Here is a 57,671-nt window from a genome sequence, read left to right as displayed (position 1 = left end):
GCGGGTCTCTGCTTCCACGGCGACGTCATTCAGTGCTGCGCACACGCGCTGGTGGAACAGCGGGAAAGGTTCACCACCCGGTGGCGCACAGTTCACCGGATCGGCCCAGAACTGGGCCAGGGCCTCGCCTTGTTCGTTGGCAAGGACGTCGATGGGGACGCCTTGCCACTTGCCAAAGTGATACTCGGCCAAGCGTTCGTCCGTCCTGAGCGGGACGCGTCGCGCCGCCGCCAGGTCATGGGCAAAGTCGGCGCAGCGTCGCAGCGGCGAAGTCACCACCGCGTCCCAGCTGCGCCCGAAGATCGCCGCACGCATCTGGGTCCAGCCCAGCGCACTGAGCGCGTCGTCCAGTTGTCCCCGGTAACTTCGTTGGCCGGTGTCGCCATGGCGCAGCAAATCGATGCCGACGTGCTTGCCCGTCATGCGCCACTCACCCCGGCCTGGGCGAACGTGGCCATGCGCGAATGCAGTTCGCAGGCCAGGCGCATGAGCGGCAGGGCGGTAGCCGCACCGCTTGCCTCACCCAGGCGCAGACCGAGGTCGATCAGCGGATCGGCGTTCAGCGCGGCGAGCGTCTGCGCGTGCCCGCGCTCCCGCGACCGATGGCCAAAGAACATCCACTCACGACAGCCGGGATGAATGCGCGTCGCCGTTAGCGCCGCTACCGTGGTGATGAAACCATCGACCAGGACCGGCAGGCCCTGCTGGGCCGAGGCGATATAAGCACCGGTCAGTGCAGCGATCTCGAAACCACCCACCCGTCCCAGCCAGGTCAGCGCGTCGTCATCGGCCGCATAGCGGGCCAGGCCCCGTGCAATCACCGCTGCCTTATGGTCGATGCCTGCCGCATCCAAGCCCGTGCCCGCTCCCGCCAGCCGGCTCGGCAGTTCGCCCAGCAGGGCGCAAGCCAGCGCCGCCGCCGCGGTGGTATTGGCAATACCCATCTCACCGCCAATAAACAGTTGCGCGCCAGCCTCGCGCGCCGCTGCGACGCTTTCGGCGCCGGCGCGCAAGGCCAGATCGAGCTGGGCCGCCGTCATCGCCGGCCGCTCGCAGAAATTCTCCGTCTGCGGCGCAATGAACGCGCGACGCACATTGGGCAAGTCACCCGGATCGTTCACGGTGCCGAGGTTCACCACTTCGAGCATGGCGCCCAGCGAGCGCGCAAGCACGCTGATGGCGGCACCGCCGTTGGCGAAATTCCGCACCATCTCGCCGGTCACCACCTGCGGGAAGGCCGACACGCCTTCCGCCGCCACGCCATGATCAGCGGCAAACACGCTGATCCATACGCGCTGGACGGCCGGACGCGCCGTGTGTTGCAGCCCGGCCAGGCGAATGGCCAGGGTCTCCAGCGTACCCAGCGAACCTGGCGGCTTGGTCAACTGGGCCTGATGTTCACGCGCGAGTTGCTCACTTTTCTTATCAACGTTTTGACATGGCAAGGACAGCCAATCGAGGCTCATGCAAGACTTCCTTTGAGGGCCAGCGGCATGCCGGCCGCAACGAACAGCACACGCTCGCACTGGTTGGCGAGCGCCTGATGCAATCGACCCGCTTCATCGACGAAGCGGCGTGTAAGTTCACCCAGCGGCACCACGCCGAGCCCCACCTCGTTGCTCACCAGCAGGACCTGTCCGGTCAACGAGGGAAAAACCTCTAGCAGGGCCGCGCGCTCACGTTCGAAACGCGATGGATCGGCATCGCCGAGCAGATTGCTCAGCCACAACGTGAGGCAATCGACCAGCACGCATCGCCCTGGCCGCGCCTGTGCACGCAAGACATCGGCCAGTGCCAGCGGCTCTTCCACGCTGGCCCAGTGGGCCGGGCGCTGCGCCCGATGGTGCGCGATACGCGCCTCCATTTCGGCGTCATGCGCCTGCGCGGTAGCGATATAGACCACGTCATGACCGGACGCGGCGGCGAGCCGTTCCGCCATGGCGCTCTTGCCCGAGCGGGCACCACCGAGTATCAGGGTGCGCATGCCGGCTCCGTCGCACGCATCTTCAGCAGGCGCAACAGCGCCGAGGTATCGAGATGGGTTTCCACGGCATCGGCGAGCCGCTCGATGCTGGCTTCACGCAAGACGTGCATGTCGACGGGAGTAGCATCGCGCAAGCCAGCCCAGGCCAGCAACGCACCCAGTGCCTGTGGCTGGTCGAACAAGCCGTGCAGATAGCTGCCCAGGATCCGACCGTCAGACGACACGGCACCGTCAGGCATACCCCCGTCCAGCACGCTCGAAGGCCTTGCCAACGCGGCGCCTCGGCTGACGCCGCAATGGATCTCATAGCCGCTCACCCGCGCCCCTCCCAGGACCAGTTCTCCAGCCACGCGGCGCAATTTCTTGCGCCCCTCCAGCGTGGTTTCCATGTCCAGCCAGTCGAGCCCAACACTGGAGCCCGGCGTGCTCTCGATGCCGTGGGGATCATGCACGAAGCGGCCCAGCATCTGGAAGCCACCACAGATACCGATCAACTTGCCGCCATAACGGAGATGCCGCTCGATCGCGTCCGTCCAGCCGTTTGCGCGCAACCAGGCGAGATCGGCCCGGGTGGACTTGGACCCGGGCAGCACGATGAGATCGCACGCGGGAGGGAATTCTCCGGGCCCAACGAACTGCACGTCGACGTCAGGATGCGCGCGCAAGGCATCGAGATCCGTGTGATTGCTGATGCGCGGCAAGGCCGGCACGGCCACGTACAGGCGTGCGCCGGGCTTGTGCGGCCGATCGCGTGGCAAGGCGTCTTCCGCTTCGACCTGCAGTCCTTGCAGATAGGGCAGCACGCCCAGTACGGGCTTGCCGGTTGCGCGTTCCAGCCAGTCCAGGCCCGATTGCAACAAGGCGGGATCACCGCGAAAACGGTTGATGACGAAACCGGCAACGCGCGCGCGCTCACTGTCGGACAGCAGCGCAAGCGTGCCGACCAGATGCGCAAACACACCGCCGCGGTCGATGTCGGCGATCAGCAACACCGGACAATCGACGGCTTCGGCGTAACCCATGTTGGCGATGTCCCGCTCGCGCAGGTTGATCTCGGCGGGGCTGCCGGCACCTTCCACGATCACCGCGTCGTACTGCGATACCAGTCGCGCGTGAGACGCCAGCACCGCCTTCATCGCGATGCGCTTGTAGTCGTGATAGACACGCGCATCCATGTTGGCGATGGCATGACCGTGCACGATGACCTGGGCACCCACATCGCTGTTCGGCTTCAGCAGGACCGGATTGAAGTCGGTATGCGGCGCCACACCCGCCGCCTGCGCCTGCACGGCCTGGGCGCGACCGATTTCACCACCATCCACGGTAACGGCCGAATTGAGCGCCATGTTCTGCGGCTTGAACGGCGCCACGGCGACGCCGCGCCGATGCAGCCAACGACACAGCGCCGCCACCAGGGTGCTTTTCCCCGCATCGGACGTGCAACCCTGCACCATCAATACGCTGGCGCTCATCGGCCCAACCCCATCGAACGAATACTTGCCAATGCTTCGCCCAGGCGAAGCAAGCCAGCCTCATCGGCAGGCAATCCAAACCGCAGGCTACGCGGCTCGTCGAATAGCCGCGTGAGGATGCCGCGCGCGGCCAGCGCGTGATGCCACATTGGCGCCTGTTCATCACGCCACCAATGGAAGAGCGCGCAACCGGCCGTCGGTGTGATCGCGTGCATGCGCAACACCTCGGCAAGCCGCGCGCTGCGATGTCGCAGCCATCCGCGTGCCTCCGTTTGCCAGCCGCGATCGGCCAGCGCCAGCTTGAGCACATGGCGAGTCGGCCCGCTCAAGGTCCACGGACCGAGATAGTCTCGAAGCGTATCCAACAGCGGCCTGGACGCACATACAAAGCCCGCGCGAATGCCGGCCAACCCAAAGAACTTCCCCACCGAACGCAACACGACCAGGTCGTCACGCGTGGCAAACGGACTAAGGCTGTCTTCCGGCGTGACATCCATAAAGGCCTCATCGACGATCAGCCAACCGCCACGGGCGCTGAGGCGCGCGTGGCAGGCCAGCAAGGCCTCGCGCTCGAAGCGCTCGCCACCCGGGTTATTCGGGTGGATCAGCACGATGACGTCGAGCCCGTCGACACGCTCCAACAGCGACGATGCCGATAGACAGCTCACCTCGTGGCCCGCCCTGCGCCAGGCATGCGCGTGCTCGTTGTAACCGGGAGCGATGACGCCTACGCGGGACGGCCCGCGCAAGCTTGGCAGTGCCTGGATGGCGGCCTGCGAACCGGCAACCGGCAGCAGCTGTGGTGCGCCATAGTAGGCCTGCGCCACGTCCACCAAGCCATCGTCATCCTCGGGCAGCCGCTGCCAGGCCTCGGCGGGAAGCTCGGGCACCGGCCACGCGTGCGGACTGATGCCGGTGGAAAGATCAAGCCAGTCCGCGGGCGCGATGCCATACGTGATCACTGCCTGGTGCAGGCGTCCGCCGTGCTCAAGCATGGCTCGCCACCTGCCATGACAGCGCCACCAAGCATGCCAGCACCAGCCACAGCGCCACGCCACGCCGCACCAGTCGAAGCGCGCGGGCGATAGAGTCCGCATCTGCAGGCAGCCCTTCGCCCAGCAGCGGGCGGGATTCCCACACGCCGGCATAAGGCGCCGCGCCACCCAGCTGCACGTCGATCGCACCCGCGCCAGCCGCCATCACGGGGCCGGCATTCGGGCTGTCCCATGCGGGTGCCTGCGTCTGCCAGCAACGCCATGCCCGTGTCGCGTTGCCGAGCAGCGCATAGGTCGTCGCGGTAAGCCGCGCCGGTACATAGTTGAGCGCATCATCGAGGCGCGCCGCGGCCCAGCCAAAGCGCTCGTAGCGTGCCGTGCGGTATCCCCACATGGCGTCGAGCGTATTGGCCAGCCGATACAACACGGCGCCCGGCGCACCGCACAGGACAAACCAGAACAACGCGCCGAACACGGCATCGTTGCCGTTCTCCAGGACGGACTCGGTGGCCGCCGCTGCGACCTGCGTTTCGTCGAGCAGCGGCGTATCGCGACTGACCATGCGACCGACCGCCGTACGCGCCCGGACCAGGTCGCCGTCATGCAGTGCACGCGCGACGGGCACGGCGTGCTCGCCAAGGCTGCGCAAGCCGACGGCGAAGTAAAGCACCACCGCATCGAACGCGTAGGCGAGCCACCCAGCCACGCTGCCGAGCATCCTGGCCGCAAGCCAGCTGAGAATGACCAGCGGCAACACCGCGAGGCTCCAGGCAAGCAGACCGGCCATGCGCCGATCGCGATACAGGCGTGCTTCCACCCGACCCGCAAACAGGCCAAATCCCACCAACGGATGCGCACGCCTCGGCTCGCCCAGCCAGGCGTCGAGCAGGATCGCGGCCAGCATGGCGAGTGCCGTGGTCATGGCAGGAACAATGCCGTCGCAGCCTGCGGATTGGAGGGAAAGTACGCATGCATGAAGCTCGCCGTCAGGCGCTTCCGGCGATAGACGCCTTCGCTGCTCGGCCCCTTGTCGGGGTTGACGGCGATGGCCAAGGGCTCCCCATCGATGCCGGCATGCGCGTAGTGGAAGGTGTGTCCGCGCAGCGTGCCTTCCGGCAAGGTGACCGATTGCATGCCGAGTCCGCCCAGCCGCGCCTGCATGGTGGCGCGACCTGGCAACAGGCCGGCCATGCTGAAGGTCTCGCCGTCGCGACTGGTCAGCGCATCGAGCGCGTAGAGCATGCCGCCGCATTCAGCGAGCAGCGCCTTGCCGGCATCGACATGCGCATGCAAGGCCTGGCGCAAGCGGTCATGGCGTGACAGTGCCGGCAAATGAAGCTCCGGATAGCCACCGGGCAACCACACTGCATCGCAATCAGGCAGGGCTTCGCCCGCGATGGGCGAGAAGAACAGCAGCTCGGCGCCCGCTGCATGGAGCACGTCCAGGTTCGCGGGGTAAATGAAACAGAACGCCTGATCGCGCGCGATCGCGATGCGCAAACCTTGCAGACGCGAACCGATGTGCGGCGTCGCCACCGGCGCAAATGCCACGGGTGCAGGCAGCAGGGACGAGGCATGCGCAGCCCAGGCATCTGCCAGCGCATCGAGGCGGGCATCGATATCCGCCAACTCCCCGGCCGAGACCAAGCCGAGATGGCGTTCGGGCAAGGCCAGCGCTGCATCACGCGGCAGGGCACCCAGCCAGGGCAGATCGCGCGGCAGACTCTCGGCCAGTAGTTGCGCGTGATAGGCACTGCCGACGCGGTTGGCGGCGATGCCATGAACCTGCAGCCCCTCGCGATAGCGCGCCAGGCCCGTGGCGATGGCACCGAAGGTCTGCGCCATGGCCGAGCCATCGATCACGGCCAGCACCGGCAAGCCGAGCTTCTGTGCGAGGTCGGCGCTGGACATGCCGCCGTCGAACAGACCCATCACGCCTTCCACCAGGATCAGATCGGCGTCTCCGGCAGCTTCGTGCAAGCGCGCGCGGACATCGTCCTCGCCACCCATCCATAGATCGAGCTGATACACCGGTGCCCCGCTGGCGCGTTCGAGCACCATCGGATCCAGAAAGTCCGGGCCCGTCTTGAGTACGCGGACGCGCCTGCCGGCGCGCGTATGCCAGCGCGCCAGCGCCGCGGTCACCGAGGTCTTGCCCTGGCCTGAAGCGGGTGCGGAAACCAGCACGGCCGGGCAATGATGGGTCTTGGCTTGCATCGACATCTCCTACAGCTCGATACCTTTTTGCGCTCGGATACCGGCCTGAAATGCATGTTTCACCACGCGCATTTCGGTGACCGTATCCGCCTGCTCGAGCAAGGCCTCCGGTGCGCCGCGTCCCGTGATCACCACGTGTTGCTGCGGAGGTCGCGCCGCGAGTGCGGCGCCAACCACGGCCACCTCGAGATATCCCTTCACCAGGGCGATATTGAGCTCATCCAGCAGCACGAAGTCGTAGCGGGCATCGGCCAGCATGGTCGCCGCCACCTGCCAGGCGGCCTGGGCAGCCTGGATATCGCGGGCCTTGTCCTGGGTCTCCCAGGTATAGCCCTCGCCCATTACGTGGTAGTCGACGTCGTCGGGAAAGCGACGGAAAAACGCTTCCTCGCCGGTGGAAAAACTGCCCTTGATGAATTGCACGACGCCGCAGTGGAAGCCGTGGCCGAGCGAGCGCGCCAGCATGCCGAAGCCGGACGAACTCTTGCCCTTGCCGTTACCGGTGTTCACCACCAACACGCCGCGCTCGATGGTCGCGCGGGCGATCTTGCGGTCCACCAGTTCCTTCTTGCGTTGCATGCGCTCGCGATGGCGTTCTTCGGCGGTGTGCACTTCGCTGCTCGATGGATCGTTCATAAACCTGCTCCGCGGCTATGCGTCTGATGCTGGGTACGGCCTGTCATGCGCATGGCACCTATGCCTGCTGCGCCAACGACACGCCACGCTTCGACATCAGCCCGGCAACGATGGCATAGGCCACCAAGGCCACTGCGACGTAAGCAAGCGTGGTGCGCACGAACAAGGGGCCCCACTGCCACAGGCGCGACACGTACTCGGCCACGTGCGGCTGTGCATAACGACCGCCCAGCCAATAGAAGGCGCCATTGGAGATGGCAAAGGAAAGTGACGCTGCCAGCGGCGCGACGGCCCAGGCGCCCAACAGCGCAGCCATGCTGCTGCGCAGGCGTGGCGCGTACCAGCGACCGCCATACCAAAGCACCGCATAGGCCAAGGGCAGGAAGGCATACGCCGGCGTGACGCAAAAATCGCTGACACCCGCATACTGGATCGCTACCCAGTCCAGTCCCATGGCCAGCGCCACCAGCGAGGCAAACATGGCGTGTCGGCGCAGCATCAGGCCGCCGACGAAGAACACCGCCATCGAGGCATCCGCCAGATGCAGCACATCGCCAAAATGCTTGAAGCGGGTGGACAACATGAGCAGCACCAGCAACCCAAATAGTGAGGCAGAACGCAGACCTGACGGTAACTTCATGAGGTGACTCCCGGATCGTGGTCGAAGGTCTTGCAGAGGTCACGCGGGGCTGGAACGACCAGCCCCGCGCTTGCGCTTATGGAGCCGGCTGGTAACGCAGGGTCAGCATGTAATTGCGACCAGGCTGGTTGTAATACCAGGCCGTCTCGTAGTTTTTGGCGAACGCATTGTTGAGCGCCAGCTGCAGCTTCCAGTTGCGATCCAGCGCATAGGCCACGCGCAGATCGGTCAGGGCGTAGCCGCCGAGCGGATGCTGGTTGGCAAGATCGTCATAACGACGTCCGGCCACGTACCAGCTGCCGCCCACGCTGAAGGCACCAAAGCTGCGGTCCACGTCGATGCGGGCCGTCTGACGGGCGCGACGCGGCAACAGATTGCCGTGCTGGTCGCCAGGCGTTTCATCGCGCGGATCGAGCCAGGTGGCCGTGCCTGTGACCAGCCAACCTGCAAGGTGTCCGCTGACCACGGCCTCGGCGCCGCGAATCCGCGCGTCTTCCACGTTGCCCGGCAGGCCAGTCGACGCGTCATAAGTGATGAGGTCGTCGACCTTGTTGCGAAACGCATTGAGCGACCAGTAGCCCCAGCCGTAGGTGCCGCGCAGGCCCAGCTCGATGTTCTGCGAGGTTTCCGGCTTGAGCTCGGGATTGCCGTAGTACGGGTAATACAGGTCGTTGAACGTGGGTGCCTTGAAGGCTGTGCCGTAGCTGGCCGTCAGGCGCAAGCTGTTGGTGAAGTCCCAGCCCCACAGCACGCTGCCGGTGTTCTTGCCGCCGAACTGGCTGTTGTCGTCGCGGCGCACGCTGGCCTGCAGCGACTGGGCCCCGAAGGTCTGCTGCCACTGCACGAACACGCCACGATCAATGCGGCTGTTCACGGCGTAGGCCGTGCTGCTGTCCACCTGATCACGCTGCCAGTCGAAGCCGCTGCTGAGCAGGCCACCGCCCAGCGCGATATCCGCCTGCAACGAGCCGATATCGCGATGGGTGTCGAAGCGGTCGACGTAGACGCCTTGCAGATAGTCCTTGCTGAAGTCGCCGCTGGTGCCCACGCTCAGGGTGAAGGTGAGATCCTTGGTTGGACGGTAGTGCAGGCGGCCACCGACCACCTGGGTCGCGCTCTCGTCGGAATCGGAATAAGTGCCGTCGTAGTAGTTGTGGCCTTCGCTGCGGAACAGGCGGACATCGGCGTCCCATTGCTGGTCGAAGCGATAACCGCCCTGCAGGGTCACGGCGGTGTTGCGGTAGCCATCCTTGTCAGGCTGATCGGCAAAGCAGGCCGCACCGACTTCAGCTGCGCCCACGCGACAGGCGTTGATCCCGTCAGTCTGCTCATGCGAGGCCTGCAGCGAATACCAGCCGTTGCCGCTGGTTCCTGCCAGTCCGGCCGAGCCGCTGAGATGGCCATAGCTGCCCACGCCAAGGCTGAAGCTGGGCACGAACGCGCCCTCGGGGCGACGGGTAAAGATCTGGATCACGCCACCGATCGCCTCCGAGCCATACAGGCTGGAGAACGGCCCGCGCACGATCTCGATGCGCTCGATCTGTTCGACCGGGATGTCCTGCAAGGCCGCCGTTCCGGTGGTGGCCGAACCGATCTTGATGCCGTCGACCAGAACCAGCACATGATCGGACTCGGTGCCGCGCAGGAAGGCGCTGGTGGCCTTGCCCGGGCCGCCGTTGTTGGCCAGCTGCATGCCGGGCGTGCCTCGTAGCAGGTCCGCCAGCGACGCCGGCTGCAAACGCTCGATATCGGCACGATCGATCACGGTGATCGCCGAAAGGGTCTGGTCTTCGGTCTGCGCGGTACGCGTCGCGGTGACCACGACGCTACTGAGGTCGGTCGCCGCATCGTCGGCGAACGCCGGGGTGAACACGGTCAACAAGGTCGCCGCCAGGATCGTCTGGCGGACTGGGAAATTCCGAAATGCCACAGCAATGCTCCTCAACCGCGCCTGCCCGCGCGGCTTGCATGAGATAAGGAACAGGCGTGAGGAGACGTGGCGGCCATGCGGCGCATGGCATCCATGACATGGCCCACCGCCTGTCTGGTCGTACCTCGAGGCCGGTCTCCGGGCTCGCGAGCGAAGGCATCGGATGCCTTCCGGACCAGCGCCTTCCCATGCCGAAGCACAGTGGCTATTGCTGACCGTTTACTCGCCTACCGTTGCGGGGGCAGCTCCGGAATGGGCGCTCACGCGCCGCACCGGATTCCCGTTTCAACCACTGGCTTTGCAGCTCGTGGTCACCTCAGGCGGGGCGATGGTAGCAGACGATAGATCGAATGATGCTGCGCGATGGGTCGCTTGGGGCTTTCTTTGCTCTCCCCGTCTGCTTGAGCGCCGGGCGACCGCACTTACTCCTTCTCCCCTCCGGGGAGAAGGAGGACCGTGCCGCGCCAGGCGTGCGTCTCTCGTCGCAACGTGAGCGTTGCGCTTAGTGCTTGCGGAACGTCAGACGTCCCTGCTCCGCATCCACCTCGATCGTGGTGCCGCCAGGGAACCTACCTTCCAGGATCTCCCTGGCCAGCGGGTTCTCCAGTTGCTGCTGGATGGCGCGCTTGAGCGGACGCGCGCCATAGACCGGGTCGAAGCCGACATTGCCGAGCAGATCCAGTGCCTTGTCGCCAATTTCCAGCTTGAGATCGCGTTCGGCCAGGCGCTTTTCCAGATAAGCCAGCTGGATTTTTGCGATGGCGCGGATCTGCTTCTTCTCCAGCGGACGGAACACCACCAGCTCGTCGAGGCGGTTGATGAACTCCGGGCGGAAATGGGCTTGCACCACGCCCAGCACGCTCGCCTTCATCTGCAGATAGCCGGCCTCGCTGTCGCCCGCCTGCTCCTGGATCATCTGCGAGCCAAGGTTCGACGTCATCACGATGACGGTGTTGCGGAAATCCACGGTGCGACCCTGGCCGTCCGTGAGACGCCCATCGTCGAGTACCTGCAACAGGATGTTGAACACATCCGGATGCGCCTTCTCCACTTCGTCCAGCAGGATCACGCTGTACGGGCGGCGACGCACGGCCTCGGTGAGATAACCGCCTTCCTCGTAACCGACATAGCCCGGGGGTGCGCCAATCAGGCGACTCACCGAGTGCTTCTCCATGAACTCGCTCATGTCGATGCGCACCATGGCGTCCTGCGTATCGAACATGAACTCGGCCAGCGCCTTGCACAACTCGGTCTTGCCGACGCCGGTCGGGCCGAGGAACAGGAACGAGCCATACGGACGGTTGGGGTCGGACAGGCCGGCACGTGCACGACGAATCGCATCGGATACGGCACGTACCGCTTCGTCCTGGCCCACCACGCGCTTGTGCAGCGCCGACTCCATCTGCAGCAGTTTTTCGCGCTCGCCTTCCAGCATCTTGTTGACCGGGATGCCGGTCCAGCGCGACACCACTTCGGCGATCTCTTCCTCGGTGACGCGATCCTTCACCAGCTTGAACTCCTGCGTTTCAGCGGCCTGCGCGGCGACAAGCTGCTTCTCCAGCTCCGGCAACTTGCCGTACTGGATCTCGCTCATCTTGGCGTAGTCCTGGCGACGCTGCGCGGCTTCCAGCTCGATGCGGGCGGCTTCGATCTGCTCCTTCACCTTGGTCGCGCCCTGCAGGGCGGCCTTTTCGGACTTCCAGACCTCGTTGAGATCGGAAAACTCGCGCTCCAGCTTCTGGATGTCCGCATCGAGGTCAGCCAGGCGCTTCTTGGACGCCTCGTCGGTTTCCTTCTTCAGCATCTCGCGCTGGATCTTCAGCTGGATCAGGCGACGTTCCAGGCGGTCCAGTTCCTCCGGCTTGGAATCGATTTCCATGCGGATGCGCGAGGCCGCCTCGTCCATCAGGTCGATGGCCTTGTCCGGCAGCTGGCGGTCCGGGATGTAGCGGTTGGACAGCGTGGCCGCGGCAACGATGGCCGGATCGGTGATTTCCACGCCGTGATGCACTGCGTAGCGCTCCTTGAGGCCACGCAGGATGGCGATGGTGTCCTCGACGCTGGGCTCGCCCACATAGACCTTCTGGAAGCGGCGTTCCAGCGCGGCGTCCTTCTCGATGTACTTGCGGTATTCATCGAGCGTGGTCGCGCCAATGCAATGCAATTCGCCGCGCGCGAGCGCTGGCTTGAGCATGTTGCCGGCATCCATGGCGCCATCGGCCTTGCCGGCGCCAACCATGGTGTGCAGCTCGTCAATGAACAGGATGATCTGGCCTTCGTTCTTGGCCAGGTCGCTCAGCACGGCCTTGAGGCGCTCTTCGAACTCGCCACGGAACTTGGCGCCGGCGATCAGCGCGCCCATGTCCAACGCGAGCACGCGGCGATCTCGCAGGCCCTCCGGCACTTCGCCCTTGACGATGCGCTGGGCCAGGCCTTCCACGATGGCGGTCTTGCCCACGCCGGGCTCGCCGATCAGCACAGGGTTGTTCTTGGTGCGACGCTGCAATACCTGGATGGTGCGACGGATTTCCTCGTCGCGACCAATCACCGGATCGAGCTTGCCGCTCTCGGCGCGCGCGGTGAGGTCGATGCAGTATTTCTCCAGCGCCTGGCGCTGTTCTTCGGCATTCTCGCTCTGCACTTTTTCGCCACCGCGCAGCTTCTCGATGGCCGCTTCGATATTCACCTTGTTGGCGCCGGCCGCCTTGAGTGCGGCACCCAGTTCGCCCTTGTCCTCCAGTGCGGCCAGGACAAACAATTCGCTGGCGATGAACTGGTCGCCGCGCTGTTGCGCGAGCTTGTCGGTAAGGTTGAGCAAGCGCGTCAGCTCGTTGCCGGCATGCACATTGCCTTCCTGCCCGCTGACGCGCGGCAGCCGCTCGAGCTGCTCGCCGATGCGCTGGCGCAATGCCGGCACGTTGACCTGCGCCTGGGTAAGCAACGGCGCCGTCGACCCGCCTTGCTGGTCGAGCAAGGCCGCCATCACGTGCACCGGTTCAAGCATATTGTTGTCGCGTCCGACGGCGATCGATTGCGCGTCAGCCAGCGCCTGCTGGAAGCGCGACGTGAGTTTGTCCATCCGCATGGGCATGCCCCTCATCAAGGTCATTTGGCGGCCTCGCCGCCACTGCCGGAAGAGATGCGGACGACGCCGCACGATTCAAGCGCGACGGTCATCACGCGCATATCACGCCTGCGGTTTTTGCGGGCCTCATCCATAGCTCGTCTTCACATTTGTCTTGCTAGGCTCGTCGCCGTGATATCGCCCTCTCCCTCCCCGGCCATGTCCGCTCAATTACCACTACCAGCGCCACCCCTGCCGGGCGCAGGCGAACACTGGGCGCTGTTTCTCGACGTCGACGGCACCCTGCTGGATTTTGCCCAGCGGCCCGACCAGGTCTTCGTCGACACGCGCTTGCGTGACCTCCTCGACGACCTGTTCGGCACGCTCGATGGCGCCCTTGCCCTCGTCAGTGCGCGCAGCCTGGATGACCTGGACGACTTGTTTGGCCATCCGCCCTGGGCGATGGCCGGCTTGCACGGACTGGAGCTGCGTGGCGCCGATGGCAGCTATCGCGGCGTCCACATTGGCGCGGCGCGACGCTCGTTGGTGCGGGAGTTCGCTGCCACGGTCGCCGCCGGTCTTCCCGGCGTGCTGGTGGAAGACAAGGGCATGGCGGTGGCCTTGCATTGTCGTGCCGCACCCGAGCACTTCCAGGCCCTGCGCGCGAGTGTGGAGGCGTTATTGCCCAACCTTGCCGGCTACGACATGCAACTGGGTAGCATGCTGATCGAACTCAGGCCACAGGGCATGGACAAGGGCTCGGCGATTGCCCACCTGCTCGCCCACTGGCCCTTCCATGGACGGCTACCCGTCTATGTCGGCGACGATCTCACCGACGAACATGGGTTTGCCACCGTCAACTTGGAGCGCGGCTTGAGCGTGCGCGTCGGCGGGCGCGGACCCAGCGTTGCCCACTATGCGCTGCCGGAGCCCGCTTCCACCCGGGCCTGGCTGGTGCGCGTGCTGCTTGCACTGAAGCACGGCGCCTTGTCCCGCGCCGACTACTCCAGAGGGCATGCGTAGCCTCGTTGGTTACGCGTGGCTGACGAGGCTGCAGCAACGCGCCCCTACCCTTCCATCCAGATCAGACTGGCAAAGCGCCCGCTCTGCGCTCCATCCCTGCGATAGGAATAAAAGCGCTCATCGATCCGCGTATCGAAGCCACCGCCATATACCTGCGCGACACCAGCCGTCATCAGTCGGCGACGCGCCAGGCCGGCGAGATCGCACAACCAATGACCGGGGCGGGTCGGCATGAAGCAGCGCTCCGCAGCGGGATCGGCAGCCAGAAACGCATCGCGCACTTCTTCGCCGATTTCATAGCTGGGTGCACCGATGCACGGTCCCAACCAGGCCATGATCCTGGCCGGCGGTGCCGGCAGCGAAGCCAAGGCAGCTTCGAGCACACCCGCCACCATCCCTCGCCAGCCGGCATGCGCCGCCGCGACGGCATCGCCATCGAGCGTGCAAAACAGCACCGGCAGGCAGTCGGCCGTGAGTATCGCCAGCGGCTCGCCCATGCGACAGGTCACCGCGGCATCCGCACGCGGCTCGTCCTCGTCGTACAGGCGATCGATATCGGCCACATCGACGCCATGCACCTGTTGCAGCCAGTGCGGCGCCCGTTCAAGCCCCAGCGCCGCCTGCACCGCGGTGCGATTGGCTGACACCGCCTCCGGCACATCCCCCGAACGTGCGCCGAGATTGAGGCGATCGTAAGGTTCCGCGGACACCCCTGGCCCTTGCCGGGTACTGACGGCCGCACGCACCCGCGGCGGCGCCGGCCAGTCGGGAATGATCCAATCCTTCACGCGATCACTGCCAGTCATCCGGAGGTGCCTGTGCCGTGTCGGCGCGCAGGGCATCGATCAGCGCCTGCTGATCGGCGGGCCGCTCGGCGCTGAACGACAAGGGCTCGCGGCTGATCGGATGTTCGAAAGCCAGCCGCTCGGCATGCAGCGCCTGCCGGCGGAATCCGCGCAGGGCCGCCACCAGCTCCGGCGTGGCGCCCTTGGGCAGCTTCAGCCCACCGCCATAAAGCGGATCGCCGATCAGCGGATGGCCGATATGCGCCAGATGCACGCGGATCTGGTGCGTACGGCCGGTTTCCAGGCTGCACTGGACCAGGCTGTGGGCGCGGAAGCGCTCGCGCAGGCGGTAATGGGTGACGGCATGCTTGCCGTCCTCCTCGTCGCGGACCGCCTGGCGCAGGCGATCGCCCATATGGCGGCCAATCGGCGCGTCCACCGTGCCACCGGCCACCAGGGTACCCAGCACCACGGCTTCGTACTGCCGCTCCACATCGTGGCGCGACAGCATGTCGACCAGCGCCGTATGGGCCGCCAGGGTCTTGGCCACCACCATCAGGCCGGAAGTGTCCTTGTCCAGTCGGTGCACGATGCCGCCGCGTGGCAACTGGGCCAGCACGGGATCGTGATGCAGCAAGGCGTTCAGCAAGGTGCCGGCACTGTTGCCGGCGCCCGGATGGACTACCAGCCCGGCCGGCTTGTTCAGCACCAGCACATGGGCATCCTCGTGGACGATATCCAGCGCGATATCTTCCGGCGCCATCTCCACCTCGGCCTCCAGCTCGGCTTGCAGCCGCACCTGTTCCCCACCCCGCAACAGCTGGCGGGGTGGCGCCAGGGCGCCATCCAGGGTCACTGCGCCGGCCTTGATCCAGGCCGTCAGGCGAGACCGCGAGTAGTCCGGGAACATCTCGGCCAAAGCCTGGTCGAACCTCCGACCCGCGGCAGACAGGGGCACTGTGGCCTCATGACGTATGGTTGTCATGGCCGCCTGCCCGGGCAACCGGTGGTTTCGGCTATCATCCCTTTTCGATCAAACATCTGAACCCTTTCTCATGCGCGTAACCAAGCTGCCGGCTTTCAAAGTTTTTGTCGTGCTCGCCATCGCCGTATCGATGAGCGCCTGCTCGATGTTCGGCCACAAGAAGGACACCAACGATACCCTGCCGGTGGACAAGCTTTACGCCAAGGCCCACGACTCGATGGAGAACGCCGACTATGCGGCGGCGGCCAAAGCGTATCAGCGCCTGATCGCGCGCTTCCCGTCCGGTAACTTCAACGAGCAGGCCCAGCTTGACCTGGCCTACTCACAGTACAAAGACAACCAGCCGGACGACGCTTATTCCACGATCAACCGCTTCATCAAGACGTATCCGACCCATCCACATGTGGATTATGCCTATTACTTGCGCGGCCTGATCAATTTTGATCGTACGGGCGGTGCGATGGAGCGCCTCCTGCAGCGCAACGAGGCCCAGACGCGACGTGACCAGGGCTTCAACCTGAAGGCCTTCGACGACTTCTCCGAGCTGTCGCGCCGCTTCCCGGACAGCGCCTACACCGCCGATGCGCGCCAGCGCATGATCTACCTGCGCAACGTGCTGGCCCAGTTCGAGATCAACGTGGCCGAGTTCTACCTGCGCAACAAGGTCTACGTGGGCGCCGCCAACCGTGCCCAGTACGTGATCGAGCATTACCAGCAGGCGCCGCAGACCGGTGACGCGCTGGCCATCCTCACGCGCAGCTACCTGAGCATGGACCAGAAGGGCCTTGCCGACCAGACGCGCCAGGTGCTGGCACTGAACTACCCGGATCATCCGTACCTGAAGGATCCGAACTGGCCGCATTCGCCGTCGCTGATCCGCAAGATGATCCCGTTCTCGGGTCACCATTGATCGGCGATTCTGAGCTGTCGGGATAAAAAAAAAGGCGGGCGCGAGCCCGCCGTTTTTTTACTTCTGTAGGAGCGCACCCAGTGCGCGACCGCGTCGCGGCGGTGTCTCCGCTCCGTTGGCTTTTCGCGCACTGGGTGCGCTCCTACAACAGAGGGCCAGTCCGGGCGCTGTCGGCTTACTTCCAGCCGGAGGTGATCGGATAGCGTCGCTCGCGGCCAAACGCGCGCGTGGTCACGCGCGGGCCCGGTGCGGACTGGCGACGCTTGAACTCATTGAGCAGCACCAGGCGCACCACGCGGCGCACCGTATCGGCGTGGAAGCCCTGCGCCACGATTTCGGCCTGTGACTGCTCGCTTTCGATGAAACGGGCGAGGATGGCATCCAGCTCATCGTACGGCGGCAGCGAATCCTGGTCGGTCTGGTTGTCGCGCAACTCCGCCGACGGCGGACGCTCGATCACCGCCGATGGAATCGCCTCGGGCTCACCCAGTCGCGCCGCATGCGCATTGCGCCAGCGCGAAAGCCGATACACCACCGTCTTGTAGACGTCCTTCAGCGGTGCATAGGCGCCGCACATGTCACCGTAAAGCGTGGCGTAGCCGACCGCCATTTCGCTCTTGTTGCCGGTGGCCAGCAGCAGGCGACCGTGCTTGTTGGACAGCGCCATCAGCATCACGCCGCGCGTACGCGACTGCAGGTTTTCCTCGGTCGTGTCCGCGGCCTTGCCAGCAAACGCAGGCGTAAGCGCGCTCAGGAACGCATCGACCGTCTGCTCGATATCGATGACGTGATAGTCCACGCCGAGCTGCACGGCCTGCGCACGCGCGCCCTCCAGCGACAGCTGCGAGGTATAGCGCGTGGGCATCATCACCGCCGTCACGCGGTCTGCACCCAGCGCATCCACCGCCAGCGCCAGCGTCAGCGCGGAATCGATGCCACCGGACAGGCCCAGCAGCACGCCAGAAAAACCGTTCTTGTCGATGTAGTCGCGAATGCCACGCACCAGGGCGGCGTACAGGGTCGCCTCCAGCGCATGATCCGCCGCCCGCGGCCAGTCTTCGGCACGCAAGGTACGCGTTTCGCTGTCGAATTCGGCCCACAGAAGGGCATCGACGAACACGGGCGCACGCGCGGCGATGCTGCCATCGCCGTTCACCAGCAACGAACCGCCGTCATACACCACCTCGTCCTGGCCACCGATCAGGTTGAGATAGGCGATGGCGCAGCCGGTTTCCTGCGCGCGCGCTTGCAGCACGGCTTCGCGACCGGCCTGCTTGGCGTCGTCCCAGGGCGAGGCGTTGATCACCACGAGCAGTTCGGCGCCCGCCGCGGCGGCCTTGGCGGCCGGCTCGGGCTGCCAGATGTCTTCGCAGATCAGCAGGCCCACGCGCACGCCGTCGATCATCGCCACCGCGCTGGCATGACCGGGGCGGAAATAACGCTTGTCGTCGAATACGCCGTAGTTGGGCAGCGCCTGCTTGTGCGTGGTCAGTTCGATGCGCCCACCGCGCAGCAGGCTTGCCGCGTTGTAGACCTCGCCTTCGCTATGCGGGTGACCGACCAGGGCGGCGACACCATTGGTGGCCGCGGCCAACGCATTGAGCTCGCACTGGCAGGCAGCGAGGAAGCTCGGCCGCAGCAGCAGGTCCTCCGGCGGATAGCCGCTGAGGGTGAGCTCGGGAAAAACCGCCAGCGCCGCACCGCCTTCGCGTGCCTGCGCCAACAGATCCCCTACCCTGGCGGCATTGGCTGCCACCGCACCGACCGGGAAATCGAATTGCGCAAGCGCGAGGCGTAGGGAGGACATGCCGGGGAATCCGTGTTCGGGGAGCAGCTTATGATACCCGAGGCAGCGCCAGGGCCCGCCGGCGCAAGGCGCCAGGCCTCCCACTGTGGGAGCGCACCCTGTGCGCGATCCCAGCGTTGCCGCTACGTAGGTTTTTCGCGCACAGGGTGCGCTCCTACACGGGTAAGGCCGCACACTGGGAAATCATCGCGCAAAGAAAAAGGGCCGCGTCGCCGCGGCCCTTCTCATGACGGTCATGCCGACCCGACTTACTTCTTCATCAGGCCTGCGAGGGCCTTGCCGAGGTCTGCCGGCGACTTCACCGTGGTGACGCCAGCCTTCTCCAGCGCCGCGAACTTCGCCGCGGCCGTGCCCTTGCCACCGGAGATGATCGCACCGGCGTGGCCCATGCGCTTGCCCGGAGGAGCCGAAGCACCGGCGATGAACGACACCACCGGCTTGGTCACGTACTCGCCGATGAACTCGGCGGCGTCTTCCTCAGCGCTGCCGCCGATTTCGCCGACCATGATGATGCCTTCGGTCTGCGGATCGTCCTGGAACAGCTTGAGGCAGTCGATGAAGCTCAAGCCATTGATCGGGTCGCCGCCGATGCCGATCACCGTCGACTGGCCGAGGCCTTCGTTGGTGGTCTGGAACACCGATTCGTACGTCAGCGTGCCGGAGCGCGAGACGATGCCGACCTTGCCCGGCATGTGGATGTGACCCGGCATGATGCCGATCTTGCACTCGCCCGGGGTGATGATGCCGGGGCAGTTCGGCCCGATCAGCACGGTTTCCGGATGCTGGGCCAGCACGTTCTTCACGCGCAGCATGTCCAGCACCGGGATGCCCTCGGTGATCGCCACGATGACGCGGATGCCGGCGTCGATCGCCTCGAGGATCGAGTCGGCCGCGAACGGCGGCGGCACGAAGATGACGGACGCGTCGGCGCCGGTCTCGTCGACCGCTTCGGACACGCTGTTGAAGACCGGCAGGCCGATGTGCTCGCTGCCGCCCTTGCCGGGGGTGATGCCGCCGACGACCTTGGTGCCGTAATCCAGCGCCTGCTGGGCGTGGAAGGTGCCCTGCTGGCCGGTAAAGCCCTGCACGAGGACCTTGGTGTTCTTGTTAACGAGAACGCTCATGGTTCAGTTGCTCCTCAGGCCTTGGCCGCAGCCACGGCTTTCTGCGCCGCGTCGTTGAGATCGTTGGCCGGCGTGATCGCCAGGCCGGAGTTGGCCAGCAGTTCACGGCCCAGCTCCACGTTGGTGCCCTGCAGGCGCACCACCACCGGAATCTTCAGGCCCACTTCCTTCACCGCGGCAATGATGCCCTCGGCGATCAGGTCGCAGCGAACGATGCCGCCGAAGATGTTGACCAGGATGGCCTTCACCTTGTCGGAGGAGAGGATCAGCTTGAACGCCTCGGTCACGCGCTCCTTGGTGGCGCCGCCGCCGACGTCAAGGAAGTTGGCCGGCTCGCCGCCTGCCAGCTGGATCACGTCCATGGTGGCCATGGCCAGGCCTGCGCCATTGACCATGCAGCCGATGGTGCCGTCCATGGTCACGTAGTTGAGGTTGTAGGTGATCGCGGCAGCTTCGGTGGCGTCTTCCTGGGTCAGGTCGCGCATGGCGGCCAGATCGGCGTGACGGAACTCGGCGTTGTCGTCGGAGTTGACCTTGCCGTCGAGCGCGGCGAGGTTGCCGTCCTCGAGGATGGCGAGCGGGTTGAGCTCGACCAGGGACAGGTCCTTCTCGTTGAACAGCTTGTACAGCCCCAGCATGATCTTGGTCAGCTGGCCGACCTGCTTCGCATTGAGGTCCATGGCGAAGCCGAGCTGGCGGCACTGGTACGGCTGCAGGCCTTCGACGAAGTCCACCACGATGGTGTGGATGTCTTCCGGCGTGTCCTTGGCGACCTGCTCGATGTCCACGCCGCCGTGCTTGGAGGCGATGAACGAGATCGACTTGGAATCGCGATCCGTCAGGATCGACAGATACAGTTCCTTGGCGATGTTGGTCGCGTCGGTGACCAGCACCAGGTTCACCGGCAGCGCGCGTCCAGCGGACTGGTAGGTTTCCATGTGGGTGCCGAGCATGCCCTTCGCAGCGGCATGGACATCATCGAGGCTGCGGCAGAACTTCACGCCGCCGGCCTTGCCGCGGCCACCTGCGTGGATCTGTGCCTTGACCATCCACTGCGAACCACCAAGGTGCTTGGCGGCGTCGACAGCGGCATCGGGAGAGTTGGCTACCTTGCCCGGCGGCACGGCGATGCCGTACTGCGCGAACAATTCTTTGGCCTGGTACTCGTGGAAATTCATTCGATACCTCGAGCGAACTGGGGAAACATGGAGGCCGCGGCAGACTGTGGGGCCTGGGCGGTCGAGGGGACGGACGGCGGTACAAGCGCTGCCGGGTATACATGCAGTGCGCCGACGCCTTGCCTGTCGACATGACGAAAACCGCGCAATACGGCCAGGTATTTTCGCGGAAGCGGGCCCCGATGGAAAGGGGCAGATCGCCAGGCGCCGACTCCGCGCGCCCTTGATGCCCTACCCCTATACGGGGTTGGCGGCCCGTTTATACTGATCCGGACCGTCCGGTCGGCCCATTCGAGAGTACCCCGCCAGGTGTCCAGCACCGTTCAGCCCGTGTACCCCAGCGCCCGCCCGGCTCACGAAGCGGCGCGGCATGAACTCCTGTTCCTGAACTGCTTCCGCCTGGCCCAGGCCCTGGTTTACGTAGGCCTGTCCCTCAGCCCCACCACCCTGGGCTGGCCCAAACTAACCGACGTCGGCCTGGCCCGCGGCGTGGCGGTGCTGTTCCTGCTGTTCGCGCTGGGCATGCTCTCGCTCACCCGGCGTTCCACGCGGCGCATCCGGCTCTCAGTCTCGGGGGCACTGGTGGTGGACATCATCGCCGCGGTGCTGGCCATCACCACCATGCACGACGCGCGCATCGGCATTGCCATGATGCTCGCGGTCAACCTGGCGGCCGGCGCGCTGATCCTGCCCTTGCGCCTGTCCTGCTTCTTTGCCGCCCTGGCCACGCTGGGCGTGATCGGTCACTCCTTCCTCGAGAGCCGGCACAACAGCCTCAGCATCGACAGCGAGCTGCTCGAATCGAGCCTGTTCGGCCTGGCCTACTTCGCCATCACCATGCTCTGTTTCGTGCTGAGCCGGCAGATGCGCGCCACCGAGGCGCTGGCCGAACAGCGCGGCGTCGACCTGGCCAACCTGGCCCAGGTCAACGAGCTGATCATCCGCCGCATGAAGACCGGCGTGCTGCTGGTGGACGATGCCAACCGCATCCACCAGATCAACGAGTCGGCCTGGATGCTGCTGGGCAACCCCACCGCCGACCAGCGCGACCTGGGCCGCGTGGCGCCGGAGTTGTCGCGGCGCCTGTATCACTGGATGACCTCCGGCAAGCTGGACGAATCGGCCACCCAGCTGGCCGACGGCGTGCCCGAGGTGGTGCCGCGCTTCAGCCGACTGGCGCCAAACGACGACTCCCATGTGCTGATCTTCCTCGACGACACCTCGCTGGTATCGCGCCGGGCGGAAGAACTTACGCTGAGCTCGCTGGGTCGCCTGTCCGCCTCGATCGCGCATGAAATCCGCAATCCGCTGGCGGCGATTCGCTACTCCGCCCAGCTGCTGGCCGAATCGGAAGGCCTGGACCAGACCGACCAGCGCATGGTCGAGATCATCAACAACCATTGCGTCCGCCTCAACGAGATCATCGAGAACATCCTGCAGCTGTCGCGCCGCGAGCGCTCGCGCCCGGAAACGCTCGACCTGGGCCACTGGGCCAATGGCTTCGTCGACGAGTACCGCCAGGGCAACGACCTCGGCGAGGATTCCCTGCGCGTCATCCAGGCCAGCACCCCGGTCGCCGCCGTGGCCGATCCGCAGCAGCTCCAGCAGGTGGTGTGGAACCTGGTGCAGAACGCCCTGCGCTACGGCCGCCTGCCCGGCGAGCCGGCGCGGGTGATGGTGGTGGCGCGGCACGGCGAGCATGGCGTGCCGATCCTGGAAGTGATCGACCGCGGCCCGGGCATCGCGCCCAAGGTGGCCGCGCAGATCTTCGAGCCGTTCTACACCACCCACGAATACGGCACCGGCCTCGGCCTGTACCTGGCGCGCCAGATGAGCGAGGCGAACCAGGCCTCGCTGGAATATGTGCGCGTGGCGGGCGGCGGCAGCTGTTTCCGGCTGGTGCTGACCCCACCGGCGCGTGGTCCGGCCGAGCATGGCGAGACCGCGCGTGCCGCCCAACTTTGACCCTTGCGCGCGTCGCCTAGTAACCTTTCCGCGCTACCTACTTCCCGAGAAACCATGAGCGCACAGACCGTCCTGGTCGTTGACGACGAACGCGACATCCGCGAACTGCTAACCATCACCCTGGGCCGCATGGACCTCCAGGTCGATGCGGTAGGTACCGTGGGCGAAGCCCGACGCGCTCTCGGGGAGCGCAGTTACGACCTTTGCTTCACCGACATGCGCCTGCCGGATGGCACCGGACACGAGGTGATCGAGCTGATTTCAGCCGAACATCCCGATACGCCGGTGGCCATGATCACCGCCTACGGCAACGTCGATGCCGCCGTGAGCGCGCTCAAGGCCGGCGCCTTCGACTTCGTCTCCAAGCCGGTCGACATCCAGATGCTGCGCCGCCTGGTGCGCACGGCCCTGACCCTGGCCGAGGAAAAGCGCAGCGGCCACGCCGCCTCCGCGCGGCAGGATTCCAACGAACGGCTGATCGGCGACTCCTCGGCGATGCAGCAGGTACGCGCCACCATCGGCAAACTGGCGCGCAACCAGGCGCCGGTCTATATCGCCGGCGAATCCGGCGTGGGCAAGGAACTGGTTGCCCGCCTGATCCACGAACAGGGTCCGCGCGCCAGCGGTCCGTTCGTGCCGGTGAACTGCGGCGCCATTCCGTCCGAACTGATGGAGAGCGAGTTCTTCGGTCATCGCAAGGGCAGCTTCACCGGTGCCGCGGGCGACAAGGAAGGCCTGTTCCAGGCCGCCAACGGCGGCACCCTGTTCCTCGACGAGGTGGCCGAGCTGCCCCTGCACATGCAGGTGAAGCTGCTGCGCGCGATCCAGGAAAAGGCTGTGCGTCCGATTGGTGCGCGCGAGGAGGTGCCGGTGGATGTACGCATCCTCTCCGCCACCCACAAGAACCTCGCCACCCTGGTCGAGCAAGGCCAGTTCCGCCAGGACTTGTTCTATCGCATCAACGTGATCGAACTGCGCGTGCCACCGCTGCGCGAGCGGCGTGGCGACGTGACCTTGTTGTCGAACTTCGTGCTGCGCCAGCTGGCCGCCAAGAGCGGCGACAGCCCGGGCCAACTGTTGCCCGCGGCGTTGCAGGCGCTGGAAAGCTATGACTTCCCCGGCAACGTGCGCGAGCTGGAAAACATCCTCGAACGCGCCATGGCCATGTGCGACGGCGACCTGATCGACGTCAGCGACCTGATGCTGCCGCAGCGCACGGCACGCGCTGCCGCCGAGGCGATCCCGGCCATGGCCGGCGGCGCGCCAATGGCGCCCCCGCCCGCCCCTGCCGCGTCGCCAACGGCCGACGGTGGCCTGGACGACTACATCAGCAACCTCGAGCGCACGGCCATCATCAAGGCGCTGGAGGAGTCGCGTTACAACAAGACGGCGGCGGCCAAGAAGCTGGGGATTACCTTCCGCGCCTTGCGCTACAAGTTGAAGAAGCTGGGTATCGATTGATCGCAAAAGGGCCGAACGCTGTTCGGCCTTTTTGTTATGGGTCCTCGAATCCTCAAGGCGGGCCGTTGGTGGATCGTTGGATCCCCTGGATTCCATGCCGCCATCCCTGTGGCTTTTAATCGCCGCATTACTGGCCAAGCGCGCTGAACACCCCTCACCGTCATCCCCGCGAAAGCGGGGATCCAGTGCTTTTTGCATTTTCGGCTGCACTCACGAGACTTAGCTCGCCTGTGGCGGGCTTGAGGGCCGCCGCAGGCGAGTCCGATCACGGTCACGCTGATCAAAGGCAAAGGCGCTGGATCCCCGCTTTCGCGGGGATGACGGTGAGGGAAGATGGTGGGGATGGCGGTAAGCGAGCGCTCTGTTTCTGCTCGCCTCGCGCCCGCCCAGTTTGCGCCAGCGCCGCCGCCAAACTCCCTACAGCGGCCCCTCCGGCAACTGTGTCGCCGCCCCCGCCTCCAGTGCCTCACGCACCGTCCGCAACAGCTTTTGCGTCGAGATCGGCTTGTCGACCAGGTACAGGTGTTCCATCACCGGTAGTTCGTCCATGTCCGGTGGTGCATCGGGGCGCGCCAGCAGTAGGACGGCGCGACGATAGCCGTGGTCGATCAGGGCGGCCAGCGTGCGCACGCCGGTGAACAGGTTCATGTCCGCATCCATCACCACCAGGTCGGGCACGCCCTGCGCTTCGATCCATTGCAACGCCGCCGTGCCGCTTTGGCTGGCGTGGGCCTGATAACCCCACGAGTCGAGCGTGTCGACCAGCAGCGATAGCTGGCCGGCTTCTTCGGCGACCACGAGGACGCGTTCCGCCTCGCCCTGCAGATTGAAATGCTCTTCCTGCTCGACGGCTTCGGCGGAGCGCTCCAGCAACGGGATGTAGATATGAAAACGCGTGCCCTGCCCCGGCGTGCTTTCCACCCGCATGACGCCACCGTGCGCCGTGACGATGCGCTTGCATGACACCAGGCCCAGGCCCGTGCCCGTGTCCTTGGTCGTGAAGAACGGTTCGAACAGATGCTGCAGCACGGCTTCGTCCATGCCCATACCGGCGTCGGCAACGGTCAGGCACAGGTAATTGCCCGCGTGCGCTTCCTCGTCGCTGGCGAAGAATGATTCCTGCAGGGCTGCTTGCGTCGTCTCGATGCGCAGGCTGCCTCCGTCGGGCATGGCCTGGATCGCATTCAGGCTTAGATTCAACAGGCATTGCTGCAGTTCGGTGTGATTGCCGTCGAAGGTGAGCTCGGTATCGTCCGCATGCATCTCCAGCATGACCGCACGCGGCACACTGCCCTGCAACAGTAAGGCGAGAGCGTCGAGCAGCGCGCCGACGCGCACCTGTTCGGCGCGCCGCGCGCCACGCGCGAACGAGAGCATCGACTGCACCATGTCCAGGCCACGCTTGCCACAGTCGCGCACAAGGCGGCCCAGGCGCGCCAGTCGGGGGTCCTGCTGATAGTCCTGAAGGCTGTCGCCAGCCAGCAACAAGGGTTGCAGCAGGTTACGCAGGTCATGGCTGAGACCGCCAGCGAGCATGGCCAGGCTCTCGAAACGTTGGGCGCGGATCAGCTCCGCTTCGGCGCGCCGGCGTGCCCGCTGGGCGTCGGCCTCGCGCAAGGCGCGGCGTACCGCGGAAGCCAGGCGCGCGGGATTCTGCTTGAGAATGTAATCGGTGGCGCCGTTGCGCAGTGCCTCGATCGCTGCCTCTTCGCCCAGGGTGGCCGAGACGAAGATGAAAGGAAGATCCTGGTCCCGTTCGCGCAACAGGTCGAGCGCTCGTTGGCCGGAAAACCCCGGCATGCTCAGATCGGACAACACGATGTGCGGATCGAACTCCTCCAGCGCCGCCACGTAATCGCGCTCTTCGTCCACCAGGCGTACGTCGTATTCGATCGCGTCGGCATCCAGTTCCGACAACACGAGTTCGGCATCGAGCTGGCTGTCCTCGATCTGCAGCACGCGTATTCTGGCAAGACCCCACTGGTGCCTATCTGGCATTCGCCACTCCAGAGCCTGTTTCGATCCGACTCAATCCTGCTCCGGGCCCTGATTCAGCACGGCCCAGAATTGTCCCAGCGTCCGCACGGCGTCAAAAAACTGATCGACGTCGACCGGCTTGATTACGTACGCATTGGCGCCGATGTCCCAACTGCGCGCCAGGTCACTCTCCTCGCGCGACGAGGACAGGATGACCACAGGCACGCGGCGAAAGCGCTCGTCGGCGCGCAGGTGGGTCAACACCTCGATGCCGCCCATGCGCGGCATCTTGATGTCGAGCAGCACCACGGCGGGATCGACCGGCTCGCGCCCCGCCCACTCGCCGCGGCAATACAGATAATCCAGGCAGTCGACGCCATCTTCCACGTGCACGACGGGATTGGCGAGATGGGCGCCGTTGAGCGCGTCGAGCGCCATTTCAGCGTCGGCGAGACTGTCCTCGACCAGCAGGATGGTGCGGATATCACGGTGATTCATGGCCGCCTCTGGGCAAGACTCTCCGCCAGATCGGAGGACGGCAGCGTGAAATGGAAGCGGGCGCCCTGGTCCGGCTTCGCATCCGCCCACACGCGGCCACCATGTCGCGAAATGATGCGGCGGACATTGGCCAGGCCAATGCCGTTGCCCGGGAACTCGGACGCGCGATGCAGGCGCTGGAACACGCCAAACAGCTTGCCGGCGTACTGCATGTCGAAGCCGGCGCCATTGTCGCTGACCAGGAATTCGTAACTGCCATCCCGATTGCGCTGGACATCGACATCGATGCGCGCGACCTCGCATTTGCCGGTGTACTTCACGGCGTTGCCCAGCAGGTTCTGCCACACCGTGCGCAGCATGTTCTCGTCGCCGATGACGATTGGCAGCGGCGCGATCGACCACACGATATGGCGGCCGTGCGCATCGGTCTCGGCCAGCGCGCGCGCCTCGTCGGCGAGCGATTGCATGTCCACCGGCTGCAGGCGCAGCGCGCCTCGACCCAGGCGCGAGAACACCAGCAGGTCCTCGATCAACAGCGCCATGCGGCGGGCGGCATCGTTGATCACCTCGATGTAGTGCTTCGCCTTCTCGTCGGCCCCATCGCCCAGATGATGCGACAGCTTGCCAGCGAAACCGCTGATGTGGCGCAGCGGCGCGCGCAGGTCATGCGACACCGAATAGCTGAAGGCTTCCAGCTCGCGGTTGACGTCCGACACCTGTTCAATCTTGCCTTCGAGCTGGCGGTTGAGTTCCTTCACCTGCTGTTCGACCAGCGCGCGTGCGGTCACGTCGCTAAGCGTCAACAGCAACACCGGCTCGCCCTCGCCATCCTGCTCCAGGCGGCGGGCATTGATCACCACGTGACGGTCGACGCCATCTACGGTGCGCTGGATCAGCTCGTAGTCCCACAGTTCGCGATCCAGCAGCAGCACGTCGTTCAGGCGTTGCAGCAGCGCGCTGTCGGTCCAGGCGCCGTCGCCGATCTCGGTCAACGGCAGCGACTGTCGGAAATCCGGCGGCAAGCCATACAGCTCGCCGAACGCCGCATTGACCAGCAGGGTACCGAGCGAGGTGTCGAGCAAGGCAATCGGCTCGCGCACCGCCTGCACGATCAGCTGCGAGCGCTGCACAGCCTGCCCTTCGCGTACCTCGGCGCGCAGGCGCCGGCTGATCTGGCGTTCGGACACGATGACCACGATGGTCAGCAGCACGATCTGCGCAATCGCGGTGATCGCCAGCGCCAGGCTGCTGTTGAAGGATTCCCGCTGGGCTTCGGTCCGGCGCGCCAGCAGGGTGCTGTCCTCATTGCGCACGATGCCGTCGATGAGGTCGTCCATCTTGAACAGCGTGCCGGAATCGCGCATGGCGTCGCTGGCGCCGGCCTGGTCGTGCTGCTCGAAGCGCTGGATGGCCAGGCTGGTGAGCGCCAGCCGGCCGTTGACGGTGGAACCCAGGGCGCCGATCAGGGATTGCTGGTCCGGACTGTCGCGCGTCATCTCGCGCAGCTGGGCCAGCAATGCTGGCACTTGATGGCTGGCGCGCTGGGCCCGCATGCGCACCTGGGGATCGACGTCGCCATTGATCAGGCGGTAAATCGCCGCCTCACTGTCGCGTGTCACATAGGCGATCCGGTAGGTCAGCGACTTCACTTCCGACGAGTGCGTCACGCGCTCGTTGGCCTTGATCGCCTCGCCCGCGCCACTGCGCGTCACCATATAGGGCAACGCCACGATCACCAGCACGGCGAACAACAGGCCACCCAGGCGCCAACGCAGCGCCATGCGGTCCTTCATGGCGGGCCGCAACGTCGACGCCAATTTCCAGGATGAGCGCAACATGTAGGCCATGTTTGCAGAATCACCCTGGGAATTGCCAGCTTTATAACCCAGGGATTTCTTACATAGCGGGCCAGCGATTCCCTGGGCCGCTCATCGACGACGGCCTGGCCTCAGCGGCCCGCCCCCAGCTGCGATTGGGTTCCGCCTGCATGGTGAAGTGCAGTTCGCCGCCGGCGAGGATTTCCCCATGACGCAGGAAGACGCGATCCAACGGCTTGCCGTTCAAGGTGACAGTACCGACATAGGGGTGGGCGTCATCCAGTGGTTCGGCGGTGACCGTGAAGTCCTTGCCATTGCTCAGGTGCAGGGTGGCGCGAGAGACGAAGGGCCGGCCCAGGGCGTACTCGTCACTGGCCGGGGTCACCGGGTAGAAGCCCAGGGCAGTGAAGATGTACCAGGCCGACATCTGGCCCAGGTCGTCGTTGCCGGCCAGTCCATCCGGACGCTGCGCGTACTGGCTGTCCATGATCTGCTTGAGCCGCTTCTGGGTCTGCCACGGTGCGCCGGCATAATCGTAGAGGTAGGCCAGGTGATGGCTGGGTTCGTTGCCATGGGCATACCAGCCGATCAGGCCGGTAATGTCTTCCACGTTGGCGAATTTCGATGGATCGACCTTGGCGTCGAACACGCTGTCCAGCTTGGTCACGAAGTTGGCATCGCCACCCATCGCCTTGACCAGACCGGCGACGTCCTGCGGCACGTACCAGGAGTACTGCCAGGCATTGCCCTCGGTATAGTCGGTGCCATAGCCGGCGGTGTCCGGGTTGAACGGCTCGCGGAAGCTGCCATCGACCTTGCGCGCACGCATGAAGCCGGTCTTCGAGTCATACGCGTGGCGCCAGTTGCCGGCGCGCTTGTCGAACGTGGCGGCAATGTCCTTGCGTCCCACGGCCTTGGCCATCTGCGCCAGCGACCAGTCGTCGTAAGCGTATTCCAGGGTCTTGGACGCGCCCTCCGGTTCCTTGTCGATCGGCACATAGCCGAGCTTCATATAGTCGCCCAGGCCGCCGTAGGGCGCATAGGTCGCGCTGGCTACCATCGCCTTGAGTGCGGCATCCACATCGAAGCCGCGCACACCCTTGATATACGCATCGGCGATCACCGGCACCGCGTGGTAACCGATCATGCACCACGTCTCCAGGCCCTGGTACGCCCATACCGGCAGGATGCCGAACGGGCTGGCCTCACGCGCGGCGATCAGCGAGCGGATGAAGTCGGTGCTGCGCTGGGGCATCAGCAAGGCCATCAGCGGCTGCTGGGCGCGATACACGTCCCATAGCGACCAGGTCGAGTGGAATTCGAACTTGCCGTTCGTGTCGGTGGCCTGATGCACGGCGCCATCGGGGCCACGGAACTGGCCGTTCACATCCATGCTCAGGGTGGGCGACAACATGGCGTGGTATAGCGAGGTGTAGAAGCCGACGCGCTGGTCCTTCGATGCGTCCACATCGATCACCGCCAATGCCTTGTCCCAGGCGGCACGCGCTTCGGCGCGGCGGGCGTCGAAGTCCCAGCCCTGCCCTTCCGCATCGAGATTGGCGATGGCGTTGTCCTCGCTCACCGGCGAAATCGCCACCTTGACGCCCAGCGGCTGCTTCAGTTCGCCGAAATCGAAGACGGCTTCCAGCGCACGCCCGCTTTGCGCATCGCGGTCCTCGGGCTGATGGCCTGGGCCGGCGAAGCCCTTGTAGAGATTGTCCGTCTCGCGGTTGAACAGCGTGCGCGAACGCAGCGGCTGCGAGAAGCGCATGGCAAAACACAGTTCGCGGCCAGGTGCCCAGCCACGGGTCGTGCGGCAACCGGTCACGGTGCCGTCGTCATACACGCGCAGGCTCGACCACAGCACCTTGCCCTGGTAGTCGTAAATGCTCGGCCGCAGGTCCAACAGCAGGTGCGCCGGCTTGCCAGCCGGGAAGGTGTAGCGGTGCCAGCCGACGCGACGCCCGGCGGTCAATTCGGCGCGCACGCCGTAATCGCTCAACGTCACCGCGTAATAACCCGCCTGTACCGTCTCGCTGTCATGGCTGAAACGCGAGCGGTAGCCACTGCCCGGCTTGGCCACATCGCCCGGCTCAAGCCGCACGTCACCGGCAATCGGCATCACCAGCACGTCACCGAGGTCCGAATGTCCCGAACCGGAAAAATGCGTGTGCGAGAAACCCAGCAGGCTGCTGTCGCCATACTGGTAGCCGGCCGCCCATTTGTAGGCGTGCTTGAAGTCCGGCATGGCGGTATCCGGCGACAGCTGGATCATGCCGAACGGCATCGTCGCGCCAGGAAAGGTATGACCATCGCCTCCGGTGCCGATACTTGGATCGACGTCCTCGGCATGGCCGGTGGCCGCGTGACTCAGGCCGGAAGACAAGGACAGCGCGGCGGCAAGCAGGCTCGGCAGCCATGCACGGGACGGCAAACAGCTCATGGATTCCCCTCAGGAAGAGATTTGAATCGTTCTAAATTCGAAAACTAACATTCCCCAGTGCGCTCATGCATGCTGCATCGCGCCATCGAATCTGTTTCCGTTTCACCGCGGGGGCAGGTTACATTTAGATCGTTCTAATCACAGCGGCCCGCTATGGAAAGCCAGACATCCGTTGATCGCAAAATCACCCTGAACGATATCGCCGCCGGCTGCGGCGTGTCGCGCGCCACCGTATCGCTGGTGCTGCGCGGCAGCCCGCTGGTCAACAAGCATACCCGTGCGCGGGTCGAAGACGAACTGCGTCGCCAGGGCTATGTCTACAACCGCGCCGCGGCCAACCTGCGTCGACGGACGTCGTCGAGCATCGCCCTGGTCGTCAATGAACTGGCGAACCCGTTCTTCGCCGAATTCGCCGCGGGTGTCGACGAAGCCCTTGGTGAAGCAGGCTTCGTCACCCTGCTTGGCAGCAGCGGCGAGTCGAGCTCGCGCGAACACGCCGTGCTCAGCTCGCTGATCGAGCATGGCCCGGGCGGCATCATTCTCTCGCCGGCGGAGGGCAGTGAAGCGCGCGCCGTGCTGGCGGCCGTCGGTGCACGCACACCGGTCGTGCTGTTCAACCGCGAGCTGGGGGGCACCCTGCCGGAATACGCGCACTGGGACCGGCTGATGCTGGACAACCAGCGCGGCACGCGCCTGGCCACGGAACACCTGATCGCGCAGGGGCATCGCCGCATCGGCTTCTTTGGCGGGCATGACGATTCCAGCTCCAGCCGCGAGCGCTATGCCGGCTACGAGCAGGCCATGCAGGCCGCCGGCCTGGCCATCGCGCCGAACTGGCGCGTGGAAAGTGCACCGACGCGTGTCGATGCGGCGCGCGCCACGCACGCCCTGCTCGCTGGCGATGCCGCGCTTACCGCCGCGGTTTGCTACAACGATGCCGTGGCGCTGGGCTTGATGCTGGGCCTCAATCAACATGGCCGCCAGCCGGGGCGTGATTTCGCCGTGACCGGCTTCGACGATATCGCCGAAGCCTCACTGAGCATGCCGCCGCTGACCACCTTGTCCACGGCACCTCGTGCGCGTGGGCGCCAGGCTGCCGAACTTATCCTCGCCCGTCTGCAACAACCGCAGGCCAAGGCAGGCACCGTCGTCGCACCGGTGGAGCTGGTGGTGCGCGAAAGCAGCTGTCCTCCCCTCTGACCGACGGAATCCGCATGGCCTTCGCAGCCCCTCCCACCTTGTCGACCGGCGCGTCGCAGGGCATTGGCAAGACACGCTATACCGACTACCCGCTGGCAATGGCGGTGGCCACCACGATTTTCTTCATGTGGGGCTTTCTCACCGTACTGAACGACATCCTGATTCCGCACCTGAAGTCGGTGTTCGAGCTGAACTACGCACAAGCCATGCTGGTGCAGTTCACGTTTTTCGGCGCGTATTTCCTGATGTCGCTGCCCGCCGGACGGCTGGTGGCGGCGCTCGGCTACAAGAAGGGCATCGTGGCCGGGTTGGGCATCGCCGCGCTCGGCGCCTTCGGCTTCTGGCCCGCGGCGCAGTTGCACTCCTACGCGGCGTTTCTCGCTGCGCTGTTCGTGCTGGCCACCGGCATCACGGTGCTGCAGGTGGCGGCCAATCCGTATGTCGCCCTGCTGGGACCGGAGCGCACCAGTTCAAGCCGCCTGACCCTGGCGCAAGCGATGAACTCGCTCGGCACGACGCTAGGGCCGTTGCTCGGCGGCTTGCTGATTCTTTCCGCCACGTCCGCGTCGATACCGCCGAGCCTGCACAAGGCGCCGGAGACGGTGACGCTCGTGCACGCGCTCAACAATGCCGAGCCCGCGCAAGCCATCGTCGCCATGCAACAGGCGCCTGCCGACCGCCTGATCGCCGCCCTCGGCGATGCGGCCGCGGGCTCGCTCGATCGGTTGCCGAGCGACCAGGTGGCGGCGACGATGAGCCAGTTGCCGCCGGAGCGACTGGCGGACGTCCTCGACAAGCTTCCGGTCAACCAGCTGGCGGCCACCCTGGCCGCGCAATCGACCGAGCGCATGGCGGCCTTGCCGGCGGATCGACTCGCCAGCGCGCTCGACAAACTCACCGCCGCACGTCTGGACGCAACCACAGCGGCGCAATTGCTGTCCGTACGCGAAAAGCTGTCCGTCGACACCCGGCAGAAACTGAGCAGCTATCGCCAGAAACAATCGGACCTGGTCCGCGCGCCTTACCTGGGACTGGGCCTGGTCCTGATCGTCCTCGCGGCCGGCGTGTGGATGTTTCGCATGCCCGCACTGACCGAGGCAACCGAACGGGCGGACCAGACCCATCACACCCTGCTCGACGCTCTGCGCCATCCGCATGTGTTCTTCGGCGTACTGGCGATCTTCTTCTACGTCGGTGCCGAGGTCTCAATCGGCAGCTTCCTGGTCAACTACCTCTCGCTGCCCGATATCGGACATATGAGCGAGCAACAGGCATCGCGCTATGTGTCGATGTACTGGGGCGGCGCCATGGTGGGACGTCTCGCTGGCTCGGCCATGCTGGTATGGATCAATCCGCGCAAGCTGCTGGCGGCCTTCGCGACCATCGCCGGCCTGCTGGTGATCACCACCATGCTCACGCATGGCCAGGTGGCGATGGCCAGCGTCATCGCCATCGGCCTGTTCAATTCCATCATGTTCCCGACCATCTTCACGCTGGGTATCGAGCGCATGGGCCCGATGACCGGCAAGGCGTCCAGCCTGCTGGTGATGGCCATCGTCGGCGGCGCCATCCTGCCGCTGGTGCAAGGCGTGCTGGCTGACCGCCTCGGCATCCAGCACGCTTTCATCCTGCCGGTACTTTGCTACGCGTATATCGTCTTCTATGGCCTGCGCGGCTCGCACATACGCGACCAAGCCCTGCCCGCTTCTACTTCCTGAGATTCCTTGATGTCACGCACCATTCTCTGTTTTGGCGAAGCACTGATCGACTTCCACAGCGAAGGCGGCGATGAATTCGGCTTTCCACGCAGCTTCGTTCCATATGCGGGCGGCGCACCGGCCAATGTCGCCGTCGCGGTGGCGCGCCTGGGGGGCGCGGCTGCCTTCGCCGGCATGTTGGGCAAGGACCTGTTCGGCGACTTCCTGCTTGACAGCCTGCAGCGCGCAGGCGTCGACACGCATGCTGTGGCGCGTACCGGCGAGGCGAACACCGCGCTCGCCTTTGTCGCACTCGATGCGCAGGGCGAGCGCAGCTTCAGTTTCTATCGTCCGCCGTCTGCCGACCTGCTGTTTCGCGCCGAACACTTCAGCGACGACTGTTTCCGCGAAGCGGCCGTTTTCCACGTCTGCTCCAACAGCATGACCGACCCGCAACTGGCCGAAACCACGCGCGAAGGCATGCGTCGTGCGCGCGCGGCCGGCGCCCTGGTTAGCTTTGATCTCAACCTGCGCCCGGCGCTCTGGCCGCGCGAGGTCGAGCCGCGTGCCTTGCTGTGGCCAGCGCTTGAATTGGCTGATGTGGTGAAGCTGAGCGCCGAGGAGTTCAGCTGGTTGGCGGTGGATGGCGAAGAGGCGACGCTGGAACGGCTGTGGGCCGGCCATGTGCGTTTACTGGTCGTCACCGATGGCGCCAACCCGCTGCGCTGGTTCCATCCCGATGCGGACGGCGAATTGCCGGTCTATGCCGTGCCTGCGGTGGACACCACCGCCGCGGGCGATGCCTTTGTCGGCGGCTTGTTGTGCAAGCTCGCCGGGCTCGATGCCAGCGGCGATCGTCTCGACCGGCTCGTCACCGAGCTGCCGCGCCTGCACGCCGCCCTGCGCTTCGCCGCGGCCTGCGGCGCGCTGACCGTCACCCGCCAGGGCTCGTTCGCCGCGATGCCGGACGAGGCCGAAGTGCTCAGCTTCATGGAGACTTACGCATGACCACGGCTGCAACGCCCGATTTCCGCAGCGAGGCGTTCCTGCGCGCGCACGTCGCGCAGACGATGGCGTTTTATCATCCACGTGCCATCGACCCCGCCGGCGGGTTCTTCCACTACTTCAAGGACGATGGCACGATCTACGATCGCAGCTATCGTCACCTGGTGAGCAGCACGCGCTTCGTCTTCAACTATGCGATGGCGGCGCGCGAGTTCGGCAACGCCGACTACCTCGAGGCCGTATGGCACGGCCTGCGTTATCTGCGCGAGGTGCATCGCGACTCCGTCTCCGGCGGCTATGCATGGACAATTCGCGACGGCAAACCCGAAGACCGCACCAACCACGCCTATGGCGTCGCCTTCGTGCTGCTGGCCTACGCCACCGCGCGCAAGGCCGGCATCAAGGAAACCGAGGCGTGGATGGACGAGACCTGGAACCTGCTCGAGCAGCGTTACTGGGATGCCGAGGCAGGTCTCTACCGCGATGAAGCCGACGAGCACTGGCAGTTCAGTGGCTATCGCGGCCAGAACGCGAACATGCACATGTGCGAGGCGATGCTTGCGGCCTATCAGGCCACCGACGAACCGCGTTACCTGGAGCGCGCGCTCACGCTTGCCGACCATATGACGCGCCGGCAGGCCGCCAAGGCCGATGGCCTGGTGTGGGAGCACTACGACAGCCAGTGGCAGGTCGATTGGGACTATCACCGCGACGACCCCAAGCACCTGTTCCGCCCCTGGGGCTTCCAGCCCGGCCACCAGACCGAGTGGGCCAAGCTGTTGCTGATCATGGAGCCGCTGCTGCTCGAGCGCGGCCGCGAGGAAAACTGGCTGGCGCCCACCGCCATGCGCTTGTTCGACACCGCCCTCGCTCGCGCGTGGGACAACGAACATGGCGGCATCTGCTATGGCTTTGCGCCGGACGGCCGGGTCTGCGACGACGACAAGTATTTCTGGGTGCAGGCCGAATCCCTGGCCGCCGCTGCGCTGCTGCACGCGCGCACCGGGCTGGCTGCATACGACAGCTGGTACACGAAGCTGTGGGACTACGCCTGGCAGCACTTCATCGACCACCAGCACGGCGCCTGGTACCGCATCCTCAGCCGCGACAACCGCAAGCTCGACGACGACAAGAGTCCGGCCGGCAAGACCGACTACCACACCATGGGCGCATGCTACGAGGTGATGGAACTGATCCGCGAAGGCGGCGTGCCCTGAGCCCTCGGCAAGCTGCCTGCACCGCCGGGAAGGTCGCACGCGCGACCTTCCCGCGGTAGCTCAGCCTTTTGCCTTGCCCTGCGGCGTGACCGTGACCACCACCGCCTCCACGTAAGTGATGCGCACCATGTCGCCCACTTTCAGCTGGCTCATCCTTGCCTGGCGCGCCGGATCCTTCACCTCGATCACGTGCTTCTCGCCATTGTCCCCTTGGAGGGTCACCGTGTGATTCTTCATGTCGACAGCCGCGAGCTTGGCGACGATGGTGACGGAATGGCCCGCCGTCATGCCCGGCTTTTGGCCCTTGGGAGCGCCGACGACACCACCTTCGACGGCCACGCCGGTCGATGCGCTACCGGCAGGCAATAGCTCGAGCGCCAGCGCACGTTGGTAGTGGGCGGTGACCAGGTCGCCTGCCTTCAGCTGGTCCAGGTTCTTTACGTCGGGGCCGGCTTCGATCGTGGCTTCCTCACCGTCGGCGCTACGCAGTGTGATCATGCGGGTGTCGTGATCCACCTTCACGACGGTGGCCTTGAGCGTGTCTTCGCTGCGCGCCATCTCGTGCGCCGTGCTGGTCACTGTTGACGAATGCGCCACCTCCTGCGGCTGGGCAACGGCAACCAGCGGCAGGGCCATGGCGATGGCAGCGCCAAGCAGATAGGAACGGGAACAATGCCGGGTGTTCATGATGACGATCTCCTTCGGGTCACGTGGACAGGGACGGGTCTCCTGACCGCAGGCGCATTACGCCGGCGGCCCACTATCGGCAGCCGACGCCGCGCTGCCCTTGCTGCTATCTGAAGCCTCCGCAGGATCCGAGCCAGCCGGTTCGCGCGCGGGAGGGTCGTACCAATGCTGCGTCGGCACCCAGACCTTTTCGTCCGGCTGCCGGCGGTAGTGAGGCGACATGATCTGCACGCCGAACTCGTTAAATGCGTCCTGGATGTTCTGATGCAGGTCGGACAGCGTCTGGACATAGATCGCCGGATCCAGGCTTCCCACGTTGAGCTCGTATTCGGCGTAGTAGTCTGACAACGCGGTCTGCAGCACGAACGGCCGCGGTTCCCGCAGCAGGCCGGCGGTGCGTGAGGCGGCCAGTTCCAGCAAGGCCGCCACCTGTCGCCACGGCGTGTCGTAGCCGATAGTCACCGAGGTAGTGAGCAGCAGGGCGCCTTCTTGTACCTGGCGCGTGAGATTGCGCAGCGGTGTGGATGACAGCACCGAGTTCGGGATGATCACCTCTTCGTGCGTGCGCGTGACCAGCTTGATCGAGAGCGCCCCCATCTCGCGCACCGTGCCCTCGTGGTCTCCCACGTGCACGAAATCACCCACGCGCACGGCACGCGAATACAGCACCACCAGCCCGCTCATCAGTTGATTGACGATGCCGGCGGAGCCGAGCGACACCATCAAGCCGACAAACACGCTGACACCCTTGAACGCGTCACTGCCGGCACCCGGTATATACGGGTAGGCGACCACCAGCGCGAACAGCCCGACCAGGACCGATACCAGCTTGCGCGTGATCGAAGCCGTCGGAGGATCAAGCCAACCCACCTGCACCTTGCCGTGCTCCACGGCATGGAACCAGGCGGAGACCAACCGAATAATGCCCCGCGTGATCAGGAAGATCACCACCATGGTCAGCAGGTTCGGAATCTGCCCAACCAGGACCGTGAGCATCTGCAGCCCCAGGTCGAGCATGTACAGGCCGAGCTGAGCACCCCATGGACGGCTATAAGGGAACTGCCGAAGCACGTAGCTCAGCCACAGGTAGAACAGGAAGAGCACCAGCAGCAGGTGCACCAGCGACACCAGGCGCCGCAACGTGCTCCATACCAGCGGTCGGAAATCGAAGCCGGCGATGTTCAGGCGCAAGCGCACCCGGGTGATCGCGATCAGCTGGCGCTGCACGACACGATTGAGCCGCATCATCAACCAGCACAGCAGCACCAGCACCAGCGTGGCCACCACGGCCATGGCGATATCCGTGAACAATTCCATCGGCCGGCGCGCCTCGGATCGCTCCTTGACGATGCTGCGCAACACCTCGGCCGCTCGATGTCCTTCCTGCTCCACCGCCGCGCGATCGCCGCCCGCCACATCGCCGGTGAGGATAGCGAACAGCACCACGTTGTCGGCCCGAATGATCACGCCCTTGTCCGCGCCCGACTCGGCCCAGACTTCGGAGATGTCGTCGACCGTCAACTTGTCCAGCGCGTCGCCGATCCGCTTGCTCGCCGCAGCGGCGCGATCGCGCGCCGACAGGCCACGAATCGGTACGGACAGCGTCGTCACCGTACGATTCCACACGATGATCGGATACGTCGGCGTCTCTGACGCCGTCAGGGCCGACGGTGCGCTCGCCGCGCTCGCTGGTGGCACAGCTGCCAGGGAAAGGCCCGGCAGGCAGGCCAGCCAAAGCACGAGCAGCCAGCACAAAGTCCGCCGCGCATGCGGGCCTTGGCGCTCGCCTCCCTCCCGTGCCTGCCCTCGGTCAACGCATACGGGGTCGTTCGTGTACGCCATAAAGTGTCAAAGCCCTTCCCGGCCATGAGACGAATTGCGGCAAGCCTTCTTTACGGCATCCTCCCCGCGCCAGCAGCGCCCATGGATGGCCGCGGCGCAACGCTTCCGGGAAGTCGTCGTCATGCTCCCGGTCGTGCTCTTGCCACTCAGGGGACGCGCTTCCCTGGAGCCATCGGGTCCTGCCAGTACCCGAAGGCGTCAAGCGGCCACCACAGGCTAAGTAGCGCGCCCGTCGTCACGATGGCGTGAGCATCGGGGCCGCCCCCCGATGGCCGAATGCCGCGCCCGGGTCACCTCGGCATCTAGCTGATTGGGGAGTGACCTCGCCCTTGCCAGGCGATAGGGTGAGCCCCACGCGCACCGCGACTGGGCGCCCAGGCGTGTCCGTAGGGATGGCCAAGGCACGGGCCCTGTCGGGCGCTGCAGCACATCGATGAAGCATGCGTCTTTTGCCTGGAGGTCTCCGTCATGTCACCAAGCCACAAGCTCGATACGGCGCTGATTACCGGCGCGTCCACCGGCATCGGCGCCACCTATGCCCAGCGCCTGGCCCAGCGCGGGCACGACCTGGTGCTGGTGGCTCGTGACCAGGCGCGCCTGCAGTCCCTGGCCGAACAACTGATGCGCGAGTGCGGCGTGAACATAGCCGTCCTGGCTGCCGACCTCACCGCGCAGCCAGAACGCGCGCTGGTGGAACAGCGCCTGCGTGAGGACGACAACATCGGCCTGTTGATCAACAACGCCGGCATGGCGGGCACCGGCCCGATCGTGGCGCAACAGCTGGAGCGGTTCGAATCGATGATCCAGCTCAACGTCATCACTCCCACGCGACTCACCAGCGCCATCCTGCCGCGCCTGCTCGCGCGCGGCCACGGCGGCATCATCAATATCGCCTCGGTGGTCGCACTCGCTCCCGAACTGTTCGACGGCACGTACAACGCCAGCAAAAGCTATCTGCTGAATTACACCCTTACGCTGCACAAGGAAGTGGCCGGGCGTGGTATCCAGGTCCAGGCCGTCTTGCCGGGCATCACACGCACCGAGATCTGGGAACGCTCGGGCATCGATGCGAACACCCTTCCCGCCCACATGATCATGGAAGTGGACGAGATGGTGGATGCCGCCTTGGCCGGCTACGACATGGGCGAGTTGGTCACCATTCCTTCACTGCCGGACGTCGAGGACTGGAACCGCTACACCGTCGCGCGGCAGCGTTTGGCACCGAACCTTTCACGCGATCACGCCGCCGATCGTTACAAAAGTGATATTTCCGAAGACGCCTGAGGCGAGCCATCGGAAACCCAGTCATCGCCGTTGATTCGCATTCAAGGGACAACGGCTTGGCACCGACGGCGAACTTGCCGGGCCGAGCAAACCGCCCACCGTCGATCACCCCTCTGCGGCGCACGACCCTAGCCTGCCCGCAGCCTCACTTTGGCGTCTTCAAGCCACCTCTCGACACGCCGGATCGGAGGGCCCCTCGACTACCTCTGCGCGCGATATAGTGGAGTCGGCCGCACTGCCAGCCGGCAGCGGCCGTTGCAGGGCCAAGGCGAGCGCTGGGCTCGCATGCGCCAGGTACATTCATGGGAGAACCACCATGCGATATACGTTCCTGGAAGGCAGTAAAGACGGTTGTATCCTGATCGCCCGCATCCTGCTGATGATGCTGTACGTGATCTTCGGCTGGAACAAATTGGTGGGCTTCTCGGGTACGGTCGCCTACATGGCCACGGTCGGCGTGCCACTTCCCCTCGTGACTGCCGGCATTGCCCTTTTCATGGAGTTCGTCGTCGGCTTGGCGATCGTGGTGGGTTTCTACACACGCCCACTGGCCCTTTTGCTGGCGATTTACACGGTGGCGGCAGCGGTCATCGGACACCAGTTCTGGAACATGGTCGACCCCGACCGCGCAGCGAGCATGATCAACTTCTACAAGAACGTGAGCATCGCCGGCGGCCTGCTGTTGTTGTGCATCACGGGGCCGGGCAGCTATTCGATCGACAAGCGATAGGCTTGCACCAGGCACGAGGAGCCCTGCTGCCCGGGACTCCTCCGACACGCCGGAACCCGCATCAGCGGCGACCGTCCGGCAGGCGTTTTGCGGGGGCCTGCACCCTAGTCAACCAAGCTGCGCAGCTCGTGATGACGTGAGTGCCTCAGCTGCTCGCGCAACGCGACAGCAAAGTAGGCCGGTGCGGCTACCAGGGCCGACCTGAGCAAGGCGGATGCCTCGCCGATACGCCCTTCCTCAGCGAGAAACGAGGCCCAACTGCATTGCCCGCGGTAATCTCCCGCCTCTGCCGAGCGCCGATAGAGCGCGCGAGCCTTGCCGAGATCCGCTGGCGTCTCCCATCCGTGTTCGTGGTACTGCCCCAGGAAGTGCATGGCGCGCGCATGCCCCGCTGCCGCGGCGAGCCCGAAATACACGAAGGCCTGCGCTCGATCCCTGGGCACGCCACGCCCGTTGGCGAGCACATGGGCGTAGTTGTACCGGCCCCAATCCGAACCGTGTTCCGCCGCACGCCGATACCACACCGCAGCCAGCGCATAGTCCACCGATGCGCCCCAACCGTTTTCATAGCAGCGGCCAAGCATGTTCATTGCGGCGGACTCGTTTTGGTGGGCCGCCTGCTGGAACCAGTACACGGCTTCTTGCGCATCGCGCGCGCAGCCAATGCCTTCCAGGTAAGCCTGCGCCACGGCCAGCTGCGACGCACCGTGGCCGGCGCGCGCCGCCGCGAGCAACTGGCCATGCGCCTGGCCGGGCGCTGTTTGCAGCAGTTGCCGCAATTCCCCGGCATCGAGCTGCGCCGATTCGCTCACGTTTCAGACCAGGCGCGCAGCAGGTTGTGATAAACCCCGGTCAGTCGCAGCACGTCCGCGTGATTGGCATGGGCCTGGGTCAAGCTCTGGATGGATACATCCAGCTCGAGCAACAGACGGCGTTTGCTTTCATCGCGGATCAGGCTCTGGATCCAGAAGAACGCCGCTACGCGCGCACCCTGCACCACCGGCTCCACCTGGTGCAGGCTGCTCGAGGGATACAGCACGAGGTCACCGGCAGGAAGCTTGACCGTGTGCGTGCCAAAGGTGTCCTCGATGATCAGGCTGCCACCCTCGTATTCGTCCGGTTCGCTCAGGAACAGGGTCGCCGAGAGGTCCGTGCGGATCGGCATGCCCTGGCCCGCTCGCCGGTCATAGCGGATCGCGTTGTCCACATGCAGGCCGAATGAACCGCCGCCCTGATAGCAGTTGAACAGCGGTGGAAAGATGTGACGTGGCAGCGCCCCCGCAAAGAACGTCGGGTGGCGGTTCAGCGCGTCGAGGATCAGTTCACCCAACTGCCTTGCTTCGACCGAATCCTCCGGCAGTTGCAGGTTGTCCTTGGCCAGCGCGGACTGGTGTCCGGCGGTTACCCGTCCATCCGCCCACGGCGCGTTCTTCAGGCGCTGCCGGCAATGCGCCAGCTCCTCGGGTGACAGCACATTCGGTACGTGGAGCAACATGGCGTTTCCTTGTCTTCGCACCGCGTTCCCTTGCGGGAGGCGCAGCAGCTATGTGCGACCATCAGAGGCTGAAGTTCGCCGTGAGCATGGCGACGCGACCGGGCGCCACGGAGGCGTAGTGCGCGGCGTACGCCTTGTCGAAGTAATACTTGTTGGTGAGGTTCTGCACGTTGAGCTGCAGCGTCAGGTTTTTGCTGAGCTGGTACGACGCCATGGCATCGAAGCGCGTATAGCCCGGCACCCATTTGGTATTGGCGGCGTCGCCAAACACCTTGTCCTGGTAATAGGCACCGCCACCCACGGCCCAACGCGAGGTCACCGCCACCGTGGTCCACAGGGTGAAGCTGTTCTTCGGCGTGTTGGGGAACTGGTTGCCCTGGTTCGCGACCGCGCCGGGTCCCGTCTTGACCAGCTCGCTGTCGAGATAGGTATAACCGCCGAACACGCTCCAGCGCTCGGTGATCTGGCCGCTGAAGCCCAGCTCCAGACCGTCGACACGCTGCTCGCCGAGATTGATCAGCGGGCTACCGCGTCCGCCCGTCGCCACGCGCGCATTGGTTTTCTCGCTGCGGAACACGGCAGCGCTAAGCGACAGGCGCTGATCGAACACTTCCCACTTGGTACCCAGCTCGATGTTGCGGCTGTCCTCCGGTTTCAGATCGGCATTGGTCACCGCAATGCCATCGGCGCCATCGCCCGCATCTGCGCCAGGCGGATTGGACGAGGTGCCATACGACAGGTACACACTGCCGTTTTGGGCCGGCTTGTACACCACGCCCAACTGGTAGTTCCAGAAGTTGGCGTCATTGCCCAGTCGCGTAACCACGCCGGTGGCGGTCGTCGTCACGGTGGAGCGGGTGCTGAAGCTGTCGAAGCGCAGGCCGGCGTTGAGCGACCACGTCGGATTGAACGTCACCGTATCGAACGCCCAGGCCGAACGTGTATCGGTAACGATGCGCGTCGGGTTCTGGCCGCCGATGATCAGCCCATCGAACGGATCGTTGGGGTTGGGGCGTTGGGCCGACGTACACCAATAGCCGGACGCGGCGCCGATGCCGTACTTGCTGCTGCACGCGCCGTTGACGATGGAGCCCGTGTTGTGGGTGTCCGCCGCGTTCGTTGCCGGGTCCACCAGATAGCTGCTGCGTTGGGTCTTCTCGCTGCTGAGCTCGATACCGGCGGCGAAGCTGTGCTTCAACGAGCCGGTGTCGAACTCGCCGGTGAGGTCGGTCTGGTTGGTCAGGTTGGTGGTGCTGCTGTCGCGGTTGTTGTTACGGCGCCACACGCCGCCATTGAGCAGGAAGTTGCCCTGGCTGTCGTCCGGCTGCGTCCAGATATAGTCATTGGTGGATCGCGCATACAGCGTGGTGTTGCGCAACAACCAGCCGTCGCCGAAGTTGGTCTTGACGAGTACAGAGCCGATGTCGTTGCCCTGCTTCTGGTAGTCGCGATCCAGCCAGCCGTAGTAGGTGCCGCGCGCAACCGCATACGGACGGCCGTCGCCGTTGAGCTTGGCGTAGGGGCTGGTTGCGGCAAACGGGTTGTTGTACGGGATGCCGCTATCCGGCGTGTCGTCACTCTGCAGATGGTAGTAAGCCAGCGTCACGCTGGTCGGCGCATGCAAGCCGAAGGTGACCGACGGCGCGATGCCCCAGCGCGACATCTCCGGCCCGTTACGACCGGGCACGTCGTTGCTGTGACCCATCACGTTGAGGCGCGCGGCCGAATCCACACCTACCAACTGGTTCCAGTCCGCGGTACCGCGATAGTAGTTATCCGTGCCGATGCCGGCCGTGCCGCGCAGGAAGTCCTCGGCCATGGGCTGCTTGGTGGTCAGGTTGACGCTGCCGCCCACGCCACCGCGCCCGGTGTAGGCGGAGCTGGGGCCCTTGATGACTTCGACCTGGTCAATGTCGAAGATCTCGCGGCTTTGCGAGCCCGAGCTGCGGATGCCGTCGATGAACACCGAGCTCTCGGAGTCAAAGCCTCGAATGATCGGCCGGTCGCCATTCGGATTGCCGCCCTCGCCCGCGCCAAAGGTGATGCCGGGTACCTGGCGCAACACATCGAGCAGGGACGTCGCCGCCGTCTGCTGGATGATCGCCTGCGGGATCACCGTCACCGAACGCGGCGTGTCGAGCAGCGGCGCGGTGAACTTGGGCGACGGGGTGTTGACCACGGTGGAGCGCACCTTGACCCCATCCAACTCCTGTGCGTTCTGCGGATCGGCCGCGCCGTCACGAACATCGGCGGCGTCGCCGGTGGCGGCTGCGGCCGCGGTGGAAGCCAGGGCCAGGCCCAGCGCGCTGGCCACCAGTTTGATCGGAGGGCTGGCTGCGGAAGACACCATGGGTTTGGAGGTCATGCTCGATCCTTGGCGCAGACGCACGCCGCCCGCCTCGGCTAAACCGGGGGCTTTCGCATCGTCTGCTGGGTTGGGGGAGTGAGGTGCGCTGACCGTGGCGGGGCGTGGCCCGTGGGCTAGGTGACGCGAGCGGCAAGATACGCTTCTTGCGAATGATTCGCAATAACCTTCGTCTCGCACCGGCCTGGGATTCGGCAAAAGCTGGCGTCAGTGCTGCCCTGGCGACCCCTATAATTGTGATTTCCGTCACATTTACGGCGATAGGCTGCCCTATCGCAGGGGGTTTCGATCGGTTCCCGATCGAGGGCGCATCAAACCGATTCGAAGGACGGCAACTTCCCGGCAGGGAATGCGTAACCTCGCACGAGGGTGCGGCTTGTCATGACCCAGGCCTCTGCGGAACCGGTTTTCCGGTATCGGGCATTTATCAGTTACAGCCACCAGGACAGGACCTGGGCCGACTGGCTGCACAAAGCCCTGGAGACCTACCGCGTCCCGTCACGTCTGGTCGGCAAGGTCACGGCCGCCGGCACGATTCCGCCGCACCTGGCGCCGGTCTTCCGTGACCGCGACGAACTGGCCAGCGCGACCGACCTGGGTCGCAAGGTCAACGAGGCGCTCGGCGAGTCCGCCAATTTGATCGTGATCTGCTCGCCGCGCTCGGCGTTGTCGCACTGGGTCAACGAAGAAGTGTTGAGCTTCAAGCGGCTGGGCCGCAGCGAGCGGATCTTTTGCCTGATCGTCGATGGCGAACCCAATGCGAGCGACTTGCCAGGCCGCGAGGCCGAGGAATGCTTTGCACCGGCGCTACGCCACCCACTCGGCAACGACGGCGAGTTGAGCCTGGAGCAAACCGAGCCCATCGCCGCCGACGTGCGCCCTGGCAAGGACGGCAAGATCAACGCCAAGTTGAAGCTGATCGCCGGCATGCTCGACGTGGGCTTCGACCAGCTCAAACAGCGCGAATTGCAGCGACGCTACCGGCGCATGACTGCCGTCAGCGCGGTCGCGATCGTCATCATGCTGGTCACCACCTTCCTCGCGATCGACGCCGTGGTCGCCCGCCGCGCTGCTGAGCGCCGCCAGAAACAGGCCGAAGATCTGGTGGGCTTCATGCTCGGCAACCTCAGCGACAAACTCGGCGAGGTGCATCGGCTCGACATCATGCAGGCCGTTGGCGACAAAGCCATGGCCTATTTCGCTTCGCTGCCGAGCAGCGATGTCACTGATGCGGGGCTGGCCCAGCGCGTCACGGCGCTGGAGAAGATCGGCAGCGTGCGCATCGACCAGAATCAACTTCCCGCGGCACTCGAAGCCTATCAGGCAGCCGCCACGCTCGCCGCCCAACTGGTACATCGTGCGCCCGGCGACATCGCCCGCCAGGCCGCCTATGCCGACAGCCTGAAGTGGGTCGGGCAGACCTACTGGTACCAGGGTGATCTTCAACGCGCCTCCCAGAACTTCAAGACCGCCAGTACGCTGCTGCAAAAAGCGATCGCGGCGCAACCCGCCAATACCGACATTGCGTTCGCCCTCGCCATGGCACGAAGCAATACCGGCCAGGTGCTACAAGCGGTCGACGAACTGGTGGGCGCGAAGATCGAGTACGACGAGGCCCTGAAAATCCTCCAGAGCCTGATCGCCAAACAGCCGGCCAACACGCTGTGGCAATCCGAGCTTGGCTATGCCTGGGATCGTCTCGGCAAGCTGGCACTGGAACAAGGACGCCTCGATGCGGCCATCGCAGCCTATCGTAATGATCAACGCATCAAGGTCGCGCTGGCCACGCGTGATCCGAGCAATCATCAGGCGCAGGAAGATCTCGTGGTCGGTGACGCAATCCTTGGTCGTACGCTTGCGCTTTGCGGCAATCTCGAAGCAGCGGCGAGCTACACGAAGCAGGCAGTGGACCGAGCCAAGGCACTCGTGGCCTTCGATCCTGCCAATGAACAATGGCGAGAGTACGTTGCGCTATACAGCCAGCAACTGGGCGGCCTGCTACGACAGCAGGGTCAATGGGATGCCGCCGCCGTCGCCAACGGCGACGCCACTCAGATCTTGAGCGCGCTTGCGGCCAAGGACCCCGCGCTGGAGGACCTTCAAAAGGAACTGGCGCAAAGCCAGCTGGAAAGCGCCCGGCTGCGGCTGGCGCAAGCTGACCAGGATGCCGCCGAGCCCTTGGCCAGATCGGCGTTGGCGACCATCCAGACCTTGCGTGCGAAGAACGCCAGCGATCGCAGCTTGACGCTGCTTGTGGCACAGGCCTACACGGTGCTCGGGCAGATCGCCGCCGTACGCCATGACCCGGCTGCCGCGCACGATGCTTGGGTGCGAGCGCGCAACGTCATCGCCGCCACCGCAAGCTCGAGCGATGACCCCAATGTGCTCTCAACCTGGGCCGGCGCACTACTGCTGCTCGACGATATCGATGTGGCGCGTCCGGTCGTGGCGAAGCTTGCGGGCATGGGTTACCGGGCACCGGATTTCGTCGCCCTGGTCACGCTCAAGCAAGTGGCGTACCCGCTCGATGCCGAGGCCGAGCAGCGAATCGCGAAGGCGATGAATTGAATGCTTATGGAGACGAATGGCCGAGGCCGATCTTCGAACCAGCTATCCAAGGCGGTAGGCGACCCGCCCGACCCAGACCGCCCATCGCCATCCCATCCCCTTATAGGAGTTAAGTCATGGCAAATCTAAGCGTACTCGTGAGCCTGGGCCCGGCCAATGCTCCCGTCCTGACCGTGAGCCCGGCAGTACTTCCCGTCTCGACAGGCAACAACGTGATCACCTGGTCCGTGGATCCGGCATCCCCGATTCAAAATTTCGTTTTCAACGCGCTTAACTTCGGTATAAACACGCCGCCCTGCTTCGCCAATCTGCGCATCGGCAACACGCAGATCACGATCGACGACACCAATACAATCGGGGCGAACCCTTACGAATATTACGTGTCCGTGCTCTACGAAAACCGGCTCTTTGCTACGCCACCGGTCGCATCAGGCGGTGGCGCGGCAGATCCACGGGCCGCAGGGAGGGGAAGTCCAAGCATTCACAACAACTAGCTCAGGTCAAACCCAAGCTTGAGGTGAGTCAACGGCCGGCGCAAGATCAAGCAAGTCATCAGCCATCCGCTGTCCAGGGAACAGACGCAGGGAGCCGACATGACGCCTCTGGTTATCGGTGTTACCAGCCACCGCAACATCCCCGCGCACGAGGTCGAACCGATCCGGCAACGCGTGCGGGATTTTTTTGCGCGGCTTGCGCGTGACTTCCCGGAACTCCAACTCGTCGTGGTCAGCGCGCTGGCCGAGGGCGGTGATCAGTTGGTGGCCCAGGAAGCGCTGGCAGCCGGCGCGCATCTCATTGCGCCGCTGCCGCTACCCAGGGATCTCTATATCGAAGACTTCCGCGACCCCGGCGTGCGCGCCGCTTTTGACGCGCTGTGCGACCAGGCCGAAGTCGTGCAACTCCCGTTGCGCAAGGGCGAAACGAGGCAGGCGATTGAATCGCACGGCGCAGAGCGTGACCGGCAGTATGCGAAAGCAGGTGTCTACATTGCCAGCCATTGCCATATCCTGCTGGCGATCTGGGATGGCAAGGATTCGGGCCGGCTTGGCGGCACGGCGCAGATCGTGAAATATCACCTGACCGGCACCATGCCCGGACTGCTCGAACGGCACCGCGACGCGCGCCAGATCCTGGGCCGCGGCGACGAACGCCTCATCTACCACATCGTCTGCTCCCGCGACGTCTTCGATGGCGGCGTAGCCGAGGGCTTGCAGCCGCTGCAGACGCTATGGCGTAGCGCCGATACCACTTCCACCGAGGTCGACATGCCGGCCGAGTTCCGGCTGATGTTCACGCGCATGTCGGAGTTCAATGCCGACTGCGCGAAGTACGCCGAGGAGATAGCGGCATCCGCAGCGCAGGCGCCATCGGCGAGTTCGTCTCCCATAGCGACGATCGAAGAGCTGTTTCGCGCCTCCGACTGGCTGGCCCTGCACTTCCAGAAACGCGTGATGGTGGCCATGCGCGCCACCTACACGATTGCCGCCATGATGGGCATCGCTTTCACGTTCTACGCCCATCTCTCGGAACAGAACAATCTCATCTATTTATTCGTGTTCCTGTTTGCGGCGGGTGGTGTCGTGGCGTTCCTCGCCCATCACCGTGGCTGGCACCGCAAATATCTCGACGACCGCGCGCTGGCGGAAGGATTGCGCATCCAGTGGTACTGGCGACGTGCCGGCGTGATGACCTCGATCGATCACGAATTCGCCCACGGCAATTTTCTGCAGCGGCAAAACATCGAGTTGGGCTGGATTCGCAACGTGATGCGTGCCGCCGGCCTGCGGCCACCACCCCGGACCACCACCGCCGACCTGGGCATGGTCATCGACGAATGGGTAGGCAACTCGGGGAAATCCGGGCAGCTCGACTACTTCGAACGCAAGATCATCGAGCGCACCTCGCTCAATCGCGTCACCGAGACGATCGGTGCGATCAGCCTGTGGGCGGGCATCGCGATCAGCGTCTTCCTGGCCTTGTTCGCCCTGAAACTTTCCGAGGCCACCAAGACGCCGTTGGTGATGACGATGGCGGTGCTGTCGATCATGGCTGCCGTGCGCGAGGCCTATGCGTACCGCAAGGCGGATCGGGAACTGATCCGGCAATACCGCTTCATGCAGCATATTTTTGCCGGAGCGCGCGCGGCGCTCGATCGAACCCATGACCCGGCCGAGCAGCGCGACATCCTCATTTCACTGGGCGACGCCGCGCTCAGCGAGCATGCCGAATGGGCGCTCATGCATCGAGAGCGCCATGTTGAGCACAGCAAGTTCTGATCGGCACTACGCGCGATGCGAACGAATCGTGCCCAGGGCACGGCCTCAACAAGCGCATGCCGGCCGCTTCGGCGACCGCCGGCAGCGTCTTGAGTTGGCGCAGGCGCTCATGCAGCGACTCGACTATCTTGCAGATGCGTTGGGCGCCAGCGGGACCGACGCCAAGCTGATGGAGAATCGCCGGAACGATCGCGCGCCCGGCCGATGCTGCGCCCACCGGCTTGCGAAACTTGTAGATGAACCGATCCGTCTTGCCGCGCATGGCCTTGTCAAATGCCGGCGTCGAATGATCGTCCGCGGCCTGACGCAGGACGTCGCTTTCACCAAGGTATTCAAAACCCGCCGCCGTCACCTCGGCCTTGACCACGGCCGGATCGATGCGATGCAGGTCGTCTGTCCTGGATACGCCGCTTCCGGCAGCAGCGGCGTGGTCCAGCACGATATAGACACCGCCTGGCTTCAGTGCGTCGAAGATGGCCTTGTTGAGGCGAGCGATGTCTGGCGATCCCATGAAGGGATCATGCAGGTCGTGGTAGTTCTGCGAGGTCCAGACCAGGTCGACGTGTTGCGGTAGCGACAGCGCGGCTATCGGCTGCACCAGCACGCTGACGTTGGGGTAACCGGGCGTGCCGGCAAAGCTGTTCAGGGTCTGCAGGCCTTTGGGCGCCGCCTTGTCCATCTCCACCGGTTGCACCGCGTACACGACACCCCCGGCTCCCACGATCTTGCTGAAGACCCGGGTGTAGTAGCCCGCCCCAGGCATCAGGTCCACGACCTTGTCGCCCGGCTTGATACCCGCGAACGCCAGCACCTCGGCCGGCTTGCGGCCACCATCCAGGGAGCGGTCGTCCACGGGTCGCGCTGGATCGGCCAGCGCGGCGGCCACATAGCTTGGCGGACCCACCTCGGCATTCACCCGCCCGCATGCCCAGCACGCGAGCGCAAAGACAACGAGCACGACAGACAACGGTTGGCGCTTCATGGAAAGACCTCCTCCGCATCAAAGCTGCCATCGACAAGTCCTGTTGGCTAACCACCGCTCCATGCGTCCCTCCCACGCGTGCCGCCTGGCAGGGACTTCAATTGACGTAATTGATTGCAACCGCCGGCGTCACAGTGCGCTCGGTGTTGTGACCACCCGCGATCACGCGGACACCAAGCAGCACGCCGAGACTGGACGTCCAGCTGTATTCCACGGCAGGCGCGTAGCCAAAGGCTTCGCTCGCCCCGCCAGTCGAATGAATGCGCGGCGGATCGGGCAGCCCCGAAGACGTGCTCAGAAAATCGACACCATTGATGGTGGTGTTGCGACCGCGGCTATAAATGGCGTCGAGCGCAAGCACCCAGCGTTGCGTCAGGCTGTACTCCACCGAGGTATCGACGAAGGTGCTGTTTCCCGGCTCAACCGTGCCACGAAAGTTCGACCCCGTGCCGTACACGCTGACGCCGTTGACGTTCACGTGGCTGGAAAACGTCTCGGATACATTCAGCCGCAGGCGCAACAGGCGTCGATTCGGCATCCTGAAATAGGTCTGCGCGTTGATGCCCAGGTTGGTCTCATACGCGCCGCTACCGATGCCGTTGCTCGGGCGATTGCCCAGCTGATCGTACTTACCGGTGGGAAACGACTGCTGCAGCTGGATGGCGATGGTCGGTATCCAGCTGCCTTCATGGAACTTGGTCAGGCGGTACTGCGCCTGCACGGTGAAGTCGCCCACCAGCACGCCCGAACTGTTCGGCCCATGGTCGACCTGGTTGTAGCCAAAGATGGGAATGATGCCGACCGTCAGCCGGTCCACCAGCCCATAGTTCATATACGTGCGCGAGCCGTAGCTGTTCGAATGCTCGGCCATGATGTCGTACAGATAGGGCTCGATCAGCACATGGCCTTGCGGCAGCGTCTCGGCGGAGTTCGCCAGCATCGGCCCGGTCCACCAGGCATCGTCCTGGACGATGCCAGCGGGAGCCGCCGCCTGAGCGTGCACCGGCGCCAGCTGGAAGAACCAGCTGCAGGACAACAGCAGAAAGAGGCATCCGATACGGCGAAGCGGGTTCATAACCTGCCCTGCAACCTGTCGTTTCCCCGGGACTTGCCGGGGCGCATGGATAGAAACTAGGCTATCAAGTGGTTGTGTGAAATAGCCACTTTAAGTGGAAGTGATATAACCACTTCACGCGGAGCGGGTATGCAACGTCTAGCGGCCAGCTTTCTTCCCCCGGTGGCGCTCAACGCAGCGGGTGGCGCCCCGATCTATCAGCAACTGTCCGAGTGGTTCCGGCGCGCGATCATCGACGGACATCTACGCCCCGGCCAGCGCGTGCCGTCGACCCGGGCCCTGGCCAGCGAGCTGCAGGTATCGCGCATCCCGGTGCTCAGCGCTTACGAGCAGTTGCTGGCGGAAGGCTACCTGGAGACATTTCCCGGGGCCGGTACCTGTGTCGCACGATCGATACCCGACGATGCCGCGCCAGCTGCCGGCGCCAAGCCCCGCAAGGCGAGCTCGGCGCCAGGCGTGAAGAAAGCCGCCACGCGCAGCGTGTCCCGCCGCGCGGCGCAGATGCGCGCACCTGCACAAACCTGGCTGAGCAATATGGGCGCGTTTCGCGTCGGCCTGCCGGCGCTCGATCACTTCCCCAGCGAGGCCTGGTCGCGACTGGTCAACCGCCATTCCCGCCACATGCCGCTTGAGGCCATGGCCTATGGCGACCCGATGGGACTGCTGCCGTTTCGCCAGGCCATCGCGGAATACCTCGGCACCGTGCGCGCGGTGCAATGCGACGCGTCGCAGATCGTGGTGACCACGGGTTCGCAGCACAGCCTGCAGATCTGCGCGCACGTGCTGCTGGATGCCGGCGATGCCGTGTGGGTGGAGGAGCCCGGTTACCCGGGCGCGCGCCAGGCGCTGCAGTCGGCCGGCGCGCAACTGGTGCCCGTATCCGTCGACGACGAAGGCATCCGCGTCGCCGAAGGCAAGCGCCTTGCGCCGCTTGCGCGCGCGGCCTACATCACGCCGTCGCATCAGTTTCCGCTGGGCACCACCATGAGCGCCACCCGACGCATGCAGCTGCTGGGCTGGGCGGCGCAGAACGATGCCTGGATCATCGAGGACGACTACGACAGCGAGTACCGCTTTGGCGGACGACCCACCATGTCCCTGCAAGGCCTGGATACCGAGGCGCGGGTGATCTACCTGGGCACCTTCAGCAAGGTGATGTTTCCCGCCCTGCGCCTGGGCTACATGGTGGTGCCCAAGGATCTTGCCGCCGCGTTCCACGCCGGCCGCGATGCCATGGACACGTTCTCGTCCACGCTCTATCAATTGGCCATGACCGACTTCATCCGCGAAGGCCATTTCGCACGCCATATCCGCCGCATGCGCATGCTCTATACGCAACGGCGCAGCGCCGTGCTCGAAGCCATCCATCAACACCTGGGCGACAAACTCGAGGTGATTGGCGCCGAGGCAGGCATGCAACTCGCCGCCCTGCTCCCGCCTGAGGTCAACGATGTGGCCGTGTCGCGCAAGGCCGCCGAACTCGGCGTCTCGGTCCGGCCGCTGTCCCTGTGCTATCTCAAGCCACCTGCACGAGGTGGCTTGATCCTGGGATACGGCGGTGCCACCGCGGAGGAAATCCACGATGGCATCCGCAAGCTCAAGCTGTGCCTTTGAAAACGCGCGTCGTCGTCATGCGTGCTGACCACCGACGCCGGTCTGGCACAGCTCACATGTGGTTGACGTCGATGATGGCCTTGGCAAACGCCTCGGGCGCCTCTTGCGGCAGGTTGTGCCCGATGCCGCCTTCGATCAGCCGGTGGGCGTACTTGCCGGAGAACTTCTTGGCGTAAGCGCTGGGGTCCGGATGCGGTGCGCCGTTGGCATCGCCTTCCATCGTGATCGTGGGCACGCTGATGACTGGCGCTTCGGCGAGCTTCTTTTCGTACTCGTCGTACTTCGCCTCGCCCTCAGCCAGCCCGAGGCGCCAGCGATAATTGTGGATGACGATGGCCACGTGATCGGCGTTCTCGAACGCGGCCGCCGAGCGATCGAAGGTAGCGTCATCGAAGTTCCACTTCGGCGAAGCGAGCTGCCAGATGAGTTTCGCGAAATCGTGCCGGTTCTTGTCATAGCCGGCGCGACCGCGCTCGGTGGCGAAATAGAACTGGTACCACCACTGCAGCTCGGCCTTGGGCGGCAAGGGCGCCTTGCCCGCTGCCTGGCTGCCGATCAAATAACCACTCACCGACACCATCGCCTTGCAGCGCGCCGGCCACAGGGCCGCGATGATATTGGCCGTTCGCGCACCCCAATCGAATCCGCCGATCGTCGCCTTCTCGATCTTGAGCGCATCCATCAGCGTGATGATGTCCATGGCCAGCGCCGACGGCTGACCATTGCGGACCGTCTCGCCGGAGAGAAAGCGGGTTGAGCCGTAGCCGCGGAGAAACGGGACGATCACCCGGTAACCCGCGGCAACCAGCAGCGGCACGACATCGACAAAGCTGTAGATGTCGTAAGGCCAGCCGTGCAAAAGCAGCACCACCGGTCCGTTGGCCGGCCCGGCTTCGGCATAGCCGACATTCAGGAGGCCGGCATCGATCTGCTTTATCGCCGGGAACGACGCATGCGAAGCCGGCTTGGCCGCCGCCTGGCCCTTGGCCCCCGTGGGACCTTGCTGGGCATCTGCCAGCGTTGCCACGCCCAGCGGCAAGGCGGCGAGCGTCGCCGCGGCGGCACCGAGCAGGCTACGACGACGAGGATCAATCTCGTCGGAGGGGGTGATCTTTTTCATGGTGAATCTCCTTGTGAAAAAAAGCGCGGTTGCAGATGCCGACGGCCTGGGCCCGATCAGCCAAACGTGAACACAAAGGCCTCGGCGCCCGCATCGAGGAATTCGATCTCGAACTCGCGATCCGTGATGGGCTCCGCTTGCCGAATGAGCTGGTACAGGCGCTGTGCGAAAAGCGTACCGTTGCCCTGCGCATCGACGTCGATGCCGTGCGCGGCGCCCGGCGGCTTTCCATCGATGAGCACGCGAAAGCGCACCGCGCTGCCATTTTCCCTCGGCCCCATGACGAGATGAAGATCGCGCGCATGAAAGCGATACACGATGCGTCCGCCGACCGTGTTGAGCACGGCCGAGTGCTTGCCGATGGTCCAGTCGCCGACCAGGGCCCAATGATTGAGACTCAAAGAGTCCGGCGCGGCATAGACGCTGCGGCTGCTGAAAAGGCGGCCTCCCTTGGACACAAAGTTCTCCGCGCGCTCCGAGCCGACGTAGGTTTCCGGCGACTTCAGGTTGGCCAGGTCCGGCGCGGCTTCAATGCCCCTGCCATCCCCGACGACCAGCGCCTGGTCGACGTTGCGCGCGCCGGCTTCCGTCAGCAATTGCTGGATGACTCGTTCCGTCTGCTCGTACTCGCCTTCGCCAAACACATGGTGTCGAATGCGGCCACGGGCGTCCACCAGATAGATCGCAGGCCAGTATTCATTGTTGAAGTCGAGCCAGACCCCATGATCGCTGTCGATGGCGGTGGCTATCGGCGCACCGACCCTGAGGTCCTTGAGCGCCTGGCGAACGTTGTCGGGGTTTTTCTCGAACGCGAACTCGGGCGAATGCACGCCGATCACGACCAGGCCCTGGTCCTTGTATTTCCTGGCCCACGCGCGCAGATACGGCAGCTGGCGTATCGAGTTGATGCAGGAGTAGGTCCAGAAGTCGACGAGCACGACTTTTCCGCGCAGCTCGGCCGGCGTCAACGGCTGCGCATCAAGCCAACCGGTCGCCCCCTTGAATGACGGCATCTCGCCCTCGACCGGCAAGTCCATCGCCTCGGCGCGAGCCCCGAACGACATCCCCATGACGCAGGCCATGAGGCAAGCCGGCAGCAACTTGCTTGCTTTCATGATGAGTGCCCTCCAGCGGGTGGTGCGCATGGCGAGGCGGCCAGGCATGCCGCCCTTCGCTCAGACAGAACCACGATCCTTGCACCCTGGACGTGGTGGTTCAGTCTATTTGGCGAAGGCGTGGCTACGCTGGCCGGGCATCGGCCTGCGCTCCAGGCGTCCCAGGGCGCCATGGCGGGAATGCCGTTGACGACGGACGCATGGGAGACCGTGCGTGGGCTTGCCCGGACCCTCGCATGGGGGCGCGTGGAGGGCCTGGACGTGGTCTTGCACGCGAATGTGGTACACCGCTGCTTCACCGGCGTGATCACGTTCGCGGGGACCGATATCTGGTCCGCCGATGCACTGCACGACACGACAAGACAAACTTGATTCAAGATCCAATCGAAAGGAGTGGATGGTGCCTTCCATGGTTTCGCAACCGGTTGCCGAAAAGCTGACGCCTGCCGCCATCTTCCTGGTGGTGACCCTGACGCCGGATCCACGCGCCGGCCAGGCGGTGCGAATGCTTTGCGGCGATCTGGCTTCGCTCTTGCGCGCCATCGGCTTTCGCCAGCCGGACGGGCGCCTGTCGTGCGTCATGGGCTTCGGCTCGGATGCCTGGGACCGGATCTTCGGGCATCCCAGGCCCGCCAACCTGCATCCATTCCAGGAGATACGCGGGGAGCACCACGCTGTCTCCACGCCGGGCGACCTACTCTTCCACATCCGTGCCATGCAGATGGACCTGTGCTTCGAGTTGGCCACCCAGCTCATGTCCCGGCTGGGTGACAGCGTTGCCAGCGCCGACGAAGTGCACGGCTTCAAGTACTTCGACGCGCGCGACCTGCTGGGTTTTGTCGACGGCACCGAGAACCCGGTGGACCAGGACGCCCTGGAGGCGACCATCATCGGCGACGAGGACCCCGCCTTTGCCGGCGGCAGTTACGTGATCGTGCAGAAATACCTGCACGACCTGAAGGCATGGCATGCGGTGCCGATCGAACAACAGGAGCGCATCGTCGGCCGCAAGAAGCTGTCGGACATCGAACTGGACGATGCCGCCAAGCCGAGCTATGCGCACAACGTGCTCACCAGCATCGAAGAGAACGGCGAGGAACTGGAGATCGTGCGCGACAACATGCCGTTCGGCGACGTGGCCAAGGGCGAGTTCGGCACCTACTTCATCGGCTATGCGCGCTCCCCTGCCCGCATCGAGCAGATGCTCGTCAACATGTTCGTCGGCAAGCCACCGGGCAACTACGACCGTCTGCTCGACTTCAGCACGGCGGTGACCGGCACGCTGTTCTTCGTCCCTTCCGCGACCTTCCTCGCCGAGGTGCCGGTGGACGGCGTTTCCGTGGCGCCTCCAGCGGGCGATGGCGACGCGCGGGACGCCACGCCTACCCACCCACCATCGCCTGACGGTTCGCTCGGCATCGGTTCGCTCAAAGGAGAGCCAGCACATGAATAATCTGCATCGGGAGCTTGCGCCCATTTCCGGCAAGGCATGGGAACAGATCGAGCAGGAAGCGGCGCGGACACTGAAGCGCTACCTGGCGGCACGACGCGTCGTCGATGTGCTGGGACCGCAAGGACCCGAATACGCGGCGGTAGGCACGGGACACCTGGAAGTGATCCAGCCGCCGGATGCCGGCATCGAGGCGTGGTTGCGCGAAGTGAAGCCGCTGGTGCAGCTGCGCGTCCCGTTTGAGCTCTCGCGTCGCGCCATGGACTCGGTGGAGCGCGGGGCCAACGACCCGGACCTGCAGCCGCTCAAGGATGCGGCGCGAAAGATCGCGTTTGCGGAAGACCGCGCCATTTTTGAAGGCTACGAAACCGGCCACATTCGCGGCATTCGCAACGGTTGCAGCCATGCCGCCATCGCCCTGCCGAAGGATGTCGCCGCGTACCCCGCCGCGGTCGCGCAGGCGGTGAACCAGCTACGCGACGCGGGCGTCAACGGCCCCTACACGCTCTTGCTGGGCGAAGGCCCTTATACCGCGGTCAGCGCGGCGACCCAGGCGGGCTATCCGATCGCGCGCGACATGCGAAACCTGGTCGATGGCGAGATCATCTGGGCGCCAGCCATCGATGGCGGCGCCGTGCTCAGCACGCGTGGAGGGGATTTCGCGCTGCACCTGGGCCAGGACATCGCCATCGGCTATCTGAGCCATACCGAGACGTCCATTCACTTGTACCTGCAGGAGACCTTCACCTTCCTGCAACTGACCGCGGAAGCCGCGGTGATGTTGTCGTCATCCAAGGGCAAGTAAGAGACGCGTGCTGGCGGCGCCAGGAAGTCGGCCGCAGGCTCGCGGATCAGGCGCGGCAAGGTCGTGATCATCGGGGCCTGGCTCGCGCCCGGCCCGCGATGATGCTGCTCAGCTCGCCTTAGCGGTTGAGCTCGTTCTTTTCCACGGTGCCGCCCTTCATGACGAAGGCGACGTGTTGGAGCTGCGTGATGTCCTTGATGGGATCGCCGCCAACGGCAACCAGGTCGGCATAG

46 protein-coding genes and 1 riboswitch (2 of these 47 only partly in view) are annotated in these 57,671 nt (G+C 65.0%); of the genes, 16 read left to right on the top strand and 30 right to left on the bottom strand.

The features are described from left to right. The 11 genes from OUZ49_RS00990 to clpB form a co-directional block, all read right to left on the bottom strand. Positions 1-423, bottom strand: the 5' portion of a protein-coding gene (locus OUZ49_RS00990; protein ID WP_266148036.1) for a histidine phosphatase family protein. 156 nt of this gene lie to the left of the window's left edge; only the first 423 of its 579 coding nucleotides appear in the window; it begins with the start codon at positions 421-423; its stop codon lies off the left edge, out of view. After that, positions 420-1,466: a nicotinate-nucleotide--dimethylbenzimidazole phosphoribosyltransferase gene (gene cobT, locus OUZ49_RS00985; RefSeq protein WP_266148035.1), complete on the bottom strand. Its 1,047-nt coding sequence runs from the start codon at positions 1,464-1,466 to the stop codon at positions 420-422. The genes OUZ49_RS00990 and cobT overlap by 4 nt, the downstream gene beginning before the upstream one ends. Continuing rightward, on the bottom strand, positions 1,463-1,984 hold the full coding sequence (gene cobU, locus OUZ49_RS00980) for a bifunctional adenosylcobinamide kinase/adenosylcobinamide-phosphate guanylyltransferase (protein ID WP_266148034.1): 522 nt from the start codon (positions 1,982-1,984) through the stop codon (positions 1,463-1,465). Before cobU ends, cobT begins: the two co-directional genes overlap by 4 nt. Then, positions 1,972-3,456: a cobyric acid synthase gene (locus OUZ49_RS00975; protein WP_266148033.1), complete on the bottom strand. Its 1,485-nt coding sequence runs from the start codon at positions 3,454-3,456 to the stop codon at positions 1,972-1,974. The genes cobU and OUZ49_RS00975 overlap by 13 nt, the downstream gene beginning before the upstream one ends. Further along, entirely contained in the window at positions 3,453-4,451 is a 999-nt protein-coding gene (gene cobD / locus OUZ49_RS00970; RefSeq protein WP_266148032.1) for a threonine-phosphate decarboxylase CobD, read from the bottom strand. Before cobD ends, OUZ49_RS00975 begins: the two co-directional genes overlap by 4 nt. Continuing rightward, entirely contained in the window at positions 4,444-5,373 is a 930-nt protein-coding gene (cbiB, locus tag OUZ49_RS00965; protein ID WP_266148030.1) for an adenosylcobinamide-phosphate synthase CbiB, read from the bottom strand. The genes cobD and cbiB overlap by 8 nt, the downstream gene beginning before the upstream one ends. After that, complete coding sequence (locus OUZ49_RS00960; RefSeq protein WP_266148029.1) at positions 5,370-6,668, bottom strand: cobyrinic acid a,c-diamide synthase CobB; 1,299 nt, start codon at positions 6,666-6,668, stop codon at positions 5,370-5,372. The genes cbiB and OUZ49_RS00960 overlap by 4 nt, the downstream gene beginning before the upstream one ends. A 9-nt stretch (positions 6,669-6,677) precedes the next feature. Beyond that, positions 6,678-7,304, bottom strand: coding sequence for a cob(I)yrinic acid a,c-diamide adenosyltransferase (gene cobO, locus OUZ49_RS00955; protein WP_266148027.1), 627 nt, complete (start codon positions 7,302-7,304; stop codon positions 6,678-6,680). 58 nt (positions 7,305-7,362) lie between these two features. Further along, complete coding sequence (locus tag OUZ49_RS00950) at positions 7,363-7,944, bottom strand: hypothetical protein (protein ID WP_266148025.1); 582 nt, start codon at positions 7,942-7,944, stop codon at positions 7,363-7,365. Between the two features lie 76 nt (positions 7,945-8,020). Beyond that, on the bottom strand, positions 8,021-9,874 hold the full coding sequence (btuB, locus tag OUZ49_RS00945) for a TonB-dependent vitamin B12 receptor (RefSeq protein ID WP_380005033.1): 1,854 nt from the start codon (positions 9,872-9,874) through the stop codon (positions 8,021-8,023). Between the two features lie 112 nt (positions 9,875-9,986). Continuing rightward, positions 9,987-10,208, bottom strand: a riboswitch (cobalamin riboswitch). 168 nt (positions 10,209-10,376) lie between these two features. After that, positions 10,377-12,959, bottom strand: a complete 2,583-nt coding sequence (clpB, locus tag OUZ49_RS00940) for an ATP-dependent chaperone ClpB (RefSeq protein WP_266148024.1) — start codon at positions 12,957-12,959, stop codon at positions 10,377-10,379. A gap of 198 nt (positions 12,960-13,157) precedes the next feature. On the opposite strand from clpB, the gene otsB reads away from it, so the two are divergent. Continuing rightward, positions 13,158-13,961 (top strand): trehalose-phosphatase, encoded by an 804-nt coding sequence (gene otsB, locus OUZ49_RS00935; RefSeq protein WP_266148022.1) that lies wholly within the window; start codon positions 13,158-13,160, stop codon positions 13,959-13,961. A 44-nt stretch (positions 13,962-14,005) separates the two neighbouring features. Here otsB and pgeF read toward each other — a convergent pair whose 3' ends face one another. Both pgeF and rluD read right to left on the bottom strand, forming a co-directional pair. After that, positions 14,006-14,767, bottom strand: coding sequence for a peptidoglycan editing factor PgeF (gene pgeF, locus OUZ49_RS00930; protein ID WP_266148021.1), 762 nt, complete (start codon positions 14,765-14,767; stop codon positions 14,006-14,008). Beyond that, a complete protein-coding gene (gene rluD / locus OUZ49_RS00925; protein ID WP_266148020.1) occupies positions 14,754-15,731 on the bottom strand; it encodes a 23S rRNA pseudouridine(1911/1915/1917) synthase RluD in 978 nt (325 codons plus the stop codon). The genes pgeF and rluD overlap by 14 nt, the downstream gene beginning before the upstream one ends. A 70-nt stretch (positions 15,732-15,801) precedes the next feature. Here rluD and OUZ49_RS00920 point away from each other — a divergent pair, with 70 nt between their 5' ends. Continuing rightward, positions 15,802-16,641 carry an outer membrane protein assembly factor BamD gene (locus OUZ49_RS00920; protein WP_266148019.1) on the top strand — a complete coding sequence of 280 codons (840 nt, stop codon included), beginning with the start codon at positions 15,802-15,804 and terminating at the stop codon, positions 16,639-16,641. Positions 16,642-16,816: 175 nt separating this feature from the next. Here OUZ49_RS00920 and OUZ49_RS00915 read toward each other — a convergent pair whose 3' ends face one another. From OUZ49_RS00915 to sucC, 3 genes are all read right to left on the bottom strand, one after another. Next, positions 16,817-18,448 (bottom strand): NAD+ synthase, encoded by a 1,632-nt coding sequence (locus tag OUZ49_RS00915; protein ID WP_266148018.1) that lies wholly within the window; start codon positions 18,446-18,448, stop codon positions 16,817-16,819. Between the two features lie 248 nt (positions 18,449-18,696). After that, positions 18,697-19,572: a succinate--CoA ligase subunit alpha gene (sucD, locus tag OUZ49_RS00910; protein ID WP_266148017.1), complete on the bottom strand. Its 876-nt coding sequence runs from the start codon at positions 19,570-19,572 to the stop codon at positions 18,697-18,699. A gap of 14 nt (positions 19,573-19,586) precedes the next feature. After that, positions 19,587-20,750 carry an ADP-forming succinate--CoA ligase subunit beta gene (gene sucC, locus OUZ49_RS00905; protein ID WP_323134889.1) on the bottom strand — a complete coding sequence of 388 codons (1,164 nt, stop codon included), beginning with the start codon at positions 20,748-20,750 and terminating at the stop codon, positions 19,587-19,589. 309 nt (positions 20,751-21,059) lie between these two features. Between sucC and OUZ49_RS00900 the strand changes: the two genes are divergently transcribed. Both OUZ49_RS00900 and OUZ49_RS00895 read left to right on the top strand, forming a co-directional pair. Continuing rightward, complete coding sequence (locus OUZ49_RS00900) at positions 21,060-22,715, top strand: sensor histidine kinase (RefSeq protein WP_266148016.1); 1,656 nt, start codon at positions 21,060-21,062, stop codon at positions 22,713-22,715. A 54-nt stretch (positions 22,716-22,769) separates the two neighbouring features. Beyond that, positions 22,770-24,176, top strand: a complete 1,407-nt coding sequence (locus tag OUZ49_RS00895) for a sigma-54-dependent transcriptional regulator (protein ID WP_266148015.1) — start codon at positions 22,770-22,772, stop codon at positions 24,174-24,176. Positions 24,177-24,593: 417 nt separating this feature from the next. Here the strand turns inward: OUZ49_RS00895 and OUZ49_RS00890 are convergent, their stop codons facing one another. The 4 genes from OUZ49_RS00890 to OUZ49_RS00875 all read right to left on the bottom strand — a co-directional run bounded on the left by OUZ49_RS00890 (position 24,594) and on the right by OUZ49_RS00875 (position 30,911). Then, positions 24,594-26,174 carry a hybrid sensor histidine kinase/response regulator gene (locus OUZ49_RS00890; RefSeq protein ID WP_266148014.1) on the bottom strand — a complete coding sequence of 527 codons (1,581 nt, stop codon included), beginning with the start codon at positions 26,172-26,174 and terminating at the stop codon, positions 24,594-24,596. Positions 26,175-26,204: 30 nt separating this feature from the next. Beyond that, the gene (locus OUZ49_RS00885; RefSeq protein WP_266148013.1) at positions 26,205-26,651 is read right to left on the bottom strand and encodes a response regulator; all 447 of its coding nucleotides are present in this window, start codon (positions 26,649-26,651) and stop codon (positions 26,205-26,207) included. Then, a complete protein-coding gene (locus tag OUZ49_RS00880; RefSeq protein WP_266148615.1) occupies positions 26,648-28,444 on the bottom strand; it encodes a sensor histidine kinase in 1,797 nt (598 codons plus the stop codon). The genes OUZ49_RS00885 and OUZ49_RS00880 overlap by 4 nt, the downstream gene beginning before the upstream one ends. Before the next feature lie 103 nt (positions 28,445-28,547). After that, complete coding sequence (locus tag OUZ49_RS00875) at positions 28,548-30,911, bottom strand: GH92 family glycosyl hydrolase (RefSeq protein WP_266148011.1); 2,364 nt, start codon at positions 30,909-30,911, stop codon at positions 28,548-28,550. A 153-nt stretch (positions 30,912-31,064) separates the two neighbouring features. Here OUZ49_RS00875 and OUZ49_RS00870 point away from each other — a divergent pair, with 153 nt between their 5' ends. Genes OUZ49_RS00870 through OUZ49_RS00855 form a run of 4 tightly spaced genes read left to right on the top strand, consistent with a single transcriptional unit; the run spans position 31,065 to position 36,030 of the window. After that, positions 31,065-32,111 carry a LacI family DNA-binding transcriptional regulator gene (locus OUZ49_RS00870; protein ID WP_266148009.1) on the top strand — a complete coding sequence of 349 codons (1,047 nt, stop codon included), beginning with the start codon at positions 31,065-31,067 and terminating at the stop codon, positions 32,109-32,111. A gap of 14 nt (positions 32,112-32,125) precedes the next feature. Next, positions 32,126-33,829 carry a glucose/galactose MFS transporter gene (gene gluP / locus OUZ49_RS00865; protein ID WP_266148008.1) on the top strand — a complete coding sequence of 568 codons (1,704 nt, stop codon included), beginning with the start codon at positions 32,126-32,128 and terminating at the stop codon, positions 33,827-33,829. Between the two features lie 9 nt (positions 33,830-33,838). Further along, positions 33,839-34,816 carry a carbohydrate kinase family protein gene (locus tag OUZ49_RS00860; RefSeq protein ID WP_266148007.1) on the top strand — a complete coding sequence of 326 codons (978 nt, stop codon included), beginning with the start codon at positions 33,839-33,841 and terminating at the stop codon, positions 34,814-34,816. Then, positions 34,813-36,030, top strand: coding sequence for an AGE family epimerase/isomerase (locus OUZ49_RS00855; RefSeq protein WP_266148006.1), 1,218 nt, complete (start codon positions 34,813-34,815; stop codon positions 36,028-36,030). The genes OUZ49_RS00860 and OUZ49_RS00855 overlap by 4 nt, the downstream gene beginning before the upstream one ends. 60 nt (positions 36,031-36,090) lie before the next feature. Here OUZ49_RS00855 and OUZ49_RS00850 read toward each other — a convergent pair whose 3' ends face one another. Both OUZ49_RS00850 and OUZ49_RS00845 read right to left on the bottom strand, forming a co-directional pair. Then, positions 36,091-36,717 carry a hypothetical protein gene (locus tag OUZ49_RS00850; protein WP_266148005.1) on the bottom strand — a complete coding sequence of 209 codons (627 nt, stop codon included), beginning with the start codon at positions 36,715-36,717 and terminating at the stop codon, positions 36,091-36,093. Between the two features lie 57 nt (positions 36,718-36,774). Continuing rightward, positions 36,775-38,328 carry a mechanosensitive ion channel family protein gene (locus OUZ49_RS00845; protein ID WP_266148004.1) on the bottom strand — a complete coding sequence of 518 codons (1,554 nt, stop codon included), beginning with the start codon at positions 38,326-38,328 and terminating at the stop codon, positions 36,775-36,777. A 699-nt stretch (positions 38,329-39,027) separates the two neighbouring features. Here OUZ49_RS00845 and OUZ49_RS00840 point away from each other — a divergent pair. Beyond that, positions 39,028-39,843: an SDR family NAD(P)-dependent oxidoreductase gene (locus tag OUZ49_RS00840; protein WP_266148003.1), complete on the top strand. Its 816-nt coding sequence runs from the start codon at positions 39,028-39,030 to the stop codon at positions 39,841-39,843. Positions 39,844-40,159: 316 nt separating this feature from the next. Continuing rightward, positions 40,160-40,573, top strand: coding sequence for a DoxX family protein (locus OUZ49_RS00835; protein ID WP_266148002.1), 414 nt, complete (start codon positions 40,160-40,162; stop codon positions 40,571-40,573). A 104-nt stretch (positions 40,574-40,677) separates the two neighbouring features. Here the strand turns inward: OUZ49_RS00835 and OUZ49_RS00830 are convergent, their stop codons facing one another. The 3 genes from OUZ49_RS00830 to OUZ49_RS00820 form a co-directional block, all read right to left on the bottom strand. Further along, a complete protein-coding gene (locus OUZ49_RS00830; RefSeq protein WP_266148001.1) occupies positions 40,678-41,385 on the bottom strand; it encodes a tetratricopeptide repeat protein in 708 nt (235 codons plus the stop codon). Beyond that, the gene (locus OUZ49_RS00825; protein WP_266148000.1) at positions 41,382-42,068 is read right to left on the bottom strand and encodes a Fe2+-dependent dioxygenase; all 687 of its coding nucleotides are present in this window, start codon (positions 42,066-42,068) and stop codon (positions 41,382-41,384) included. Before OUZ49_RS00825 ends, OUZ49_RS00830 begins: the two co-directional genes overlap by 4 nt. 61 nt (positions 42,069-42,129) lie before the next feature. Beyond that, positions 42,130-44,433: a TonB-dependent receptor gene (locus OUZ49_RS00820; RefSeq protein WP_266147999.1), complete on the bottom strand. Its 2,304-nt coding sequence runs from the start codon at positions 44,431-44,433 to the stop codon at positions 42,130-42,132. Between the two features lie 381 nt (positions 44,434-44,814). On the opposite strand from OUZ49_RS00820, the gene OUZ49_RS00815 reads away from it, so the two are divergent. From OUZ49_RS00815 to OUZ49_RS00805, 3 genes are all read left to right on the top strand, one after another. After that, complete coding sequence (locus OUZ49_RS00815) at positions 44,815-47,001, top strand: TIR domain-containing protein (protein WP_266147998.1); 2,187 nt, start codon at positions 44,815-44,817, stop codon at positions 46,999-47,001. Between the two features lie 116 nt (positions 47,002-47,117). Further along, positions 47,118-47,495: a hypothetical protein gene (locus OUZ49_RS00810; RefSeq protein WP_266147997.1), complete on the top strand. Its 378-nt coding sequence runs from the start codon at positions 47,118-47,120 to the stop codon at positions 47,493-47,495. A gap of 99 nt (positions 47,496-47,594) precedes the next feature. Further along, on the top strand, positions 47,595-49,277 hold the full coding sequence (locus OUZ49_RS00805; protein ID WP_266147996.1) for a hypothetical protein: 1,683 nt from the start codon (positions 47,595-47,597) through the stop codon (positions 49,275-49,277). On the opposite strand, the gene OUZ49_RS00800 is transcribed toward OUZ49_RS00805, so the two are convergent. Together OUZ49_RS00800 and OUZ49_RS00795 are read right to left on the bottom strand one after the other, a co-directional pair. After that, entirely contained in the window at positions 49,237-50,259 is a 1,023-nt protein-coding gene (locus OUZ49_RS00800; protein ID WP_266147995.1) for a class I SAM-dependent methyltransferase, read from the bottom strand. The genes OUZ49_RS00805 and OUZ49_RS00800 overlap by 41 nt on opposite strands. Positions 50,260-50,356: 97 nt before the next feature. Then, the gene (locus tag OUZ49_RS00795; protein ID WP_266147994.1) at positions 50,357-51,334 is read right to left on the bottom strand and encodes a transporter; all 978 of its coding nucleotides are present in this window, start codon (positions 51,332-51,334) and stop codon (positions 50,357-50,359) included. Positions 51,335-51,463: 129 nt separating this feature from the next. On the opposite strand from OUZ49_RS00795, the gene pdxR reads away from it, so the two are divergent. Then, entirely contained in the window at positions 51,464-52,948 is a 1,485-nt protein-coding gene (gene pdxR / locus OUZ49_RS00790; protein WP_266147993.1) for a MocR-like pyridoxine biosynthesis transcription factor PdxR, read from the top strand. 52 nt (positions 52,949-53,000) lie between these two features. Here the strand turns inward: pdxR and OUZ49_RS00785 are convergent, their stop codons facing one another. Together OUZ49_RS00785 and OUZ49_RS00780 are read right to left on the bottom strand one after the other, a co-directional pair. After that, positions 53,001-54,068: an alpha/beta fold hydrolase gene (locus tag OUZ49_RS00785; protein WP_266147992.1), complete on the bottom strand. Its 1,068-nt coding sequence runs from the start codon at positions 54,066-54,068 to the stop codon at positions 53,001-53,003. A gap of 56 nt (positions 54,069-54,124) precedes the next feature. Beyond that, on the bottom strand, positions 54,125-55,183 hold the full coding sequence (locus tag OUZ49_RS00780; protein ID WP_266147990.1) for a redoxin family protein: 1,059 nt from the start codon (positions 55,181-55,183) through the stop codon (positions 54,125-54,127). 409 nt (positions 55,184-55,592) lie between these two features. On the opposite strand from OUZ49_RS00780, the gene OUZ49_RS00775 reads away from it, so the two are divergent. Together OUZ49_RS00775 and OUZ49_RS00770 are read left to right on the top strand one after the other, a co-directional pair. After that, on the top strand, positions 55,593-56,636 hold the full coding sequence (locus OUZ49_RS00775) for a Dyp-type peroxidase (protein ID WP_266147989.1): 1,044 nt from the start codon (positions 55,593-55,595) through the stop codon (positions 56,634-56,636). After that, on the top strand, positions 56,629-57,438 hold the full coding sequence (locus OUZ49_RS00770; RefSeq protein ID WP_266147988.1) for a family 1 encapsulin nanocompartment shell protein: 810 nt from the start codon (positions 56,629-56,631) through the stop codon (positions 57,436-57,438). The genes OUZ49_RS00775 and OUZ49_RS00770 overlap by 8 nt, the downstream gene beginning before the upstream one ends. A gap of 118 nt (positions 57,439-57,556) precedes the next feature. Here the strand turns inward: OUZ49_RS00770 and OUZ49_RS00765 are convergent, their stop codons facing one another. Continuing rightward, positions 57,557-57,671: the 3' portion of a Xaa-Pro dipeptidase gene (locus tag OUZ49_RS00765; protein WP_266147987.1), read on the bottom strand. Its footprint extends 1,205 nt past the window's final position; 115 of the gene's 1,320 nt are visible here — the last part of the coding sequence; the start codon falls outside the window, past its right edge; its stop codon occupies positions 57,557-57,559.

The organism is Dyella halodurans (assembly GCF_026283925.1).
Classification (GTDB): domain Bacteria; phylum Pseudomonadota; class Gammaproteobacteria; order Xanthomonadales; family Rhodanobacteraceae; genus Dyella; species Dyella halodurans.
Note: the sequence above shows the minus strand (reverse complement) of the source record. Positions and strands in the feature narration are given on the sequence as shown.

What these genes read in the sequence shown, in the direction of transcription:
- cobT (WP_266148035.1), bottom strand. Translation starts at nt 1,466, where the DNA reads ATGAGCCTCGATTGGCTGTCCTTGCCATGTCAAAACGTTGATAAGAAA.
- cobU (WP_266148034.1), bottom strand. Translation starts at nt 1,984, where the DNA reads ATGCGCACCCTGATACTCGGTGGTGCCCGCTCGGGCAAGAGCGCCATG.
- OUZ49_RS00975 (WP_266148033.1), bottom strand. Translation starts at nt 3,456, where the DNA reads ATGAGCGCCAGCGTATTGATGGTGCAGGGTTGCACGTCCGATGCGGGG.
- cobD (WP_266148032.1), bottom strand. Translation starts at nt 4,451, where the DNA reads ATGCTTGAGCACGGCGGACGCCTGCACCAGGCAGTGATCACGTATGGC.
- cbiB (WP_266148030.1), bottom strand. Translation starts at nt 5,373, where the DNA reads ATGACCACGGCACTCGCCATGCTGGCCGCGATCCTGCTCGACGCCTGG.
- OUZ49_RS00960 (WP_266148029.1), bottom strand. Translation starts at nt 6,668, where the DNA reads ATGCAAGCCAAGACCCATCATTGCCCGGCCGTGCTGGTTTCCGCACCC.
- cobO (WP_266148027.1), bottom strand. Translation starts at nt 7,304, where the DNA reads ATGAACGATCCATCGAGCAGCGAAGTGCACACCGCCGAAGAACGCCAT.
- OUZ49_RS00950 (WP_266148025.1), bottom strand. Translation starts at nt 7,944, where the DNA reads ATGAAGTTACCGTCAGGTCTGCGTTCTGCCTCACTATTTGGGTTGCTG.
- clpB (WP_266148024.1), bottom strand. Translation starts at nt 12,959, where the DNA reads ATGCGGATGGACAAACTCACGTCGCGCTTCCAGCAGGCGCTGGCTGAC.
- otsB (WP_266148022.1), top strand. Translation starts at nt 13,158, where the DNA reads ATGTCCGCTCAATTACCACTACCAGCGCCACCCCTGCCGGGCGCAGGC.
- pgeF (WP_266148021.1), bottom strand. Translation starts at nt 14,767, where the DNA reads ATGACTGGCAGTGATCGCGTGAAGGATTGGATCATTCCCGACTGGCCG.
- rluD (WP_266148020.1), bottom strand. Translation starts at nt 15,731, where the DNA reads ATGACAACCATACGTCATGAGGCCACAGTGCCCCTGTCTGCCGCGGGT.
- OUZ49_RS00920 (WP_266148019.1), top strand. Translation starts at nt 15,802, where the DNA reads ATGCGCGTAACCAAGCTGCCGGCTTTCAAAGTTTTTGTCGTGCTCGCC.
- OUZ49_RS00915 (WP_266148018.1), bottom strand. Translation starts at nt 18,448, where the DNA reads ATGTCCTCCCTACGCCTCGCGCTTGCGCAATTCGATTTCCCGGTCGGT.
- sucD (WP_266148017.1), bottom strand. Translation starts at nt 19,572, where the DNA reads ATGAGCGTTCTCGTTAACAAGAACACCAAGGTCCTCGTGCAGGGCTTT.
- sucC (WP_323134889.1), bottom strand. Translation starts at nt 20,750, where the DNA reads ATGAATTTCCACGAGTACCAGGCCAAAGAATTGTTCGCGCAGTACGGC.
- OUZ49_RS00895 (WP_266148015.1), top strand. Translation starts at nt 22,770, where the DNA reads ATGAGCGCACAGACCGTCCTGGTCGTTGACGACGAACGCGACATCCGC.
- OUZ49_RS00890 (WP_266148014.1), bottom strand. Translation starts at nt 26,174, where the DNA reads ATGCCAGATAGGCACCAGTGGGGTCTTGCCAGAATACGCGTGCTGCAG.
- OUZ49_RS00885 (WP_266148013.1), bottom strand. Translation starts at nt 26,651, where the DNA reads ATGAATCACCGTGATATCCGCACCATCCTGCTGGTCGAGGACAGTCTC.
- OUZ49_RS00880 (WP_266148615.1), bottom strand. Translation starts at nt 28,444, where the DNA reads ATGAAGGACCGCATGGCGCTGCGTTGGCGCCTGGGTGGCCTGTTGTTC.
- OUZ49_RS00875 (WP_266148011.1), bottom strand. Translation starts at nt 30,911, where the DNA reads ATGAGCTGTTTGCCGTCCCGTGCATGGCTGCCGAGCCTGCTTGCCGCC.
- OUZ49_RS00870 (WP_266148009.1), top strand. Translation starts at nt 31,065, where the DNA reads ATGGAAAGCCAGACATCCGTTGATCGCAAAATCACCCTGAACGATATC.
- gluP (WP_266148008.1), top strand. Translation starts at nt 32,126, where the DNA reads ATGGCCTTCGCAGCCCCTCCCACCTTGTCGACCGGCGCGTCGCAGGGC.
- OUZ49_RS00860 (WP_266148007.1), top strand. Translation starts at nt 33,839, where the DNA reads ATGTCACGCACCATTCTCTGTTTTGGCGAAGCACTGATCGACTTCCAC.
- OUZ49_RS00855 (WP_266148006.1), top strand. Translation starts at nt 34,813, where the DNA reads ATGACCACGGCTGCAACGCCCGATTTCCGCAGCGAGGCGTTCCTGCGC.
- OUZ49_RS00850 (WP_266148005.1), bottom strand. Translation starts at nt 36,717, where the DNA reads ATGAACACCCGGCATTGTTCCCGTTCCTATCTGCTTGGCGCTGCCATC.
- OUZ49_RS00840 (WP_266148003.1), top strand. Translation starts at nt 39,028, where the DNA reads ATGTCACCAAGCCACAAGCTCGATACGGCGCTGATTACCGGCGCGTCC.
- OUZ49_RS00835 (WP_266148002.1), top strand. Translation starts at nt 40,160, where the DNA reads ATGCGATATACGTTCCTGGAAGGCAGTAAAGACGGTTGTATCCTGATC.
- OUZ49_RS00825 (WP_266148000.1), bottom strand. Translation starts at nt 42,068, where the DNA reads ATGTTGCTCCACGTACCGAATGTGCTGTCACCCGAGGAGCTGGCGCAT.
- OUZ49_RS00820 (WP_266147999.1), bottom strand. Translation starts at nt 44,433, where the DNA reads ATGACCTCCAAACCCATGGTGTCTTCCGCAGCCAGCCCTCCGATCAAA.
- OUZ49_RS00815 (WP_266147998.1), top strand. Translation starts at nt 44,815, where the DNA reads ATGACCCAGGCCTCTGCGGAACCGGTTTTCCGGTATCGGGCATTTATC.
- OUZ49_RS00810 (WP_266147997.1), top strand. Translation starts at nt 47,118, where the DNA reads ATGGCAAATCTAAGCGTACTCGTGAGCCTGGGCCCGGCCAATGCTCCC.
- OUZ49_RS00805 (WP_266147996.1), top strand. Translation starts at nt 47,595, where the DNA reads ATGACGCCTCTGGTTATCGGTGTTACCAGCCACCGCAACATCCCCGCG.
- OUZ49_RS00800 (WP_266147995.1), bottom strand. Translation starts at nt 50,259, where the DNA reads ATGAAGCGCCAACCGTTGTCTGTCGTGCTCGTTGTCTTTGCGCTCGCG.
- OUZ49_RS00795 (WP_266147994.1), bottom strand. Translation starts at nt 51,334, where the DNA reads ATGAACCCGCTTCGCCGTATCGGATGCCTCTTTCTGCTGTTGTCCTGC.
- pdxR (WP_266147993.1), top strand. Translation starts at nt 51,464, where the DNA reads ATGCAACGTCTAGCGGCCAGCTTTCTTCCCCCGGTGGCGCTCAACGCA.
- OUZ49_RS00785 (WP_266147992.1), bottom strand. Translation starts at nt 54,068, where the DNA reads ATGAAAAAGATCACCCCCTCCGACGAGATTGATCCTCGTCGTCGTAGC.
- OUZ49_RS00780 (WP_266147990.1), bottom strand. Translation starts at nt 55,183, where the DNA reads ATGAAAGCAAGCAAGTTGCTGCCGGCTTGCCTCATGGCCTGCGTCATG.
- OUZ49_RS00775 (WP_266147989.1), top strand. Translation starts at nt 55,593, where the DNA reads ATGGTTTCGCAACCGGTTGCCGAAAAGCTGACGCCTGCCGCCATCTTC.
- OUZ49_RS00770 (WP_266147988.1), top strand. Translation starts at nt 56,629, where the DNA reads ATGAATAATCTGCATCGGGAGCTTGCGCCCATTTCCGGCAAGGCATGG.